This window comes from Roseixanthobacter psychrophilus (genome assembly GCF_043195195.1).
In the GTDB taxonomy this organism is placed as follows: domain Bacteria; phylum Pseudomonadota; class Alphaproteobacteria; order Rhizobiales; family Xanthobacteraceae; genus NCEH01.
In genome coordinates this window covers 1-56766 of sequence record NZ_JBAFWT010000008.1, presented here as the reverse complement: position 1 = coordinate 56766, position 56766 = coordinate 1, and the positions used below count along the sequence as shown (strand labels likewise).

Annotated in this window: 51 protein-coding genes and 1 tRNA gene (1 of these 52 only partly in view); 28 read left to right on the top strand and 24 right to left on the bottom strand. The window is 65.4% G+C overall.

From position 1 onward, the window contains the following. Positions 1-118, bottom strand: partial view of a formate dehydrogenase-N subunit alpha gene (gene fdnG, locus V5F77_RS10065; RefSeq protein ID WP_429005214.1) — the 5' end (the start) only. Its footprint begins 2969 nt before the window's first position; only the first 118 of its 3087 coding nucleotides appear in the window; its start codon is at positions 116-118; the stop codon falls past the left edge of the window. Positions 119-836: 718 nt separating this feature from the next. On the opposite strand from fdnG, the gene V5F77_RS10060 reads away from it, so the two are divergent. The 3 genes from V5F77_RS10060 to selD all read left to right on the top strand — a co-directional run bounded on the left by V5F77_RS10060 (position 837) and on the right by selD (position 3613). Further along, entirely contained in the window at positions 837-1376 is a 540-nt protein-coding gene (locus V5F77_RS10060; protein WP_429005213.1) for a TlpA family protein disulfide reductase, read from the top strand. After that, positions 1373-2485: a transglutaminase-like domain-containing protein gene (locus V5F77_RS10055; protein ID WP_429005212.1), complete on the top strand. Its 1113-nt coding sequence runs from the start codon at positions 1373-1375 to the stop codon at positions 2483-2485. Before V5F77_RS10060 ends, V5F77_RS10055 begins: the two co-directional genes overlap by 4 nt. 78 nt (positions 2486-2563) lie before the next feature. Next, entirely contained in the window at positions 2564-3613 is a 1050-nt protein-coding gene (selD, locus tag V5F77_RS10050) for a selenide, water dikinase SelD (RefSeq protein WP_429005211.1), read from the top strand. Positions 3614-4120: 507 nt separating this feature from the next. Here selD and V5F77_RS10045 read toward each other — a convergent pair. Beyond that, a complete protein-coding gene (locus V5F77_RS10045) occupies positions 4121-4615 on the bottom strand; it encodes a CinA family protein (protein WP_429005210.1) in 495 nt (164 codons plus the stop codon). Then, complete coding sequence (locus V5F77_RS10040; RefSeq protein ID WP_429005209.1) at positions 4612-5793, bottom strand: bifunctional 2-C-methyl-D-erythritol 4-phosphate cytidylyltransferase/2-C-methyl-D-erythritol 2,4-cyclodiphosphate synthase; 1182 nt, start codon at positions 5791-5793, stop codon at positions 4612-4614. The genes V5F77_RS10045 and V5F77_RS10040 overlap by 4 nt, the downstream gene beginning before the upstream one ends. A gap of 196 nt (positions 5794-5989) precedes the next feature. Here V5F77_RS10040 and dusB point away from each other — a divergent pair, with 196 nt between their 5' ends. The 14 genes from dusB to V5F77_RS09970 all read left to right on the top strand — a co-directional run bounded on the left by dusB (position 5990) and on the right by V5F77_RS09970 (position 24959). After that, the gene (dusB, locus tag V5F77_RS10035) at positions 5990-7024 is read left to right on the top strand and encodes a tRNA dihydrouridine synthase DusB (protein WP_429005208.1); all 1035 of its coding nucleotides are present in this window, start codon (positions 5990-5992) and stop codon (positions 7022-7024) included. After that, complete coding sequence (locus tag V5F77_RS10030; protein ID WP_429005207.1) at positions 7021-8148, top strand: two-component system sensor histidine kinase NtrB; 1128 nt, start codon at positions 7021-7023, stop codon at positions 8146-8148. Before dusB ends, V5F77_RS10030 begins: the two co-directional genes overlap by 4 nt. Positions 8149-8155: 7 nt before the next feature. Next, the gene (gene ntrC, locus V5F77_RS10025) at positions 8156-9598 is read left to right on the top strand and encodes a nitrogen regulation protein NR(I) (protein WP_429005206.1); all 1443 of its coding nucleotides are present in this window, start codon (positions 8156-8158) and stop codon (positions 9596-9598) included. 133 nt (positions 9599-9731) lie between these two features. Next, complete coding sequence (locus V5F77_RS10020) at positions 9732-11930, top strand: putative bifunctional diguanylate cyclase/phosphodiesterase (protein ID WP_429005205.1); 2199 nt, start codon at positions 9732-9734, stop codon at positions 11928-11930. Between the two features lie 123 nt (positions 11931-12053). Beyond that, complete coding sequence (locus V5F77_RS10015) at positions 12054-14291, top strand: sensor histidine kinase NtrY-like (protein ID WP_429005204.1); 2238 nt, start codon at positions 12054-12056, stop codon at positions 14289-14291. Positions 14292-14294: 3 nt separating this feature from the next. Then, positions 14295-15659 (top strand): nitrogen assimilation response regulator NtrX, encoded by a 1365-nt coding sequence (gene ntrX, locus V5F77_RS10010; protein ID WP_429005203.1) that lies wholly within the window; start codon positions 14295-14297, stop codon positions 15657-15659. Positions 15660-15717: 58 nt separating this feature from the next. After that, positions 15718-17094, top strand: coding sequence for a Trk system potassium transporter TrkA (trkA, locus tag V5F77_RS10005; RefSeq protein ID WP_429005202.1), 1377 nt, complete (start codon positions 15718-15720; stop codon positions 17092-17094). An 11-nt stretch (positions 17095-17105) separates the two neighbouring features. Continuing rightward, positions 17106-18524: a hypothetical protein gene (locus tag V5F77_RS10000; protein WP_429005201.1), complete on the top strand. Its 1419-nt coding sequence runs from the start codon at positions 17106-17108 to the stop codon at positions 18522-18524. Positions 18525-18539: 15 nt separating this feature from the next. Next, positions 18540-19400 (top strand): D-amino-acid transaminase, encoded by an 861-nt coding sequence (locus tag V5F77_RS09995; protein WP_429005200.1) that lies wholly within the window; start codon positions 18540-18542, stop codon positions 19398-19400. Between the two features lie 146 nt (positions 19401-19546). Further along, positions 19547-19804 carry an RNA chaperone Hfq gene (hfq, locus tag V5F77_RS09990; RefSeq protein WP_429005199.1) on the top strand — a complete coding sequence of 86 codons (258 nt, stop codon included), beginning with the start codon at positions 19547-19549 and terminating at the stop codon, positions 19802-19804. 6 nt (positions 19805-19810) lie between these two features. Further along, a complete protein-coding gene (hflX, locus tag V5F77_RS09985) occupies positions 19811-21199 on the top strand; it encodes a GTPase HflX (RefSeq protein ID WP_429005198.1) in 1389 nt (462 codons plus the stop codon). 145 nt (positions 21200-21344) lie between these two features. Next, positions 21345-22334 (top strand): class 1 fructose-bisphosphatase, encoded by a 990-nt coding sequence (locus tag V5F77_RS09980; RefSeq protein WP_429005197.1) that lies wholly within the window; start codon positions 21345-21347, stop codon positions 22332-22334. Between the two features lie 72 nt (positions 22335-22406). Next, positions 22407-23087: a ribulose-phosphate 3-epimerase gene (gene rpe / locus V5F77_RS09975; RefSeq protein ID WP_429005196.1), complete on the top strand. Its 681-nt coding sequence runs from the start codon at positions 22407-22409 to the stop codon at positions 23085-23087. 255 nt (positions 23088-23342) lie between these two features. Continuing rightward, a complete protein-coding gene (locus V5F77_RS09970) occupies positions 23343-24959 on the top strand; it encodes an acyl-CoA synthetase (protein WP_429005195.1) in 1617 nt (538 codons plus the stop codon). Between the two features lie 75 nt (positions 24960-25034). Here V5F77_RS09970 and V5F77_RS09965 read toward each other — a convergent pair whose 3' ends face one another. The 3 genes from V5F77_RS09965 to V5F77_RS09955 form a co-directional block, all read right to left on the bottom strand. Then, on the bottom strand, positions 25035-26108 hold the full coding sequence (locus tag V5F77_RS09965; protein WP_429005307.1) for a polyamine ABC transporter substrate-binding protein: 1074 nt from the start codon (positions 26106-26108) through the stop codon (positions 25035-25037). A gap of 209 nt (positions 26109-26317) precedes the next feature. Then, positions 26318-26491, bottom strand: a complete 174-nt coding sequence (locus V5F77_RS09960) for a DUF1328 domain-containing protein (RefSeq protein WP_429005194.1) — start codon at positions 26489-26491, stop codon at positions 26318-26320. A 73-nt stretch (positions 26492-26564) separates the two neighbouring features. Next, complete coding sequence (locus tag V5F77_RS09955; RefSeq protein WP_429005193.1) at positions 26565-26966, bottom strand: hypothetical protein; 402 nt, start codon at positions 26964-26966, stop codon at positions 26565-26567. 73 nt (positions 26967-27039) lie between these two features. Between V5F77_RS09955 and V5F77_RS09950 the strand changes: the two genes are divergently transcribed. Beyond that, positions 27040-27969 (top strand): diacylglycerol/lipid kinase family protein, encoded by a 930-nt coding sequence (locus V5F77_RS09950; RefSeq protein ID WP_429005192.1) that lies wholly within the window; start codon positions 27040-27042, stop codon positions 27967-27969. 6 nt (positions 27970-27975) lie between these two features. Here V5F77_RS09950 and V5F77_RS09945 read toward each other — a convergent pair whose 3' ends face one another. Beyond that, positions 27976-28713: an SIMPL domain-containing protein gene (locus V5F77_RS09945; RefSeq protein WP_429005191.1), complete on the bottom strand. Its 738-nt coding sequence runs from the start codon at positions 28711-28713 to the stop codon at positions 27976-27978. A 116-nt stretch (positions 28714-28829) separates the two neighbouring features. Between V5F77_RS09945 and V5F77_RS09940 the strand changes: the two genes are divergently transcribed. Continuing rightward, a tRNA-Ile gene (locus V5F77_RS09940) sits at positions 28830-28905 on the top strand. Between the two features lie 64 nt (positions 28906-28969). Here the strand turns inward: V5F77_RS09940 and folB are convergent. From folB to V5F77_RS09925, 3 genes are read right to left on the bottom strand one after another with little or no spacing between them, the layout of a single operon-like run. Next, a complete protein-coding gene (gene folB, locus V5F77_RS09935) occupies positions 28970-29398 on the bottom strand; it encodes a dihydroneopterin aldolase (RefSeq protein WP_429005190.1) in 429 nt (142 codons plus the stop codon). A 5-nt stretch (positions 29399-29403) separates the two neighbouring features. Then, complete coding sequence (locus V5F77_RS09930) at positions 29404-30465, bottom strand: hydantoinase/oxoprolinase family protein (RefSeq protein ID WP_429005189.1); 1062 nt, start codon at positions 30463-30465, stop codon at positions 29404-29406. After that, positions 30462-31439 carry an ATP-grasp domain-containing protein gene (locus tag V5F77_RS09925; protein ID WP_429005188.1) on the bottom strand — a complete coding sequence of 326 codons (978 nt, stop codon included), beginning with the start codon at positions 31437-31439 and terminating at the stop codon, positions 30462-30464. Before V5F77_RS09925 ends, V5F77_RS09930 begins: the two co-directional genes overlap by 4 nt. Before the next feature lie 35 nt (positions 31440-31474). Between V5F77_RS09925 and V5F77_RS09920 the strand changes: the two genes are divergently transcribed. Beyond that, on the top strand, positions 31475-32167 hold the full coding sequence (locus V5F77_RS09920) for a HisA/HisF-related TIM barrel protein (protein WP_429005187.1): 693 nt from the start codon (positions 31475-31477) through the stop codon (positions 32165-32167). Between the two features lie 10 nt (positions 32168-32177). Here the strand turns inward: V5F77_RS09920 and V5F77_RS09915 are convergent, their stop codons facing one another. The 10 genes from V5F77_RS09915 to V5F77_RS09870 form a co-directional block, all read right to left on the bottom strand. Then, positions 32178-33011 carry a triphosphoribosyl-dephospho-CoA synthase gene (locus tag V5F77_RS09915; protein WP_429005186.1) on the bottom strand — a complete coding sequence of 278 codons (834 nt, stop codon included), beginning with the start codon at positions 33009-33011 and terminating at the stop codon, positions 32178-32180. Then, positions 33008-33904, bottom strand: a complete 897-nt coding sequence (locus V5F77_RS09910) for a RimK family alpha-L-glutamate ligase (RefSeq protein WP_429005185.1) — start codon at positions 33902-33904, stop codon at positions 33008-33010. The genes V5F77_RS09915 and V5F77_RS09910 overlap by 4 nt, the downstream gene beginning before the upstream one ends. Before the next feature lie 6 nt (positions 33905-33910). Next, positions 33911-34864: a methenyltetrahydromethanopterin cyclohydrolase gene (gene mch, locus V5F77_RS09905; protein ID WP_429005184.1), complete on the bottom strand. Its 954-nt coding sequence runs from the start codon at positions 34862-34864 to the stop codon at positions 33911-33913. Beyond that, positions 34861-36003 (bottom strand): ATP-grasp domain-containing protein, encoded by a 1143-nt coding sequence (locus tag V5F77_RS09900; RefSeq protein ID WP_429005183.1) that lies wholly within the window; start codon positions 36001-36003, stop codon positions 34861-34863. Before V5F77_RS09900 ends, mch begins: the two co-directional genes overlap by 4 nt. 4 nt (positions 36004-36007) lie before the next feature. Continuing rightward, positions 36008-36919 (bottom strand): NAD(P)-dependent methylenetetrahydromethanopterin dehydrogenase, encoded by a 912-nt coding sequence (locus tag V5F77_RS09895; RefSeq protein ID WP_429005182.1) that lies wholly within the window; start codon positions 36917-36919, stop codon positions 36008-36010. Positions 36920-36996: 77 nt separating this feature from the next. After that, entirely contained in the window at positions 36997-38010 is a 1014-nt protein-coding gene (locus V5F77_RS09890) for a beta-ribofuranosylaminobenzene 5'-phosphate synthase family protein (protein ID WP_429005181.1), read from the bottom strand. Further along, on the bottom strand, positions 38007-38441 hold the full coding sequence (locus V5F77_RS09885) for an HIT family protein (protein WP_429005180.1): 435 nt from the start codon (positions 38439-38441) through the stop codon (positions 38007-38009). The genes V5F77_RS09890 and V5F77_RS09885 overlap by 4 nt, the downstream gene beginning before the upstream one ends. 123 nt (positions 38442-38564) lie before the next feature. Then, positions 38565-39398 (bottom strand): transglutaminase family protein, encoded by an 834-nt coding sequence (locus V5F77_RS09880; protein WP_429005179.1) that lies wholly within the window; start codon positions 39396-39398, stop codon positions 38565-38567. A 45-nt stretch (positions 39399-39443) separates the two neighbouring features. Then, complete coding sequence (locus V5F77_RS09875; RefSeq protein ID WP_429005178.1) at positions 39444-40394, bottom strand: alpha-E domain-containing protein; 951 nt, start codon at positions 40392-40394, stop codon at positions 39444-39446. A 73-nt stretch (positions 40395-40467) separates the two neighbouring features. Next, on the bottom strand, positions 40468-41883 hold the full coding sequence (locus V5F77_RS09870) for a circularly permuted type 2 ATP-grasp protein (RefSeq protein ID WP_429005177.1): 1416 nt from the start codon (positions 41881-41883) through the stop codon (positions 40468-40470). Between the two features lie 161 nt (positions 41884-42044). Between V5F77_RS09870 and V5F77_RS09865 the strand changes: the two genes are divergently transcribed. The 3 genes from V5F77_RS09865 to V5F77_RS09855 all read left to right on the top strand — a co-directional run bounded on the left by V5F77_RS09865 (position 42045) and on the right by V5F77_RS09855 (position 45908). Continuing rightward, positions 42045-42797, top strand: a complete 753-nt coding sequence (locus tag V5F77_RS09865) for a competence/damage-inducible protein A (RefSeq protein WP_429005176.1) — start codon at positions 42045-42047, stop codon at positions 42795-42797. Between the two features lie 214 nt (positions 42798-43011). After that, positions 43012-45321, top strand: coding sequence for a xanthine dehydrogenase family protein molybdopterin-binding subunit (locus V5F77_RS09860; RefSeq protein ID WP_429005175.1), 2310 nt, complete (start codon positions 43012-43014; stop codon positions 45319-45321). A 158-nt stretch (positions 45322-45479) separates the two neighbouring features. Continuing rightward, the gene (locus tag V5F77_RS09855) at positions 45480-45908 is read left to right on the top strand and encodes a c-type cytochrome (RefSeq protein WP_429005174.1); all 429 of its coding nucleotides are present in this window, start codon (positions 45480-45482) and stop codon (positions 45906-45908) included. Positions 45909-45926: 18 nt separating this feature from the next. On the opposite strand, the gene V5F77_RS09850 is transcribed toward V5F77_RS09855, so the two are convergent. Further along, positions 45927-46628 (bottom strand): cytochrome b/b6 domain-containing protein, encoded by a 702-nt coding sequence (locus V5F77_RS09850; protein WP_429005173.1) that lies wholly within the window; start codon positions 46626-46628, stop codon positions 45927-45929. A 265-nt stretch (positions 46629-46893) separates the two neighbouring features. Between V5F77_RS09850 and V5F77_RS09845 the strand changes: the two genes are divergently transcribed. The 3 genes from V5F77_RS09845 to V5F77_RS09835 all read left to right on the top strand — a co-directional run bounded on the left by V5F77_RS09845 (position 46894) and on the right by V5F77_RS09835 (position 48960). Continuing rightward, positions 46894-47784: a DMT family transporter gene (locus V5F77_RS09845; protein ID WP_429005172.1), complete on the top strand. Its 891-nt coding sequence runs from the start codon at positions 46894-46896 to the stop codon at positions 47782-47784. Positions 47785-47857: 73 nt separating this feature from the next. Then, on the top strand, positions 47858-48433 hold the full coding sequence (locus V5F77_RS09840) for a chromate transporter (protein WP_429005171.1): 576 nt from the start codon (positions 47858-47860) through the stop codon (positions 48431-48433). Next, complete coding sequence (locus tag V5F77_RS09835; protein ID WP_429005170.1) at positions 48430-48960, top strand: chromate transporter; 531 nt, start codon at positions 48430-48432, stop codon at positions 48958-48960. The genes V5F77_RS09840 and V5F77_RS09835 overlap by 4 nt, the downstream gene beginning before the upstream one ends. A gap of 3 nt (positions 48961-48963) precedes the next feature. Here the strand turns inward: V5F77_RS09835 and V5F77_RS09830 are convergent, their stop codons facing one another. Next, positions 48964-49200, bottom strand: a complete 237-nt coding sequence (locus V5F77_RS09830; protein WP_429005169.1) for an Lrp/AsnC ligand binding domain-containing protein — start codon at positions 49198-49200, stop codon at positions 48964-48966. 337 nt (positions 49201-49537) lie between these two features. Between V5F77_RS09830 and thiD the strand changes: the two genes are divergently transcribed. Further along, positions 49538-50344 carry a bifunctional hydroxymethylpyrimidine kinase/phosphomethylpyrimidine kinase gene (thiD, locus tag V5F77_RS09825; protein ID WP_429005306.1) on the top strand — a complete coding sequence of 269 codons (807 nt, stop codon included), beginning with the start codon at positions 49538-49540 and terminating at the stop codon, positions 50342-50344. 90 nt (positions 50345-50434) lie between these two features. Continuing rightward, positions 50435-51055 (top strand): helix-turn-helix domain-containing protein, encoded by a 621-nt coding sequence (locus tag V5F77_RS09820; protein WP_429005168.1) that lies wholly within the window; start codon positions 50435-50437, stop codon positions 51053-51055. A 79-nt stretch (positions 51056-51134) separates the two neighbouring features. Here V5F77_RS09820 and V5F77_RS09815 read toward each other — a convergent pair whose 3' ends face one another. Together V5F77_RS09815 and V5F77_RS09810 are read right to left on the bottom strand one after the other, a co-directional pair. Further along, complete coding sequence (locus tag V5F77_RS09815; protein ID WP_429005167.1) at positions 51135-53807, bottom strand: PepSY domain-containing protein; 2673 nt, start codon at positions 53805-53807, stop codon at positions 51135-51137. Positions 53808-54036: 229 nt separating this feature from the next. After that, the coding region (locus V5F77_RS09810) for an autotransporter domain-containing protein (RefSeq protein WP_429005166.1) at positions 54037-56766 on the bottom strand (2730 nt) is incomplete at its 5' end.

Here is a 56766-nt window from a genome sequence, read left to right as displayed (position 1 = left end):
GAATGGAATCTGCGTAGGCTTGTTCGATGCCGCCGAAGCCAAAGGCCCCAAGCGACGTGCCCGCGATTCCCGCACCCGCCGTTTTCAAGAACTGGCGCCGCGAGAGCTCCATGTTCATCGAAGGTTACCTCCGATACGTGCCCCCAACGGGGGACCAACCAAAAGGGTCAAAAACCGCCCTTTGTCCGGGATTCCGGCTCGCTTCGACGGTATTTTGGAATTGGAAACATGTCAAACTTCGCATGAACAAATGCCTGTGTTACAGGAAAAAAATATCTCAATTCGGTCATGCTGAATCCAGATTTTCTCCATCTTACGCTGCGTTAGCGAAATGAATGGCTGAAGCTATGCTGCAGTAGCGAAGATAACCGAGCCGGATGCGATGGTGTTCATCGCATCCGCGCACGGAATCTTGATTCCCAAAACCATTGACGTTCTGGGTAACGCTGGCTCACTATTCGGTGGTGAACCTGAAGTTGGCTCCCGAGTTTCGGGGCGATATTTGGCACGGCGCGAGCGGCTGCATTTGCATTGCGGTACGAGGATACGCGCTTTTTATCAGGTTCGAACCTCCACCTTTGCCGATTTGCACGATAGGTCGCCGCACCATAGGTCACCGCACGCTGGCGCGCGGCGTGGTGGCGAGCGGGGCGTTATCCGGCGACAGGACGGGCCGGGGCGCGGGCGCCATGCCCGCCCCGCGCTCGACGGCGCTCTGTATCCGGGGCCTTGATCGCTTTGCGACGTGGGTAAGGGCGCGTCAGCACGCTGGCAAGCTGTCATCCGCGGGTTTTGGGTGCGCCCTTCTTGCCGCTGCGTTCCTGACAGTCTCACCGGTGCGTGCAAGCGAACTGGTGGTGGGGGCGGGCCCACCGGAGCAGGCGCCCGCCCTCGCGTTGGAGGCACTCCCCCCGGTCGGCGTCGCGGCGCCGGTGATCGACCGCTCCGGTTTCGCCGGACGGGTGGTGCTGGTGCATTTCTTTGCCACCTGGTGCGAACCCTGCCGGGAGGAACTTCCCGCGCTCAACCGGCTGTCGACCCGCCATGCCGACACGACGACCGCTATCCTCGGCGTCGACGTAGGGGAGGGCGACCCCAAGGTGCGGCGCTTCATGGAAACGACGCCTGTCAAATTCCCCATCCTGATGGACCGTGATCGTTCGGCGGCGCGCGCCTGGGACGTGACGGTCCTGCCGTCCACATTCCTGATTGGGCCCGATGGACACCTGCGCGCCCGCTCCGAGGGGCCGGTGGAATGGGACCGGCCTGAAGCTGAAGCCGTGATAACCGGGCTCCTGGCGACGCAGGCCATCGGGAGCGACCAAATCCCACAAAGTCCACGCACATCACGAGACATCGGGAGATCAGCCCAATGATCACACGTCGCGCCTTCATGGCCTCAAGCGCCGCCCTTTCGGCGGCGGCGCTGCTTCCCCGGGGGGCGTTCGCGCAGCCCGCATTCGCGCCTGAGCCGGGCGCATGGCGCAATTTCCAGGTGGTCACGCGCCTCGAGGTGGCCAAGCCGGATGGCAAGACCGACGGGAAGGTCCGAGCCTGGGTGCCACTGCCGGCCTTTTCCGAGGACCAATGGTTCCGCCCCGGCGGCAGTAGTTGGAGCACCAATGCCTCCACCGCCGAGGTGGTCGGCGATCCGCGCTTCGGCGCCCAGATGCTGGCGCTGGAATGGTCGGCCAGCGAGGGGGCTCCCTCGGTCGAGATCACCAGCAAAGTCGCCACCCGCGACCGCGCCGTCGACCTCTCCAAGCCCGGCACCGCCGCGCCGTTGCCGAACCGTGAGCGGGCGATCTTTCTTGCGGCGACCGATCTCATCCCTACCGACGGCATCGTCAAGCAGACGTCGGACAAGATCACCGCCGGGGCGAACCGGGAAGAGGAGAAGGTCCGCGCCATCTATGAATGGATCGTGGACAACACCTATCGCAATCCCGCGACCCGCGGCTGTGGAATCGGCGACATCGCCGCGTTGCTCAAGAGCGGGGACCTCGGCGGCAAATGCGCGGACCTGAACGCCTTGTTCGTTGGGCTGGTGCGCGCCGCCGGCATTCCCGCCCGGGATGTCTACGGCTTGCGCATCGCCCCGTCCAAGTTCGGCTACAAAAGCCTGGGTGCCAATTCCGAACTGGTGACCAAGGCCCAGCACTGCCGTTCGGAAGTGTTCTTGACCGGCTACGGCTGGGTGCCGATGGATCCGGCGGATGTGCGCAAGGTCGTGCTGGAAGAACCCCCGGGCAAGCTCGGCATCGACGATCCCAAGGTGGTGGCGGCCCGCCGCACCCTGTTCGGCGCCTGGGAAGGCAATTGGATGGCCTATAATGTCGCCCACGACGTGGCTCTGCCGGGCTCGAGCGGGCCAAAGCTGGGGTTTCTGATGTATCCTCAAGCGGAAACTGTGGCGGGGCGTCTCGATTGCCTCGACCCCGACACGTTCCGCTATTCGATCCGGGCGACCGAGATTTCTGTTTGAGGTCCGCCCGCAGGCCCACGTGCTCGCCTTCCCCCGAGGGGGAGGGCGCCGTCATCGTAAACCCCTGAAAGAGTGCCCATGACCGAACCCGCCTTCCGTCTCACCAGCCTTGCCCATGGCGGCGGCTGCGGCTGCAAGCTTGCTCCCTCGGTGCTGCAGGAGCTTCTCGGCGGCCAGCCCATGGCTCAGCCGTTCGCGAAACTGCTGGTGGGCACCGAAACCGGTGATGATGCCGCGGTATGGGATCTGGATGGCGAGACCTGCATCGTCGCCACCACCGACTTCTTCATGCCGGTCGTGGACAATCCCGACCACTTCGGGCGCATCGCCGCCACCAATGCGATTTCGGACGTCTATGCCATGGGCGGCACGCCTATCATGGCCTTGGCAATTCTCGGTATGCCGCTCGGCAAAGTGGAACCGCAGATGGTGCGGGAGATCCTCCAGGGGGGATCGGCGGTCTGCGCGGCGGCGGGCATTCCCGTCGCCGGCGGCCACTCCATCGATACCGGCGAACCGATTTACGGCCTCGCGGTTATCGGCACGGTGCGCAAGAACCAAATTCGCCGCAACAGCGATGCCAAGCCGGGCGATGCGCTTATTCTAACCAAGGCGCTGGGCATCGGCATCTATTCCGCCGCCTTCAAGAAGGAGGCGCTCTCGCCCGACGGCTATGAGGAGATGATCGCCTCCACGACCTTGCTCAACCGGGTCGGTGCCACCCTGGCCCAGGATGATGCCGTGCATGGCATTACCGACGTCACCGGCTTCGGCCTGCTGGGCCATGCCCTGGAAATGGCGCGCGGTTCGCAGGTGCGTGTGCGCCTGGACATGGCGAGCCTGCCGGTCCTGGCCCATGCCGAAGCTTTGGTCCGTCAGGGGTTTGTCACCGGTGCCTCGCACCGCAATTGGGCGAGCTATCAGGACGGCATCGACCTGCCTGCCGGTCTCGAGGAGTGGCAGCGCCACCTGCTCACCGACCCCCAGACGTCCGGCGGCCTGCTGGTTTCGGTGGCGCAGGAGGAGGCCGACCGGCTTCTGGCGCAGATCGTTGAGGCCGGATATCCCGCCGCGCGCCGCATCGGCCGGATTGAGGCGGGGGAGGGCAAGGTGGCGGTGGAGGCGTGACGGAAGCGAGATCGAAGGTGCGCGCGGGACGTTAGGGAACGCGAGCCCGGCTTCCAGCGTTGGCTTCGGGATAATAACAGCCCCGGAGGGCACATCGTGTCCCGTTTCATCCCGTGTACGGCCAGCGCCGTCACACTTGCTTCTGCCGTGACGCTTGGCTTGGCGCTTAGTCTTCCCCTTCCGCTCGTTTCTGGGTGGGCCGGCACGGCCTTTGCGCAAGGCGCCGTTACTCCACAGGCGGATCAGGCATCGCCGATCAAGACGGATTCCGGTTGCGAGGCGAAGGCTTCTGCAACGCCTCCCGCACAGGGGGCGGGATCGGGAACCGCGCCTGGCGGCGCCGGCTCCTCCGGTTGGTCGGGTGGGACGGGGGGGTCCTATATCGGCACCCATCCCAGTTCGGGAACCTCTGGCTCCCCTGACCAGCAACCCGCGACCGTCCAGGGGGTCAACCCCTCGGTTGCCGGGCCTACCGGCGAGAAGTGCTGACGCTTCGCCCGCCAGCGCTCAGAAGCGCGCGAGGGTTTCCAGCATTTCCAGGGCGACCAGTACGGACTGGGCCCGGATCTCGCCACGCGTGAGGGGTCCGAACCGCTCCTCACGGTGCACCAACAGGCCGGTGCGCCGCGCGGCGGCGAAATGCACCAGGCCCACCGGCTTGTCCTCTGAGCCGCCGCCGGGACCGGCGACGCCCGTGATGGCAACAGCGATCCCCGTGCCCGAGGCCGCGAGCGCGCCCTTGACCATGGCGCGGGCGGTCTCCTCGCTCACCGCGCCATGGGTGGCGAGGATGGCGTCCGGCACGCCCAGCATGGCCATTTTGGCCGCGTTGGAATAGGTGATGAAGCCGCGATCGACGACGTCCGAGGATCCTGCGATATCGGTGAGCGCGCCGATCACGAGGCCGCCAGTGCAGGATTCCGCCGTGGCGAGCGTCAGGGCGGCGGCGCGGCAGGCGTCCAGAACGCGCTTGGCGCGGCTTTCTGTCTCCAGATCGCTCACAGGGCATCCTCCAGGGGCAGGCGAATGGTGGCGGAGGCCATCGCGGCAATGCCCTCGCGCCGGCCGGTAAAGCCGAGCCGCTCCGTGGTGGTGGCTTTCACGCTGATGCGCCCGAGCGCGACGCCCGTGATCTCGGCAATCCGGGCGCGGATGGCGTCGCGATGCGGGCCGATTTTCGGCGCCTCGCAGATCAAGGTGAGGTCGAGATGAGCGACCGCTCCACCGCGCGCGCGCATCTTGTCGAGCGCGAACACCAGGAAGCGGTCGGAGGTAGCGCCCTTCCATTGCGGGTCGGAGGGAGGAAAATGGGCGCCGATATCGCCGTCGCACAAGGCGCCCAGCACCGCATCGGTGAGCGCATGCAGGCCGACATCGGCGTCCGAATGGCCGTCGAGGCCCTTGTCGAAGGGAATGGCGAGGCCACCCAGCATCACATGGTCACCGGGTCCGAAGGCGTGCACGTCGAAGCCGGTGCCGGTGCGCACGTCGGGCAGGAGTGCGCCCGTATCGCGGGCGGCACGGGCGAGATCCTCGGCGCTGGTGAGTTTCATGTTGCCGGCTTCTCCTTCAAAGGTCGCCACCTTGTGGCCGGCCCATTCCACGACAGCGGCATCGTCGGTGAGCCCTTCAACTCCGCTTTCCTGCACCGCGCGGTGGGCGGTGCGCAGCATGTCATAGCTGAAAGCTTGGGGTGTCTGCACGGCGCGCAGGCCGGCCCGGTCCGGTGTTGCGGTCACGATGCCGTCCTGGTCCACGCTCTTCACGGTGTCGGTCACCGCCGTCACGGGAACCGCAGCGCCATGGATCTGCGCTGCCACTATGGCGCGAGCGATCAGGGCGGGGCTGGCGAAGGGGCGGGCGGCGTCGTGCACCAGAACGAGATCGGGAGCGTCCTCGGCAAGGGCATCGAGCCCCGCGCGCACCGACTCCTGCCGCTCGCGCCCGCCGTGGACCGCCGCCCGCAGCTTGGGCAGGCCGGCGGCGGCGTTGGCAAAGCGCATCGCATCGTCGGGGTGAATGACCACCTGAACGGCGCAGATGCCGGGATGCTCAGCGAATAGGCGCAGGGTCCTGCGCAGCACGGATTCGCCGCCCAACGCGTGATATTGTTTGGGCAGGTTGCCGCCGGCGCGGGTGCCCCGTCCCGCCGCAACCACGATCACCGCGCACGTCGACATTGAGGCCGGTTCCTAGTTTCGCGTCAATCGCCCCTTGAACCGCGCTCCAGAACGACATGCAAGGGGATAAAAAAGCGGCGGCCGCCTCTGCCTTCGGCACCTTTTGCAATGCAGCATGGGTCCTAAGACAAAGCTGCCCTTGCGCGTGCATCGCAAATGTCTAGAATGTAGGCACTCTCTAGGTGGCCTAAAATCTGTGCAAGACATTCTCCCATCTTCCCTTTCGGCTATTCGAATCGGCCCGCACGTTCTGCCGAATCCGGTGGTGCTCGCACCGATGGCCGGCATTACCGACGCGCCGCTGCGCCGCATGGCGGTGCGCTACGGGGCAGGCCTCGTCGTGTCCGAAATGGTGGCGAGCGAGGCGCTGCTGGATGGACACGCGGAAACCACCTTGCGCGCCGGCCGCGCCGGAATTCCGCTCCATGCGGTGCAACTCGCCGGCAATGATCCCCATTGGATGGCCGAGGCGGCGCGTCTCGCGGAGGCTGAGGGCGCCGATATCATCGACATTAACATGGGCTGCCCCGCGAAGCGCGTGACGACCGGCGCCGCCGGCGCGGCGCTCCTGCGCGATCTGCCGCTTGCGACCCGGATCATCGAGGCGGTGCGTGAAGCCGTCGGCGTTCCGGTCACGCTGAAGACCCGCCTCGGCTGGGACGAGGGGGCACCCACTGCGCCGACCCTTGCTGTCATTGCGGAGAAGGCCGGCGTCGCCCTGGTTACCATCCACGGCCGCACCCGCTGCCAATTCTACACCGGGCGGGCGGACTGGGAGGCGATCGCCGAGGTGAAGGCCGAGGTCTCGGTCCCCGTGCTGGCCAATGGCGATCTCGTCGCCTGCGCCGATGCCGCGCCTATGCTGGCGGCCTCCGGCGCGGACGGGGTGATGATCGGCCGTGGGGCCCAGGGCCGGCCCTGGTTTCCCGGGCAAGTGGCGGGATTCCTGGAAGCGGGGCGCGTGCCGGCGGAGCCGGACATCACCGAGCAGCGCGACGTGCTGTTGGAGATGTACGAAGGTTGGCTCTCGCTTTACGGCGTCGGGCTCGGCGTGCGGCAGGCCCGCAAGCATCTGGGCTGGGCGCTCGAGGCGGCTGCGGCCAGCGCCGGGCGTGAGCAAGACTGGATCAAGCTCTGGCGCGCTAAGCTGCTGCGCGCGGAGGCGCCGCGGGAGGTGGCAGACGGCATACGTGCCGCATTCGACGACGTGAACTGGAGGGCTGCGGCATGAAGGCGGACGCAAAGCGACGGCCCGAGCCGGAACCGAACTTTACCCGCGCCATTCTCGATGCCGTGCCGCATCCGGTGATCACGGTTTCGGACACCGGTCAGATCGTCGATGCCAATGTCGCGGCGGAGGCCTTTTTCGAGGTGAGCCTGCCGGTCCTGCGGCGGCGACCGTTCGCCGAGTTCGTGCCGTTCGGCACCCCGCTGCTCGGCCTGATCGACCAGGTGCGGGCGCGCGGCGCTCCGGTGAACGAATATCGCGTCGACCTCGGAACGCCCAAGAACGGCGGCGAGCGCGTGGTGGATATCCATGTCGCCCCGGTCTCGGAGCGGCCCGGCCACGTGGTGGTGATGATCCAGGAGCGCACCATCGCCGACAAGATGGACCGCCAGCTCACCCATCGCGGTGCCGCCCGCTCCGTGAGTGCGCTCGCCTCCATGCTGGCGCACGAGATCAAGAACCCGCTCTCCGGCATCCGCGGCGCCGCCCAATTGCTGGAGCAGTCGGCGGGCGATGAGGACCGCGCTCTGACCCGGCTGATCTGCGACGAGGCGGACCGGATCGTGAAGCTGGTGGACCGCATGGAGGTGTTCTCGGACGAGCGGCCGATCGCCCGCGAGCCGGTGAATATCCATGCGGTGTTGGAACATGTTCGCACGCTCGCCTCTTCAGGGTTCGCACGGCACATCCGCTTCATTGAAGAATACGACCCCTCCCTGCCGCCGGTCTATGCCAACCGCGACCAATTGGTGCAGGTGTTCCTCAATCTGGTGAAAAACGCGGCGGAGGCGATCGATTCGGAGACCGACGGGGAAATCCACCTGACGACTGCGTTCCGCCCCGGCGTGCGGCTCACCGTGCCCGGCGCCTCCTCCCGCGTCAGCCTGCCCCTCGAGTTCTGCGTCAAGGACAATGGCAAGGGCGTCCCCGACGACCTGCTGCCCCATCTGTTCGACCCGTTCGTGACCACCAAGCCGACCGGTAGTGGCCTCGGCCTTGCATTGGTGGCGAAGATCATCGGCGACCACGGCGGGATCGTCGAATGCGATAGCCAGCCCCGGCGAACCAGCTTCCGGGTTCTCCTTCCCATGTATCGCGGCACACGTGTCGCCTCCGAGGACAACTGAGGTATCCATGCCCACGGGAAGCATTCTGGTCGCCGACGACGATGCTGCGATCCGTACCGTGCTCAATCAGGCCCTTTCGCGGGCCGGATATGAGGTGCGTTCGTGCGGGAATGCGGCCACCCTCTGGCGCTGGGTGAGCCAGGGCGATGGCGACCTCGTCATCACCGACGTGGTGATGCCGGACGAGAACGCCTTCGACCTCCTGCCGCGCATCAAGAAGGCGCGGCCGGACCTGCCGGTCATTGTCATGAGCGCGCAGAACACGTTCATGACCGCCATTCGCGCCTCCGAGCGCGGCGCCTATGAATATCTGCCCAAGCCCTTCGACCTGAAGGAGCTGATCTCCATCGTCGGCCGCGCTCTGGCGGAGCCGAAAAAGTCGGATCACCATCCGCTCGGTTCGGAAGAGCAGGACAATATACCGCTCGTCGGCCGCTCCCCGGCGATGCAGGAAATCTACCGCCTGCTCGCGCGCCTGATGCAGACCGACCTCACCGTGATGATTGCGGGCGAGAGTGGGACTGGCAAGGAACTGGTCGCCCGCGCCCTGCACGATTACGGCAAGCGCCGCACCGGTCCATTCGTCGCCATCAACATGGCTGCGATCCCCCGCGACCTCATCGAAAGCGAATTGTTCGGCCACGAAAAGGGCTCGTTCACCGGCGCGACCACGCGCAATCCCGGCCGGTTCGAGCAGGCGGAGAGCGGCACGCTGTTCCTCGACGAAATCGGTGACATGCCCATGGAGGCGCAGACCCGTCTGCTGCGCGTGCTCCAGCAAGGGGAATACACCACCGTCGGCGGGCGCACGCCCATCAAGACCGACGTGCGCATCATCGCCGCCACCAACAAGGATCTGCGCACGCTGATCCAGCAGGGCCTGTTCCGCGAGGATCTGTTCTTCCGCCTGAACGTGGTGCCGCTGCGCCTGCCACCGCTGCGCGAGCGCTCAGAAGACGTGCCGGACCTGGTGCGGCACTTCTTCCTGCAAGCCGAGCGCGAGGGCCTGCCGGCAAAGCAGATCGACACCGCCGCGCTCGACCGGCTGAAACGCTATCGCTGGCCGGGCAACGTGCGCGAGCTGGAAAATCTGGTGCGCCGCCTTTCGGCCCTCTACCCCCAGGAAATCATCACGCCGAGCATCATCGAGGCGGAACTCTCCGAACCCGTGCCGAGTGCCGGGACGGAGGACGGGCCCGTGGATGCGACGCTCGCGGCCTCGGTGGAGCGGCACCTCAACACATATTTCGCCGGTTTCGGCGAAGACCTGCCGCCGCCCGGCCTCTATCATCGCATCCTGCGGGATGTGGAATATCCCCTGCTGTCGGCCGCACTCGCCGCAGCGCGGGGCAATCAGATCAAGGCGGCCGAACTGCTCGGCCTCAACCGCAACACGCTGCGCAAGAAAATCCGCGATCTCGATATACAGGTGATCCGCACCAGCCGCTGATTACAGCGGCTGGTGCCATCTTGTGCGTGCAAGGAATTAACCGAAGGAATAGTATCAGCTTGCGTACAGTCGCGTCACAAGGTGACGTGCGATAGGTGTCCTGCTTAACGGCGCCCGTAGTCAGGAATTTCAGATGAGTGGAGTAGCGTCGAGCCAGCTGCTCTGGGTGATGAATGCCTTCATCGCTCAGAGCGACGATGGCGACGCTTGGGGCGACACACTCGCTACGATCTGCACGCTCGTGGGATCGGAATGCAGCCTCAGCCGCGTGGCCTTGTTCGAGGTGCAGGAAGACCAAGCCTCGGGGCTCGGCGTTCTTTGCCGGGCGGATTGGGCGCGCCCAGGCCTTGAGCCCATCGGGCGCATGTGGCACCGTCCGGTCGCCCACGACAGCGCCGACGACAGCCAACGCGAATGGGCTGGGCGCCGTACCCGCGGCGAGGTCATCGAAGGACTTACCCGCGATCTCACGGGCTATTTGCGGAGCGTGTTCGACCAACTGCAGATCGTGCGCTTTTATACCGTTCCGGTGATGACCGCCGGACACTGGTGGGGCCATTTCTGCATTGCCCACGACGACCCCGACCAGCCTTGGGACGAGACCTCCAAGGCGCTGTGTCACCTCGTTGCCTCCCTGGTGGGACGTTCCGCCGAACGCGCACAGGCCGAGCGGGACATCAATGAGATCACGCTGCGCAGCATGGTGGGCTCGGCGCTCGATGCCGTGGTGACCATCGACGAGGCCGGGCTGATCCTGGAATTCAACCCCGCCGCCGAGCGGACCTTCGGCTATCAACGCGCCGATGTCATCGGCCGCGTGCTCAGCGAAACCATTATCCCGTCGCGCTATGCGATCGCTCACCAGGAGGGTCTGAAGCGCTACCTGGCAGGCGGTGAGCCCTCTGTGCTCGGACGGCGCGTGGAGCTGGAGGGCAAGCGCGCCGACGGGTCCGTGTTTCCGGTCGAGCTAACCATCACGGAAATCAGGGCCGGCAAGCGCCGCTTCTTCACGGCCTATTTGCGCGACATTTCCAGTTTCGTGAATACTCAGGAGGCGCTGGAGCGCCTCGCTTATCTGGACGCAATGACCGGCCTGCCCAACCGCGCCGGTCTGCTGCGCGAAGTCAGCACCGCCCCGACCGCCCCGACCGGCGTAGTGGTGGTGCATTTTCGCGATCTGGACGTGCTGGCGGCGAGCCTCGGGCGGGAATTCACCGAGCCGTTGGTTTCGCAACTCGCTTTGCGCCTGCGCCTTGCGCTGCGAGGCGATGCAACGCTCGCTCGCATCGGCGAGCGGGAATTCGCCATTGTGCTTTTTCGCGGTAACGATGCGCTGGCGGCCGGGCGCAGTGTCGATGTCCTGTTCCAGGCGCCGCTTGAAAGTGACGGCCGGCGATTCTACCTGCGCGCCAGGGTCGGCATTGCCCGCGGGCTGGCGCCGTTGGAACATATGCTCCGCGATGCCGAGATGGCGCTCCATGCCCAGGGGCGCGGGCATACCGTTGTGTTCGACCAGTCGCTGCGGGCCGACCATCAGGAGCGGCTGGCGCTGGAGACTGACCTGCGCGACGCGATCCTGCGCCGCTCGCAGGACCTCTACCTGATGTTCCAGCCGATCGTGTGCTGCCGGACCCGTCAAGTGATGGGGTTCGAGGCCCTGGCCCGTTGGAACCATCCCCGGCTCGGCAATGTGGTGCCGGCCGAATTCGTTCCCGTCGCCGAGGCCTCTGGCCTTTCCGAGCATCTGGGCGAGTTGGTGCTGGAACGGGCGGTCGCCGCCTGCGCCCGCTGGAATCACGAACGTGCCGTCAAGGGCCTCGGGCCACGTTATATCTCGATCAATCTCTCTGCTCCGCAAGTCATGGCCCCTGACCTCGCGAGCCGGATCGACACGGTCCTGCGGCAGGTGAAACTCAGTGGCGAGCAGGTGCTGTTCGAGCTGACCGAGAGCACATTGCTCTCGGAGCCGGAAAAAGCCGTGGAAGTGATGGTCCAATTGCAGTCGCTCGGATGCAAGGTGGCGATCGATGATTTCGGGACCGGCTACTCCTCCTTCAGCTATCTTCAGCGTCTGCCTGTGAACGTGCTGAAGATCGACCGCTCCTTCATCCGCGAGATTGTGGAGAACTCCCGCTCGCGCCGAATCGTCGGGGTGATGGTGGACCTCGCCCACGCCTTCGGCATCGAGGTGGTGGCTGAGGGCGTGGAGACGGCCGACTCGCTCGCCGAGGTGGTGGCCCTTGGCAGCGACTGCGTGCAAGGCTACCTCGTGGGCCGCCCCATGTCGGAGGACGAGGCCCGCACGTGGCCTGACGGCGACTGGGTGGCCTGAAGCTTTTCGGCCGAAGCCGAAAACTAGCCACGCCGCGGGTCGCAATTGTCACATTTTTGCACCAGTGTTGTCCCATTGCATCAGGCGCGCCGATTCCCGGCGTTCCGCAGGGTTCACCCATCCATGACCAATGCCAGCCTGGACTCCGCTTCCAACCGTACCGCGGGCGGCGGCATTCCAGGGGCGCCGCCGATGTTCGCCGTGGGCATCTTTGCGCCGGCCATGGTCGTTCTGGCGTTATGTTCAGCGCTCGCGACCTTCTTGATCCTGATGGGCCTGACGCCAATCGTGCCGAGCCACGAGGTGGTGATCGGGCTGCTGGCGGGCAATGCGCTGGCGGTGGCCATCCTCTCCACAATGGTGGGGCGCGAGGTATGGCGCATCGTGCGGGCCCGGGCGCGCGGCCGAGCCGCCTCACGCCTGCACGTGCGGGTCGTGGGCCTGTTTGCCGTGGTGGCAGTGGTGCCGGCGATCCTAGTCGCGGTGGTCGCAAGCCTGACCCTGGACCGCGGGCTCGACCGCTGGTTCTCCGTGCGGACGCAGGAAATCGTCGCAAGCGCGGTCCAGGTGGCGCAGACTTATGTGCGCGAGCATGCGCTGAACATTCGCGGCGACGTGCTGGCCATGAGCGCCGATCTGAACCGCCTGAAGCCGCTCTACGACACCAATATGGAGCGTTTCCGCCAGATCCTGACCGCCCAGGCGGCGTTGCGCAATTTGCCCGGTACGCTGCTGATCGACCACGATCTTAAGGTGATAGAGCGCGCCCAGGTGATGACCGGGCGCGAATTCCTGGTGCCCGCGAACATCGCCATCGGCGAGGCCACCGCCGATCAGCCCATTATCTATCTGCCGTCCGACGCGGATTTCGTCGGCGCCCTGATCAAGCTGAAGGACTATAACGACCTTTATCTCTATGTCGCCCGGCCCATCGATCCGCGCGTCATCGGCTATCTCAAGACCACCCGCGAGACCCTCGCGGATTATCAGAGCCTCGAGGAGCGCCGCTTCGGCGTGCAGGTCGCGTTCGCGCTGATGTATGCGGTCATCACGCTGATCGTGCTGCTGTCGGCAGTCTGGCTCGGCATAAACGTGTCGAAATGGCTGGTGGCGCCGATCCGCCGGCTGATGTCGGCCGCGGATCATGTGGCGGCGGGCAACCTTGATGTTCAGGTGCCGATATATCGCTCCGAAGGTGATTTCGCGACTTTGGGCGAGACTTTCAACAAGATGACCGCCGAGCTGCGCAATCAACACGATGCCCTGTTGCGCGCCCGTGACCAGATCGACGTGCGCCGCCGCTTTACGGAAGCGGTACTCTCGGGTGTGGGCGCGGGGGTGATCGGCCTCGATTCCGATGAGCGGGTCACCATCCTCAACCGGTCCGCCGAGCGCCTGCTCGGGGTGAAGGAGGCCGATGCCCTGGGCCATCGGCTCGCCGAGGTGGTGCCGGAGACCGCAGACTTGATCGGCGAGGCGGAGGCGGGGCGCGAGCGCATCGTCCAGGGCAACATCACGGTCCAGCGCGAGGGGCGCGAACGTGTGTTCGCAGTGCGCGTGACCACAGAGCAATCCTCCGAGGCCGACCACGGCTGGGTGGTGACGCTCGACGACATCACCGCGTTGATTTCGGCTCAGCGCACCTCCGCATGGGCGGATGTGGCGCGGCGTATCGCCCATGAGATCAAGAATCCGCTGACCCCGATCCAATTGTCGGCCGAGCGGCTCAAGCGCAAATACGGCAAGCACATCACCCAGGACCGCGACGTTTTCGACCAATGCACCGACACGATCATCCGCCAGGTGGGCGACATCGGCCGGATGGTGGATGAATTCTCCTCCTTCGCCCGCATGCCGAAGCCGGTGGTGGACAGCCAGGATCTCGCGGAAACCCTGCGGCAAACCCTGTTTTTAATGAAGGTCGGCCATCCCGAAGTCACGTTCGAGGCCGACATCCCGCCCTCGCTCCCGGCGCGGTTCGACCGCCGCCTCATTTCCCAAGCGCTGACCAACATCCTCAAGAATGCCGCGGAGGCCATCGAGGCCGTTCCGGCGGAAACCCTCGGCAAGGGGCTGATCCGCGTGAAGGCGGAACAGTCCGGCGAAGATCTGGTGGTTGATGTGATCGACAACGGAACCGGCCTGCCCCAGGAGAAGCGAAACCGCCTCCTGGAGCCGTATGTGACGACGCGTGAGAAGGGCACGGGCCTCGGCCTCGCCATCGTAGGGAAGATCATGGAAGAGCATGGCGGCGGTATCGAGCTTTACGATTCTCCGGACGGGCGCGGCGCCTGGATCCGGCTGCGCATGCGCGCCGACGGGCCGATCCTTGCCCCCATTGAGCAGAAGAAGGGGGCTTGATCCATGGCCCACGGCATTCTGATCGTCGACGACGAAGCTGATATCTGCGGGCTGGTGGCGGGCATCCTGGAGGATGAGGGCTATTCCGCCCGCACCGCCCGTGACGCCGACAGCGCGCTCTCCGCCATCGCGACCCGTCGCCCGAACCTGATCTTCCTCGACATCTGGCTCCAAGGCAGCCGCATGGATGGGCTAGAACTGCTCGACACGATCAAGCTGGCGCACCCCGACGTACCGGTGGTCATGATTTCGGGCCACGGCAATATCGAAACCGCGGTCGCCGCGATCAAGCGCGGTGCCTATGATTTCATCGAGAAGCCGTTCAATGCCGACCGCCTGATCGTCATCACGGAGCGCGCGCTGGAAACCCTGCGCCTGCGCCGGGAAGTGCGCGAACTCAAGCAGATGACGCAGCCGCAGACACTGGTGGGCCGTTCCAGCGCCATCCAGCAGCTCAAGGCGACCATCGACAGGGTGGGCCCAACCAACAGTCGAATCCTGATCATCGGCCCCTCGGGGTCGGGCAAGGAATTGACCGCCCGCATGGTGCATACCGCCTCGACCCGCAACCAGGGGCCGTTCATCGTCATCAATGCCGCCGCCATCACGCCGGAGCGGCTGGAATACGAGTTGTTCGGGGTCGAGGAAGGGGAAGGCCGGGAGGCCCGGCGCGGTGCGCTGGAGGAAGCCCACGGCGGCACGCTATTCCTGGACGAGATCGCCGACATGCCGCGCGAGACCCAGAATCGGGTGTTGCGGGTGCTCGTGGAGCAGACCTTCAGTCGCATCGGCGGCACCGACAAGGTGAGCGTGGACGTGCGCATCATCTCCTCCACCGGCCGCAACCTGGAGGAGGAGATCGCCCAGGGGCGGTTCCGCGAGGACCTTTACCATCGCTTGAGCGTCGTCCCGATCCGCGTGCCGCCGCTTGCCGAGCGGCGCGAGGACATCCCCGACCTTGTGGATTTCTTCATCGACCTGATCTCCCAGACCACCGGCCTGCCAAGCCGGAAGATCGCGGACGACGCCATGGCGGTGCTGCAGTCGCACGATTGGCCGGGGAATGTGCGCCAGTTGCGCAACAATGTGGAACGGGTGCTGATCCTGGCTGGCGGCGATCCCGATGCCATCGTCACCGCCTCCATGCTACCGCCGGACGTGGGCGCGCTGGTGCCCAACCTGCCAAACGGCAATGGCGGAGAGCACCTGATGGGCCTCCCGCTGCGCGAGGCGCGCGAAGTGTTCGAGCGCGAATATCTCGCAGCCCAGATCAACCGCTTCGGCGGCAACATCTCGCGCACCGCCGAGTTTGTCGGCATGGAGCGCTCGGCCCTACATCGAAAGCTCAAGGCGCTGGGCGTAGGGTAATCATAGGCGCTTAGGCGTCGAGGGGATAAGCTGAAGGCAGGGTCAGGGGGAATCGCGCATGAAGGTCGTGATCTGCGGAGCGGGGCAGGTGGGGCTCGGCATTGCCGAGCGCCTCGCGAGCGAGCAGAACGACGTCTCCATCATCGACGCGAGCGCACGCCGCATCCAGATCGCCACCGAACAATTGGACGTGCGCGGCGTGGTCGGCCATGGCTCGCACCCCGACGTGCTCGCCAAGGCCGGCATCGAGCAGGCGGACATGCTGATCGCCGTGACCCTGCACGACGAGGTGAACATGATTGCGTGCCAGGTCGCGCATTCCCTGTTCAACGTGCCGACCAAGGTCGCCCGCATCCGCGCCCAGACCTATCTGATGCCGGAATGGCGCGACATGCTTTCGCGCGACCATCTGCCCATCGACGTGGTCATCTCGCCCGAGATCGAGGTGGGCGAAATGGTGCTGCGGCGCCTGTCGCTGCCCGGCTCCATCGATACGGTCACGTTTGCCGACGGGGCGGTGGTGGTCGCGGGTGTCTATTGCTCCGAAGACTGCCCTATCCTCGACACGCCGCTGCGCGAACTGACCCAATTGTTCCCGGACCTGCGCGCGACCATCGTCGCGGTGAACCGGGGCGGCAAGCCGATCGTGCTGACGTCGGGCGACGCCGTGCAGGCGGGCGATATCGCCTATTTTGTCGCCAAGTCCGACCAGGTGCGCCGCACGCTCTCCATCTTCGGCCATGACGAGGTGCCGGGGCAGCGCATCGTCATCGCCGGCGGCGGCAATATCGGGCTTTATGTCGCCGACCAACTCGAGCGCCGCAATCCGATCGCCAAGATCAAGATCATCGAGAGTTCCCCCGATCGTGCCCAGGCGATCGCCGAGACCCTTTCGCGCTCCGTGGTCCTGAACGGGGATGCCCTTTCCCGCGAGATCCTGGACGAGGCAGGCGTCGGCGACGCCGACACCATGATCGCCCTCACCAATGACGACCGCATCAATATCGTGAGCTGCCTGCTGGCGAAGCAGATTGGGGCGCGGCGCATTCTCGCTTTGCTGAACGAGCCGGGCTACACCACATTCGCCCAGGGCCTCGGCATCGACGCTCACGTCAATCCCCGCCAGATCACGGTGTCCAAGGTGCTGCAGCATGTGCGGCGCGGGCGCATCCGGGGCGTGCATTCGCTGCTCGACGGGGCCGGCGAGATGATCGAGGCCGAGGCGCTGGAGACCTCGCCTCTGGTCGGCATGCCGTTGCGTGACATCGACCTGCTGAAGGGCCTGCGGGTGGGCGCCCTGGTGCGCAACGGCGAGGTGCTGCTGCCGACAGGCGACATGGTGGTGCGCGCTCAGGACCGCGTAATCCTCTTTGCCTTGGCGGAGCGTATTAAGCGCGTGGAACAATTGTTCCGCGTAAGCCTCGAATTCTTCTGAAGCCTGCCTCGATGCCCTCCATCCTCCGGCTTATCGCGTTGGCGCTCCTGTGGGTGGGCGGAGCTGCCTTGCTGCCGGCCCTCGTCTCGGCGCGAAATGCCGAGGGGACGGCGCCCATTTTCCTCGCCACTACGCTCGCTTGCGTGTTCTTCGCAGGCGCGCTCCGGCTCTCCTGCGCCGGAGTGAAGGCGCGAATGCGCCGGCTTCACGCCTTTGCCGCACTTGCCGCGTTGTGGCTCCTGGTGCCGGTGGTGGCTGCGCCCGCGGTGTCGGTGGCCGGAGGCCTAGATCTGTGGCGCGCCTGGTTCGAGGCGCTTTCCGCGTTCACGACCACCGGTTTCACGGCGGTGCACGAGGCGCCGCGCAGCCTGTATGTCTGGTTCGCCTTGCTGCAATGGAGCGGCGGCTTGTTGACCATCGTCTCCGGCGTCGCCGTGCTCGCGCCGGCCGGCATCGCCGGGTTGCCGCACCGGGCCCAGGCCGGTGTGGACGGGCTTGAGATCGTCGATACCGCCGGCGTGGTGCGGGACGTGGCGCCGATCTATGGGGCGGCGACGCTGCTGGCATTGGTGGTCTTGCTGGCGAGCGGAAATTCCCTCTATGTCGCCCTCTGCCTCGCCTCGGCCGCCACATCTTCGGGTTCCCACGTGCCGCCCCAGGCGATGGAGGCGCTGCGCGCTGGGGTTGCGACGCCGATGATGATGATCCCGTTCATCCTGTGGTCGGCCACCAGCGTGCGCTGGCATCGCGCATTGGTGACACGCCGCATCCATGCCGCGCCCGAGCAATCGGAAAGCCTGCTTCTCTTGGGCTATTGGGTGGTGGCTGGCATCATCCTCGGTGGCATCATCTTCCGTGACCCCTCCGATATCTCGGTTCGCGCCGCTGTGGAAATGGGCCTGTTCAGCGCCGCTTCGCTGATCGCCACCAGCGGCTTCGCCGCCGGTGCCGACGTCTATCACATCCTGCCGCCGGCCCTGGTGATCGGCATGGCGCTGATCGGCGGCGGCGCCCTCTCGGTCACCGGCGGGCTCAAGTTGATGCGCCTGCGCGCCATGCTGCTGCGCGCCCAAGGTGACCTCATGCGGCTGATCTCGCCCCATCTCGTCCAGCCGGCGCGCACCGGGGAGGGGGGCGTCGGCTCGGCCATGCGCGGGGTGTGGGTGGGCGCGGTCGCACTGATGGCCACGCTTGCCGCGACCACCATCCTCATGAGCATTTCCATGCCCAGCCTGCAAGCGGCGGTGACCGGGGCGGTTGCGGCGCTGACCAATACCGGCCCGATCTATGACGCCACGGATTCCGACTGGCCGGCCATCTCCTCCCTGCCGCCGCTCTCCATGCTCGGCGCCGCCTTCGCCATGATCGCCGGCCGGCTGGAAACAGTCGGCGCCTTTGTGCTGATCCACCTTGCCTTCTGGCGCAATTGAGGCTCGACGACTGCCATGTCCCGCATCGCCTATGTGAACGGCCGCTATCTCCCCCACCGCGACGCGAGCGTGCATGTGGAGGATCGGGGTTATCAGTTTGCCGACGGTGTCTATGAGGTCTGCGAGGTGCGCGGCGGCAAGCTGATCGACGAGCGGCGCCATCTCGACCGGCTCGACCGTTCCCTGAAAGAACTGCGCATCGCAGCTCCCATGTCTCGCGCCGCGCTGTCGCTGGTGCTGCGCGAGACGGTGCGGCGCAACCTCGTGCGTGACGGCCTGGTCTATCTCCAGGTGACACGCGGCGTTGCCCGGCGTGACCATGGGTTCCCCGCCGCGAGCGTTCCGCCGAGCCTGGTTGTGACCTCCCGCTCCGCCAATTTCGCCAAGAGCGATGCGGTCGCCGCGGCCGGCATCAAGGTGATCTCCTTGCCGGAGAACCGCTGGGACCGGGTGGACATCAAGACCGTGGGCCTTCTTCCCAACGTGCTCGCCAAGCAGGCGGCGCGCGAAGCCGGCGCCACCGAGGCCTGGTTCGTGGACGCGAACGGCTTCGTGACCGAGGGCGCCTCCACCAATGCCTGGATCGTGACGCAGGATGGCGCTTTGGTCACGCGCCCGGCGGAGCACGGCATTCTGCGCGGCATCACCCGCACGGTGGTGATGGAGGTTGCGGCAGCGATGCAGCTTCGGGTTGAGGAGCGCCCGTTCACGCTCGCAGAGGCCGGATCGGCCAAGGAGGCCTTCATCTCCTCCGCCAGCGCCCTGGTGACCCCCGTGATCCTCATCGACGAAACGGCCGTGGGCGACGGCAAGGTCGGCCCCGTGGCGCGGTCGCTGCGCGCGCAGTTTCACAAATTCGCCGAAGCCTCGGCTTGACGCAGCACAGCACGGCAATGCTGCGGGGCAAAAATTGCAGTTGCACCGATTTTTCGCTGTGCCATCCTAGGCTGCTAACTCCCGCCCTTCGATCGCTGCTTTGCGTCGGGTAGGGCGGGGCAACGCCGAAAGAAACGGATACGAAAATGGCGGCGGAACGGACACAAAATCTGCAGGACACATTCCTCAATCACGTCCGCAAGAACAAGACTCCCCTCACGATCTTCTTGGTGAACGGGGTGAAGTTGCAAGGTGTGGTAACGTGGTTTGATAATTTCTGCGTCCTGCTGCGGCGCGATGGCCATTCTCAGCTTGTCTACAAGCACGCGATTTCGACCATCATGCCCGGTCATCCCGTGCAATTGTTTGACCCGACCGACGAGGTCGTGGCGGAGAAGGCGTAACGATACGTGGAGCATAACGAGGAACGGGGCGCACCGAAGGTCGGAGCCAAAAGCGTTGAACGCCAGGCGCCGCCCACACGGTGTGCCGTCATCACGCCGTTTTCATCCAATCGGGCCCGGTGGACGCAGAAGGGCGCGGCGCACGAACGCCGCTCTCCCGAAGCGCGGCTTGATGAGGCGGTCGGTCTCGCCATGGCCATCGATCTTGATGTGGCCTATCGCGGGCTCGTGCCTCTCGCGGAGGTGAAGCCTGCCACCTATCTCGGCTCCGGCAAGGTGGAAGAGATCGCCGGCATCGTGCAGGCGGAAGAGATCGGCCTCGTGTTTTTCGACGCCGCGCTCTCCCCTGTGCAGCAGCGCAATCTCGAAAAGGCGTGGTCGACCAAGGTGGTCGACCGGACCGCTCTGATTCTTGAAATCTTCGGTAGCCGTGCCCGCACCAAGGAAGGCACGCTTCAGGTGGAGCTCGCCCATCTGAACTACCAGCGCTCGCGCCTGGTGCGGTCCTGGACCCATCTTGAGCGCCAGCGTGGCGGCTTCGGCTTCTTGGGGGGCCCCGGCGAAACCCAGATCGAGGCCGACCGCCGGCAGATCGGCGAACGCATCATTCGCATCGAGCGCGATCTCGAACAGGTGAAGCGCACCCGCGCGCTGCACCGCACAAGCCGCAAGCGTGTGCCCTATCCCGTGGTGGCGCTGGTGGGATATACCAATGCGGGTAAATCAACGCTCTTCAACCGGTTGACCCGTTCTGATGTGATGGCCCAGGATCTCCTGTTCGCCACCCTCGATCCGACCTTACGGGCGGTGGACCTGCCGCACGGCACGCGGATCATCCTGTCGGATACGGTGGGCTTCATCTCCGATCTGCCCACCCAGCTCGTCGCCGCCTTCCGCGCCACGCTGGAAGAGGTGATAGAGGCGGACGTGATCCTCCACGTGCGCGACGTCTCCCATCCCGACAGCCAGGCGCAGGCGGATGATGTGAAGGACGTGCTCACCGAACTTGGAATCGATTTCGAGGCCAGCGGCCGGGTGCTGGAGGTCTGGAACAAGATCGACCTGCTCTCGCAGGAGGCGCGCGAGGCGATGGAGAATACCGCCGCGCGCACAGACCTTGCTGATCGGCCGATCCTGGTCTCGGCGCTCACGGGCGCCGGTACGCAGGATCTACTGGATGTGGTGGAGCGCCAGATCACGGCCGGCCGTGTGACACTTGACGTCACCGTGGCGGCCGACGATGGCGAAGGGCAGGGTTGGCTCTATCGCCACGGCGAGGTGCTGGAGCGTCGCACCGATGACGACGGCGTGATGCATTTCGCCCTCCGCATTCTCCCCGAACGGGCGCCGCTGGTGACACGGCGCTTCGGTGCGGCACGGGTGCATCAGATTTAAAGCGCGCGCGCCCGTGCTGCGTCTCGCAGCGCGGGCATTTGCCCAGCCCGTGCGCACACCCAAAGCTCGACGATCCGCGCCCCATGGGCCATAAGAGCGCCGAACGCGCCCTGGCGCTGTGGCTGCGGATCTATGGAGGCACAAGGTGAGCGACGTCGTGACCCTGCAAGGCTATCTCGGCACCTGGGCGGGCGAGGATGACACCCGTAAGGCCGTTGCTGTCGCTGTGGAGCGGCTCGCGCAGGCGGGTGTGGCGATCGCCGACATGGTGGCGCGCGGCCCGCTCGCCGAGCATTTCGCCAGGATCCGGGGCGAGGACGCCAATGCCGCCGGCGATGCCCAGAAGGAACTTGACGTGATCGCCGAGGAGGCCATCGTTTCCGCTCTCAAGACCGCTCCGGTTGCCTTCCTGGGCTCGGAAGAGAGCGAGACGCCGATTGCGCTGAACGATGCGGGCACCCTGGTGGTGGCGGTCGATCCCTTGGACGGCTCCTCCAATATCGACACCAACGTCTCCATCGGCACCATCTATTCTGTGCTGCCCTACAGCGCCGCCGCCTTCCCCGATCCGGTGGACGCGCTCAAGCAGAAGGGCACGGCCCAGCTCGCCTCCGGATTCCTGGTCTATGGCCCCTCGACCCTGCTGGTCTCCACCGTGGGCGCGGGCACGCAGGTGTTCGTCCTGGACCGGGCGAGCGGCGATTTCATCCTCGCCCGCGCCACCGTCGAAGTGCCCGCCGCGACGAAGGAATACGGCATCAACCAGTCCAACGTCCGCCATTGGGCCGCGCCCACGCGCGCTTATGTGGACGATTGCCTCGCCGGCAAGGACGGGCCGCGCGGCAAGGATTTCAACATGCGCTGGGTCGGCTCCATGGTGGCCGATGCGTTCCGCATCTTCACTCGCGGGGGCGTCTATCTCTATCCCGGCGACAGCCGCAAGGGCTATGGCGAAGGCCGCCTGCGCCTGATCTACGAGGCCAATCCGGTCGCTTTCCTGGTGGAACAGGCGCAGGGCGCCGCCACCGACGGCACCACCCGCATCCTCGACATCGTCCCGCAGAAGCTGCACCAGCGCATTCCCCTGGTGTTCGGCTCGCGCGATGAAGTGGCCAAGATCGCCAGCTATTATTGAGGCCTATGGCGGCACGCGGCCGCCTTTCCCATATGACGGGCGCAGGCGCCGCGCCGCTGAGGAGTTGAAGCCATGATCTACCCGCTGATCGCACCCTCGATCCTCGCGAGCGATTTTTCCCGCCTCGGCGAGGAAGTGCGTGACGTGGCCGCCGCCGGGGCGGACTACATCCATCTCGACGTGATGGACGGGCATTTCGTGCCTAACATCACCTTCGGGCCGGACATCATCCGATCGCTGCGGCCCTACACCGAAAAGGTGTTCGACGTGCATCTCATGATTTCGCCGGTGGAGCCTTATCTGGAGGCCTTCGCCAAGGCGGGGGCGGACATCATCACCGTGCAGGTGGAAGCCACCGACCATCTCGACCGGTGCCTCCAGATCATTCGCGGGCTCGGCAAGAAGGCGGGGGTTGCCCTGAACCCGGCCACCTCCGAGCGGGTGCTGGACTATGTGCTGGATAAGACCGACCTCATTTGCGTGATGAGCGTCAATCCAGGTTTCGGCGGGCAGGCGTTCATCCCGGAAGTGTTGCCCAAGATCGAGCGCATCCGCGACATGATCCGCGGCCGCGACATCCGCCTGGAGATCGACGGCGGCGTGAACCCGCAGACCGGTGCCCAGTGCGTGCAGGCCGGGGCCGATGTTCTGGTGGCGGGTTCCGCCGTGTTCAAGGGCGGGATCGAGGGCTATCGCGCCAATATCGCGGCGATCCGCGAGCGTGCGGCAAGTGCGCTCGGACTGGTGGCTTGAAGACATAAGCCCGCAAATCCCCCTCTCCCCGTGGGGGAGAGGGTTGGGGTGAGGGGGCCGCGCCGCCCGGCTAAGCTCTCCGCCCTCACCCGGCCGCTAAGCGGCCGACCTCTCCCCGGCGGGGAGAGGGGAGGAAACGGCGAAGGGCTTCCATCCATCTTGACGCCGGCATTAAAAAAACGTTCGATCGTTTCCTATTAAGCCGGTCCGTATGCCCAGGGCACACGGGAACAAGAAACCGGCGGGAGGAAACCCATGCTGCGCCCGGCCCCGACCTATGACGCCCTCGTGCGCGCGTTCCGCTGGAATATTCCCGCGCGCTTCAACATGGGCGTTGCCTGCGCCGATGCCCATGCCACCGGTGAGAACAAACCAGCGCTGATCTTCGTGGAGGAGAGCGGTGCGGTCACGCGCTATTCCTTCGAAGATCTGGCGGCCCTCACGAACCGCTTCGCCAATGTCCTTCTCGCTTGCGGACTTCACCGCACCGACCGGGTCGCGGTGTTTCTGCCCCAAGCGCCGGAAACCTCCATTGCCCATATCGGCGCGTTCAAGGCTGGCATGGTTTCGGTGCCACTGTTCACTTTGTTCGGCGACGAGGCGCTGGAATTCCGCCTGAACGCCTCCGGCGCCAAGGTGCTGGTGACGGATCTGCCAGGCTTCGCCAAGCTCCAGCGCATCCGTGACCAACTGATCGACCTCACCCATGTGTTTGTCATCGGCCCGGACAAGGGCGATGACGGCACGCTCTCCTTCGACGATGCGCTGGCGCGTGCGAGCGACCGCTTCACCCCAGTGGATACCGGGCCGGACGATCCCGGCATCATCATCTTCACCTCGGGCACGACGGGAAACCCCAAGGGCGCGCTGCACGGCCACCGGGTGCTGCTGGGGCATTTGCCCTGCATCGAATTCGTCCACCAATACATGCCCCAGCCGGGCGACCTGCATTGGACGCCGGCCGACTGGGCCTGGATCGGCGGCCTATTCGACGTGCTGTTCCCGAGCCTTTATCTCGGCGTGCCGGTGCTCGCCTATCGGGCGAAGAAGTTCGATCCGGACGCGGCCATGGCGCTGATGGCGGACCACAAGGTGCGCAACGTCTTCCTGCCGCCGACCGCGCTGAAACTGCTGCGGCAGGCCGATGTGCGCCGCCCGGCAAGCCTGAACCTGCGCTCGCTGCTCACCGGCGGCGAGACGCTGGGCGCGGAACTCGGGGATTTCGTGCAGGAGCGCCTGGGCGTGGAGGCGCGGGAAATCTACGGCCAGACCGAATGCAATCTGGTGGTGGGCTCCAATTCCAATTTCTTCCCCATCCGCCCCGGCGCCATGGGCAAGCCGATCCCCGGCCATGACGTGCGGATCGTCGACGATGCCGGCGATGAGCTGCCCGTGGGAACGGAGGGGCATGTGGCGGTGCGCCGGGGTGATCCGGTCATGATGCTGGAATATTTTAACAATCCAAAAGCGACGGCAGAGAAATACGCCGGTGACTTCCTGCTGACCGGCGATAGGGGCCAACAGGATGAGGACGGCTATCTCTGGTATGTCGGCCGCTCAGACGATGTCATCACCTCGGCCGGCTATCGCATCGGGCCGGGCGAGATCGAGGATTGCATCCTGCGCCATCCTGCCGTGGCCTTCGTGGCTGTGATCGGCGTCCCCGACCCGGTACGCACCGAGGCGGTGAAGGCCTGGGTGGTGCTGAAGGAGGGGTATGCCGGCGATGATGCGCTGGTCGCGGACATCCAGCGCCATGTGCGCGAGCGCCTCTCAGCCCATGAATATCCTCGCCACGTGGCCTTTACCGACGCCCTGCCCATGACCGCCACCGGCAAGATCCTGCGCCGCGAACTGCGGGCGCGGGGCTGAGGTCGCGCAAATAAAAAACGCCCCGCGACCGAGCCGCGAGGCGCAGATAGCTTCAGGCGGTGTGCCGGCTGGGGATCACTTGCCGCGCTTGAACTTGGTCCAAGTCCGCGTCACCACGCGCTGAATATCCATCGGGTAGGTGGTGACGGTGAACAGAAGATCGAACGTCGCCTTGTCGGGGTAAATGGCCGGATTGTCCAGGATCGCCTTGTCGATGAACTTCTGCGATGCAAGGTTGCCGTTGGCGTAGGAGATATAGTTGGAGTTCTTAGCGGCCACTTCCGGGCGCATCATGTAATTGATGAAGGTGTGGGCTGCTTCGACATTCTTTGCATCCTTGGGAATGGCAAAATTATCGAACCACATCAACGCACCCTGCTTGGGGATGACATAGGCGATGTTGACCGGCTTTTTCTTGGTCTTCTTGGCGGCTTCCTCGGCGCGGGTCTTGGCCTGGAACACGTCGCCCGACCAACCCACGGCGATACAGATGTCGCCACGGGCCAGCGCATTGATATAGCCCGAGGAATCAAACTTGCGGATGAACGGCCGCACGGTCATGAGCAATTCGCCGGCCTTGGCGATGTCTTCGGGATTCTTGGAATTGGGATCGATGCCGAGATAGCGCAGCGCGGAGGGGATGACCTCTTCCGGCCCATCGAGGAAATAGACGCCACAATCCTTCAGCTTGGAGAGGTTTTCCGGTTTGAACACGATATCCCAGGTGTTGAGGGGGATATCACCCAGCCGCTGCTTCACCATATCGACATTATAACCGATGCCGGTCGTGCCCCACATGTAGTTCACGGCATAATCGTTGCCAGGATCGTAGACCGCGAGGCGCTTGGTGATTTCCGGCCAAGCGTATTGCAGGTTCGGCAGTTTCGATTTGTCCAGTTTCTGAAATACACCCGCGGTGATTTGGCGCTGCAGGAACGAGCCGGTCGGAACCACGACGTCATAGCCGGTCTTGCCGGCAAGAAGCTTGGTTTCCAGCACCTCGTTGCTATCGAACACATCGTAGCGAACCTTGATGCCGGTTTCCTTGGTGAAATCCTCCAGCACCGATTCGTCGATATAATCCGACCAATTGAAGACGTTCACGACCTTTTCTTGGGCCAGCGCGGGCAAGGCGCCGAAGGCGACCATCCCAAACGCTGCGGCGAGGGCAAGGCGGCGCATCATATTCTCCTCTGGAAACCCCCGAAGCCGTTGTCCGGCTTCATCCCCATGAGGCTATTGCGCCGAGGCCGCGGGCTCAACTCCCAAAACGTCGCTTCGGGGGCGCCGCATGCAGCCGGCCACGGGCCGGCGCAGGATTTCGTCCTATTGGCGATGAAGGCAGGCAGGCGCGCGAGCTAGCCGGTCGCCTGGCCCAGCAGTACGAAAAACAGCAGGACGAGTGCTGCAAGGCCGAGAAAAATGGCGAACAGGACAAAGGAGATGCGGCGAGCCACCGCCGAAACATTAAAGAATCCCATTGCCCCCGCGATCATCGAAATAACGAGAAAGATCACCGCATATTTCAGCATTGCCGCACTCCACAGAAAGCATTCCGCCGTGGAACCACAAAGGCAATGCTTTCGTTCCCTACCCGCGCGCCACTCAGCGCGCATCCGCCCAAGTGCGGATCTCCGCTTTCAGCCGGCGGAAGTCCCAGAAGGCGGCTCCCATCAGCACGAACGGCACAGCCGCCAGCAGCAGCGACGTGGTCTGCGACCAGCCGACGGCGTTCCGCAGGAAGTCATAGGCGAGATATGTTGTCAGCAAGGTCACGATTGCGGCTCCGCCGATATACATGGCCCGTGTCAGGCGCGAAACGCCGTAGCCGATCAGCAGTCCAAACACGAACGCCAGCCCCGCCGCCCAGATCCAGGTGAGACCGAATTGGCGGGCGACGAAATTGCCGCTGGAAATGCTGAAGAAGACCAGGGCCGCCAGCAGAAGCAGGCCGGCGCGCAGGCGAAAAATCCATGGCCGGCTCTGCGTCCCCTCAATGTGTGTCATTCCCACACTCCCTATCGTCGATAGCCAACCCTACGTCCGCGGCTTTGATGCCGGCGGCAACCGGAGACAGAAGATGGGGCGAACCCTGGTCGTACTCAATGCAAAAGCCGGCACGGTCCAGGACCTTGGCGGGGAGCGGCTGCGCCGTGAGGTCGATGAGGCGCTGACCGGGCCGGGAAAAGACGTCGACGTGGTTGTGCTGGAGGGGCACGAGATGATCGAAGCGATCCGCTCCGTCCGGCGCAAAGGTTATGACGCGCTGGTGGTCGGCGCCGGCGATGGCACCTTGAGCTACGCCACTTCGGTGCTTGCGGGCACGGAAACCGCGCTCGGCGTCCTGCCGCTCGGCACCATGAACCTGCTGGCCCACGACATCGGCCTGCCGCGCGACCTGCCGGGCGCGCTGCAGGGTCTGCGCGATGCCGAGCCCAGGCGGGTAGACGTCGCGACCTTGAACGGGCGCGCCTTTCACGGCGTGTCCGGGGTCGGCTTCTTCTCCCAGATGGCGCTCGCGCGCGAGGCGGTGCGTGATTCGCGCGGCCGCATCGTCGGTTGGCTCATGGCGCTGGGCAAGGCGCTCATTCGCTCCGGTCGTATGTCGCTGGAGATCGAGATCGAGGACCGACGCGAACCCATCGATGCCTATGCGGCCCTGGTGACCAACAATCCGTTCGATGCGCCGGGCTGGCACCGTTCCCGGCTCGATGCCGGGGAACTGGAAATCCACATTGCCGAGGAGCGCGGCGCCTTGGCGAAGGTGCGGGTCGGTGCCGATCTTCTCGTCGATTCCTGGCGCAACAACCCCGGCATCCACTCGTTTCGCGCCAAGGCGCTCACCATCCATGCCCCGCGCCGCCGCCGCGCGTGGGTCGCCACCGACGGCGAGATCACCCGCGAGACCATGCCGTTGCACTATCGCATCATGCCGAAGGCCCTGACCCTCCTGCTGCCGCCCGCCTCGGTGCAGCGCGCCGCGAAGGCGCGGCTTGACGATGTGACCTGAAGCCGTTCAGCGGGGCTCGACGTCGTAGACGATCGCCACCTGGGCCCGGGCGGTGGTTTCGCCGATCTGCACCGGCACAGCGCGGGCATCCGCCTTCATCATCATGGGGGCGCCGGCGAGCGAGCCCATCTCCTGTTGCGGGCTGATGCGGCGGATGCGCACGATCCGCATCCCCACCGCTTCTGCGAGGGTCTGCGCCTGGGTCTTGGCATCCTCCATCGCCGACAGCCGCGCCTGTTGCTCGATCGCCCAGGGGTCGGCGAGCGAAAAGCTGATCCCGCTGGCCTGGTTGGCGCCCGCCTGAACCACCTTGTCCAGCAGCGAACCGAGCTTATCGAGGTCGCGCACCTTTACCGTCAGCATGTTGCGCACTTCATAGCCGGTGAGGCGCGGGGCCTCGCGCCCACCTTGCTGGGGATAGACATATTGCGGCTGGATGGCGAAGCCCGAGGTGACAAGGTCCTTCGGCTCGATGCCTGCGGCCTTTATCGTTTCAATCACCGCTTCAAGCGCCTTGGAATTGGCGGCAAGGGCTTCTTCGGCGGTCTTGCCCATGGTGACGACGCCTGTGGAAAGGCTGGCCATGTCGGGCGCGGCGCTCGCCTCCCCGTGCCCGACCACGGAAAGGGTTGCGCGCGATAGATCCTCTGCAAATGCCGGTGCAACCCCGAGCGGTGCGGAGAGGGCAAGCGCGCAGAGAACGGCGCCCAGCAGGGTGCGGCGCGGCGGAAGGGGGAAAGGCATGAAACGCTCCGCTAAAGATGTGAACTCACACAGCACTGTGGGAAGGCGGCGCCAATGGGGCGAAGCCGCGTTCGTTCCGGTTGTTCACACGCCTTGGGATTGATAGGACGTGGTCAGGGCCTGTAGCTCAATGGTTAGAGCTGACCGCTCATAACGGTCTGGTTGGGGGTTCGAGTCCCTCCGGGCCCACCATTTTTCCACAGGCCCGGCGGCGCTCCCGCTGCACGCTGGCCTGCGGTAGGTTGGCCTTGCGGGCTTACCGAGCGCGGAAAATCTCGACGCCCACGTCACCGAACACGCCGCTGATCGGTGCGCCCGGCTTGTGCACCACCACCCGCACCTGCTCCACCTCGGGGAAATGGTCCAGCAGGCGCGCGGCGATGCGCTCCGCGAGGGTCTCGACGAGATGGACGATATCGTCCTCCACCACCGCTTTCACATGCTCGTAGACTGTCTGGTAGGAGACGGTGAGCGCCGGGTCGTCGGCCCAGGCGGCAGGCCGGGTGTCGAGCCACCAGTCCACATCCACCACGAAGCGCTGGCCGAGCTGCTGTTCGGCATCGAACACACCATGGCGCGCGAAGAAGGGCAGGGCGCGCAGGAACAGGCGGTCGCGGCGCGGCGCAGGCGCGGGTGCTTCGGCATCCGCCGCTTCAAGGGCTTCCGGGTCGCTGGGATCGATCATGGGACTCACGCGAGGTTGGAGAGGGAAAGTCGCACCCGCCCGCGCGCGAAGGCAAGCGCGCCGACCGCGACGGCCGGCGCGCAATCGGCGGCACGCGGCGCAAGGGCGGGATCACCGGTGAAGACGCCGCCGACATCCACGTAGGGACGGCCTACCCGCGCAGCGAGGTGCTGCGCGAGAAAACGCCCGATCCCCGCGCCGACGAGCGGCGCATTCGCCGGAAGGGCCGCACACGACATCACGCAGGCGAGCGCCCCGTGCAAGGTATGGAGCTGCACTGCCGCCGCGTATGCCGCGAGCAGGCGCGCTTCGTCCAGCGTCGCCGGGCCGAGATCACGCCCCACCATGCGCAGGAGGCGGCGGGCGCTGGCCTCTAGCGTCTTCGGTCCACCATCTGCTGAGGGATGCAAATCGCCATGGTCCGGCAGCGCACCGGTGAGGCGATAGATATCTGCCGTCGTGGCAAAAACCTCCGCCATCAGTGGCACGAAGTGGCCGGCGAAGGGCAAGGCCGGCGCGAGTGCCATCACTGGCGTTCGCACTGCGCCGCTATACACCAGTTCGCTCGTGGCGAGGCGCTCGGCATCGGTGAAACCGCGCGCTGCGACCGCGCCTTTCGAGAAGGGAATAAGATCTGTGGTGGTTGAGCCGACATCCACCAAAATCCCGCACGGCATGACGTGGGCGAGGGCGGCGGCGGTTGCGTGCCAGTTTGCCGAGGAGATGCCGGCGACATGATCGCCGGCCGTATCGGCGGGAACGAGGCCGTCCGGCCCGGCATAGATCAGGCAATCAGGCCCGAGGCGCTCGCCCAGCGCCGCCGCAAGCGCCTTTACGCCGGTCTCCCGATCGGGCCACAGATCCACCAGTTCGCCGGTCATGGTCACGGCGGAGGGCCGGCCCGGCGCGGTGCCGAGCCTGTCCAGCGCGGCCTCCAACTGGTCCAGGCCGCGCCATAGCGCGCAGGGCACCATATCAACGGCGCGCAGAGTCCCGGTCCGATCGAACGTCGCGCGCTTGAGATGGGCGCCCCCCACGTCCCAGCCGAGAGAGGCGAAGTCGCTCATCGCACCTTCACCTCGACCGGAACCGCCAGGGGCAGATGGGGCAAGGCGGGCGGGCGACCGTCGCGGATGAGTTCGGGCAGGAAGGCGGCTGGATTGATGCCGAGACTGGCATGCAGGCCCGCGTAGGAGGTCGTGATGCGCGGATTGACCTCGACAACCACCGGCCCGCCCTCGGTGAGGATCAGGTCGATGCCGATGATGCCGGAAAGGCCGGGGATCGCCGCGACAACGTCGCGCGCAAGGGCCGCCAGCGCGCCGTCCGGGTCGCGAAGGCCGCCAACGGTGAGTGCGGACAGATGCAGGGTCCCTGCTTCTTGCGTGATCGTCTGCAGATTGGCGACAAGCAGGGCCGTGCAATCTGGCCGGCACAGCACGCTGAGGCTTGCGGGCACGCCTGCCACATAGGGCTGAACGATGAATCCGGCGTCCGGCGGAATTGCCGTACGCACGGCTTCGGCATCCGGCCAGATCCGGGTCTCGGTCGCGCCTGCGCCGTCATCGGGCTTGGTCACCAGAGGGCCGGCGAGCCCCTGCGGCACCGCGTCAGCGAGGAACGTCGGGATGTGGGATATTCCCGCCGTGGCGAGCCGTTCCGCCGTCAGGCTTTTGCGCCCGGCGATATGTAGCGCCTGGAGGTCACTGGCGATCACCCGCGCGCCCCCGGCGCCGGCCAGGACCACAAGCCGTTCCAGCAGGCCGTCGGTTTCCGGCGCCACCGGCCAGACCACATGGGCCTCGCCCGCCAGCCGTGCCCAGATCGCCCAGGCATCATCGCCCGCGCCCACGGCCAAGCTATCCGCGCGCGGGGCTGTAAGTCGGTCATCGTGGCATAGGACCACCTGGACACCGGGAATTTCTTCAAGATCCCGTACCATGGCGTCGCGCATCAGAGTGCCCTCGGGCAGCAGGGCATCGGGAAGCGCCTTGTCGCGCAGGCCTCCGGATGTCACGAACTCGCAGACAAAGACGCGCATGCGCTTTCCTTTATGTAATAGCTCCGGATCCGAAGATGCAGGTTATCCCGGTGATCGATCTTAAGGGAGGTCTTGTGGTGCATGCCCGGCACGGTGCGCGCCATCTCTATGCCCCCATTGTGTCGCCGCTGGCGGCGGGCAGCGCGCCGCTGGACATCGTGAGCGCCCTGACTGCCCTGGCGCAGTTCAAAACCCTCTATGTGGCCGATCTCGACGCCATTTCCGGCACCGGCGACAATTCCCGCACCATCCGCGCCCTGCGCGTGGCGTTTGCGGACCTCGCCCTGTGGGTCGATGCGGGTGAGAATAGCGCAGAGGCACTTGCCGCGCGCCATGCGGGGGATGGGGGAACCCCTGTCGTAGGTAGCGAAACTCTTCAAAGCGCGGGGGTGCTGGCTGAAATGAGGGGGGCGGATTTCGTGCTCTCGCTCGATCATGATGCACAAGGCCCGCGCGGGCCGCTTGAGGTGCACACCGAGCCCGCGCTCTGGCCGTCCCGGGTCATCGCGATGACGCTTGCAAAGGTCGGGTCGGGGTCGGGTCCAGATCTTGCCCGGCTGGCGGAGATCCGGGGCATGCGGTCCGGCATTTCCGTGTTTGCCGCCGGCGGCGTGCGCGATATGGACGATCTCAAAGCCCTCGAAGCCACGGGAATCAGCGGCGCGCTGGTGGCCACGGCACTCCACGACGGACGCTTGTCTTCGGACCAGCTTGCAGGCTTTGTGTGACATTCGCCGCTCAGCCATGGGCGCGCACCTCCAGCAGATGCGCCAGCAGGCTTGCAACAGTGAGATCCGCACTGGTTCCGGGGTTGAGGCCGCGTGCCTTCAGGTCGGCATCGAAGGCCAGGAGCCGGACATGGCGCGCCTCGTGTGTTGCACCGGCAAGGTTTGACACAAGCCGGCGTGCCTCTGCTCTCACGCCTTCGGCCGTGGTCAGGCCGAACTTGCGGGAGATATGGCTGTCGGGAAAAGCTGAGAGAAAATCCAGATAGAGCGCCTGTACGACTTCGGCCCCGGTCGGGTCCGAACTGCCGCGCAGGCGCGCGGTGCCGATATGGAAGATGTCGGCAAAGCCGTGGGTGTATTGAAATGCGATGCGGTCGCGGTCTTCAGCCTGTGCCATGGCGGCTTTGAGGTTGAGAGTGGTGGGTGCCCGCACATCGGCCGGAGCGGTGCCGAGGCCGCCGGGATTGGCGGCCGTGATGGCCCGAAAGGCGCAGGCCGCATCTTCGACCGTGAGGGCGTCCAGCACCTGTTCAACCCGCTCCCGCAATGGACCTGTCTGCCGATCCTGCGCGGCCTGGATCAGCGGCGCGCAGAGCAGGATGATGCCGAGATTGGTGTTGCATCCCGCAGCCGCCAGAGAAGCCGAGACGGCGGCCTCGATGCGCGCTCCGATTCCGAGTCCCGGCGTCGCAATGGCCGGCGCCGCCGCTGCCGCCGCGCGCTCGAACTGGGCGACCTCCATGCCGTGACCGCCGGCATGGACATGGACATTTCCAGGCTTAAGGGCGTGCAACTCGGCGAGACAGACCGCTTCGAACAGCCGGGCCGTGGTATCGGGCGTCACGCCAATGCTCTTTCACCCGCCAGCAAAGCTGCAAGGGGCTGTGCCATGTCCAAGCCGGTGGCGGCATGCAGTCCGATCCAGGCCGGCATGGAATTGACTTCCAGCACCATGAGTTGCCCTGCGCCGTCTTCAATCAAGTCCACGCCGGCGAAATGCGCGCCGACCGCTTGCGCCGCCGCGACCGCGAGCGCGGCGCGTTCGCCGATCGCCTCCACCGCTTCGCCTTTGGCGCCCTGGTGGATATTGGTGATCCAGTGGCTGCCCACCCGCCGCATGGCCCCTTCCGCGCGATCGCCCACCACGAACACGCGATAGTCCGCGTGTCCTTCTTTGGTGGGGGGAACGAAGTCCTGGAGATAATAGACCCCATCCATGTCCTCGGCCGGTGGCAGCGCGTCCTTGGGCGCGAGCCGGCGCAGGCCGCGCCCTTGGGCGCCGAAGAGGGGCTTCAGCACCGTATCGCCTGGGGCGGAATCAACCAGCATCTGTGCGGCCTGCGCATCCTCCAGCACCAGGGTGCGCGGGGTCGGGAGGCCGGCGCGGGCAAGGAGAAAGGTGGTCATGCTCTTGTCGATGCAGCGCTCGATGGCGCGGGCATCGTTCATCACCTTCACGCCTGAGTCCCTAAGGGCATGCAGCACGCCGAGCCGCATGGTGATCTGCTCGGTGGTGCCGCCGGGCATGATGCGCACAAAGGCGCTTTGCGGCAGCCTCTCCTCGAAGCCGGGCAGAAGCAGGCCGTGGGGCGTGGCGCCGACGGCGAAGCCGCAGGATTTCAGCGAGACCAGCCGGGCGGAACACCCGAGGCCGCGCAGCGCGCGGACCAGCCGGCGAGTGTGCCAGTCCGCCCGCTCGGCGAAAATTGCGATGCGGGGGTCAAATGCCACATTCATTGATATTCAGCCGGCAAATGAACGAGCGATCAGAGCGCTATCGACAGCCCCTGCGGTGAAGCTCGTGCCATGGTCGACGGCGGTGACAACCACCTTGGCCGGGGAGAACAGCAGAGGATCTATGCGATAAAAATCGCATTCATAAGCGGCGAACACCTCAGAAAAGGGGCGCCCATGGTCGCGCGACGTGCCACTCGGCAAGCGTTCCGCGAGGTCGCGCGCCGCATCGGCCGGGCCACTCACGTACAACTGCACCTCGCCGCCATAGAGAGTCGCATCATTGGTACGGCCCATGGCGGCAATGAAATCCGGGGTCGGGGGCGGCACGGGGGCACTGCCGCGCCCATCCAGGATATGATCGAGCGGGAAGTGCAGGGCATGCGCCTTGTGCAGGGCAACCTCCAGCACCCGCGCGGCGATCTGCACGCCTCCGGCAAGGCTGCTGGTGGGGGTGAGGATGAGGGTGATGTTTTCACCGCAAACCCCTGTCGCGGCTTGGATATCCTCGATCACTTGTGCGGGCGGCGTTTGAGCGGTCTCCAGCACAAGGACGATATGCGCGCCCTGTTCGCGAAAGCCGAGTTCGGCGAACAAGGGTTCCTTCGCCGCCGTCGCCCGGCCGGGGCCGGAGCCGAGGGCGAAGAAATCGCCGGATGAAAGTTGCCAGCCGGCATATTGGCTGCCGAGGCAGGCGAGGACCGGGTCGTGCGTGCCTACGGTGATGAGTGTCGTCCAGGGTGCGAAGCGGTCGCTGGTCTGGAAGCTGACTTGCCCGAGGCCGCCGAGGCAGATCTCCGCGATCCGCCGTCCCGCCTCCAGCCCGCCGCGCGCCGCGATACCGGCATCGACAATCCGCGCTCCGTGGGGGCCGGTGGCAACGTTCAGGCGCAGGGCATCGGCGTCGCGCACCAGCGCATCCACCAGAATTGCGGCGCGTGTGGAAAGATTGGGCCGGGTCATGCGCCGTTAGCCACCAGCGGCTGCGCGTTCGGAAGGCCGAGGCGGCCGCGCATTTCGCGCAGGCCTTCGCGCACCTGCTCCACGGCGGCAGATGTGTCGCTTGCGGTGCGCTTCACGGTACAGATGGGCGCGCCGGCGGGGATGATGGTACCCGCCGCGGTGCGGTCGCACACATGGTCGGGCCAAGCCCCTGTCGGGATCATCACGTCGCTCTCGGCATAAAGGATACCGGCGGCGGTCGCGCCCTTAGGCGTGGGCAGGGCCTTGGGGAGCTTGCCGCCGCAGGCCGCGAGATGCAGCGCGAGGAGGGGGGGCATTGGATCCACGTCAAAGATGTCGAGGCTTGCGCCAATGCGGGGATTGATTTCCACCAGCCACCAGCGGTCCTGTTCGACCAGCACATCCACCGAGACCAGTCCGACCAAGCCGCAGACAGTGGCGATGCGCAAAGCGCCGGCAATGATTGCCGCCGAGTGTTTCGCCGGCAAAGGAACTGGTCCCACAGCGCCGCCGTAGCGGAAGGGGTGCATGGTGTCTGCGTGGGACCATTGCCAGCTCGCGCCAACGTTTATCGCTTCCTTCCCATTGGAAAGCACCAGCAGGGAATAGGCCGTGCCGCTGACTTCGCGTTGGAGATAATGGCCCGGCGCGGGCGGCCCGGTCTCTTCCGGTGCACGGCGGCGGATGTGGCCTCCACCGGCTCCGCCGATTTTCTTTTCAAGCAACGGTCCCCGCGCCAAATCCCCTTCCGGCGCCTCCAGCGTGACAGGTGGAAAGGCGATGCCGAGATGGCCGCACAGGGCCGCGAGCGCGAGCGGATCCTTCAGTACCCGCACCGTCTCGGCCATGTTGCCGAGGATCGGGTTGCGCTCGGCGATCCGCGTCATGAGTTGTGTATCGTCCTCGAACCCGCCGCCCAGCACTACCGGCAGGCCGGGGGGAGAGAGATTCGTCAGCGCCTGGATGAGATCATCGCCGTCGAAGGAGAACCCGTTTTTCTTGTGCACGCGGACGCAGCGGGCTGCATTGGCGCAGGTATCGAGATCGGCGAACAGATCAAGGGAAAGGGCCGCGAACCCGGCGCGGGCAGCGCTCGCCGCAAGGGGACGCGCGGACAGGGCGATGACGGCAAGATCCATAGGCTCAACCCGCTGTTTGCGACGGTGCGGCCATGTCTCTGGCCAACGCGAGGGCCTCGTCGAGGCCGATGAAAAGCGCCGTGTCGGTATCGTGCAGGCGCCGGAGCAACGCGTGCTGGACCCGGTATTTCAAATTTCCGATGGCGAGGGCTCCGATACCCACACCATGGGGCAAGGCGGCGCCCTTGTCATGGGGGCCGATGCCGGCAATTCCGGCGGGAGGCACCGCATTCACGTCGGCAGCCACCTTCAGCGCCTGCGCCGAGGCGAGGTGCGCCGGGCCGAGGATCTCCACGCCGGCCCGCCCGGCGGCGAGGATCACCTCCGCTTCGCCGATCAGGGCATGTTTCTCCACATCGGTCCGCGCGACGACGGCGGTGACTTCAACGCCGAAACGCTCGCGGAAATCATCGGCTTTGGTAGCGACGCGCGCGATGTCGCGATGGCCGACAAGAAACACCTGGGCTCCGGCTTTCGCTGCCATAACGCCGGCGATGCCGCCCACCACGCCGGTTGCGCCGTAGACCTGTACGCGCGCGCCAGACAGTCCCGCACGGCCTTGGGCTCGCAACGCCCGTTCCACCATGGCCACCATTGCAGCCGCCGTCGTGAAGGAGCCCGCCGGGTCGGCGAAGATGGAAATCTCGAATGGCGGGAACAGGGACGCACGCGCCGCATCGGCCATGTCGAGCGCCAGCGTTGCGTCCTTGCCGCCGATGAACAGGCCGGTCCGCGCCGCCGCTTCAGGCGCACGCGAGAACATCATGTCCTGCGTCAGGTCGCGGACCTGATCCAGCGCGACGCCGGGATAAGGCAGGACATGCGCATAGCCCGCGTCCACCGCCATGTTCACGTCGAACGGGCTGACATGGGGCAGGGGCGAGATCATGTGCAGAATGGGGGCGGCGGTGGCCATGGCCGTGTTGCTCCGTCCGGGGAAACAGGAAAGCGGGTGGCTGCGCTTTGATCGCGGACCACCCGGGTCAGGTCCCGTTAAGTGAGGGCCTGCAGCGGCAGATCGACGATGTCGGCGCCGCGGTTGTTTCCCCGCACGCATGCGAACAAAAGGTTCACGCGATCAGCATAGCGGGTGCGCAGCGCCTGCAAAAGCGTCTCGCCCTCACTCTCGCTCCCGAGGATCGCGAAGCCAGTCGGCCCCCACGATGTCTGCCCAACGCCTCGAATTCCATTTTGCTCAATAAAAGCAATTGCTTCAGCCACGTCTGGGCTGGCGAAGCGACCGCCGCCCTGTGCCGCGGCATAATGGTCGCCAAGGTTCCTTTGCAGCGATCCGACGGCCGTTCCGAAGCCGACAATATCTTCTTCCGCAAGGGCAGGAAGGGCCTGCATCAGCACCAGGTGGCACAGGTGGGCGGCGAGCGATTCTGGGAAGGGTGGCAGGGTCTCTATGGCGCGGGTCTCGGCTTCGCCACTGAGGCCGCTTCTTGCCACGTCCGACACGAGAAGCACCCGCCACGCGTCGGGCACCGGAAGGCGGGCAAGGATGGGAGGTGCCGCGCCGACATCCGGTGCGCGGGATATCGCCGGCTTTCCCCCATCCAGAATCACGCCACCGCTCTCGAAGGCGCCGATGCCGATGGCGGAGCGCCGGCCGCGGGCAAGCAGCCGTGCCGCATCGCGCGTGGAGAGGGGCTGCCCGGCGAGGCGGGCGATCCCGGTGGCGACCGCCAGCGCCAATTGGGTTCCCGAGCCGAGGCCGCTGTGCGGGGGAAGGGCGTCCTCGATCCGGATCGACATTGCCAGCGTATTGCCGAGGGACGCCCGCACCAGATCGCGCGTCCGCGCCGCGCGCTCCGCATCCTGCCCTTCGACGCTGTCCGATGGGGCGCGCATGATGTGCACCCGGGTCCGGGGGGCATCCAGGGTCAGGCCCAGGCTGCCGAAGCGCCGGCCCAACGCCCCCCCGAGATCAAGAAAACCGAGATGAAGCCGCGCCGGGGCATCGATGCGTACCCCTGCGAGGAGAGCGGTGGGCGCTTCGCTCACCGGGCGAGTTCTGCCTTGAGCTTTTCTGCGTGCTCCGCCAGCACTGCGTTTTCCTCCTTGAAGGTGGCTGCGGGCTTCATCGCGACGCCCTCGTGGCGGGGGATCACGTGCACATGCAGGTGGAACACCACCTGGCCGCCCGAGGTCTCGTTGAACTGCTGCACGGTGATGCCGTCGGCTGCGAACACCTTCTTTGCGGCCTTCGCCACCTTCTGGGCGATCTGGGCGACATAGGCGAGGTCATCGGGTTTGATGTCGAGAATATTGCGGGCCGCGGCCTTGGGAATCACCAGGGTGTGGCCTGGCGCGCGCGGCATGATGTCGAGAAAGGCGAGGGCGCGCTCGTCCTCGTAAACCTTATGCGCCGGAAGCTCGCCGCGCAGGATCTTGGCGAAGATGTTGGCGGGATCGTAGGCCGGCGTGTCGCTCATGAGTGCCTCCGGGAGCCTGATGTGCCCCGCCCGCATCGCAAGCGAGACGTCCGGGGTCAAGCCCAAAGGAAGATGCGGGGAGGGGCCGAAGATCACGCGCCTGCGATCCGGGCCCCGCGCGCCTCATTCCTGGGTCTGACTTTGGCTCTGGCTCTGGCCGCGGCGCGTGGCAAAGGAGACGGCATTGGCGGTGGCCTCCTCGCGCGCATTGATGCCGGTGCCGCGTACCGGCGCGACGCCAAGCGAATCCAACGCCACTGCGACCCGCACATGCTCTTCTGTGACGCACACCTTGCGGCCGCAGTCGAACGCGACCCAGCCGAGCTTGGGCACGTGCACTTCAGCCCATTCGCGAATTGTACCCGGCTCGTCATCCTCCGTGGCATAGCCCGAAATGTGCCGCGCGGGGATGCGCAGATGCCGGGCGGCGGCGGTGAAGACATGGGCGATCTCGCCCGAGGTGCCCTCGCCGTCCTTGAGGACCGCCGCGGCCGTGCGTGCCAGCGCCGCACCTTCCATGGGCACTTCTGCGACCGCCTCGTTAATCAGGCTCATCAGTTCATGGGCCTGGGCCAGCGGGCCGTCGGCGTCCACCGCCTTCGCCGCGAGGGTCTCGATGCCCGCGTCAGGGATCGTGAAGTCGGTCTGGCGCAGGAACAGGGACGGCGGGAAGCGCTCAACGGTGCCGCGCACGACGCCGGTCATGTCGCGGGTTTCCACATCCCCCTCGGCGACGAGGGTGATGTGGTCCAGCGGTCCCTCGACTGAAAAGGTGTGGCACAGATTGCCGAACGCATCCTCATGGGAATAGAGGCGGCAGTCCGGCTGCACGTCGAGCGGCCAGCGCAAAATGTGCTGGCCCTCGTGATTGCGCGGCGTGAGCTTGATGGTTGCCGTGGCTATACGCAGGCCCGGCTCCAGCTTGTGGATGATCTGATGGTAAATGCGAACCCGCATCGTTCTGCCCTCGCCTCATCCGATTCCTGCGGCTGCCGCCGTCCGTCAGACGAGATATTGTTCGGTAATCTCGCTGGCGAGCTTGTTGTTGTCGGTAATGAATTCGGTGATGAATTCATGCAGCCCGCTCTGGAAGATATCCTCAATGGTGCGGTTTGACATCCGTGCCTGCGTCGTGCGGGCGAGCCGCTGGGCCGGCCCCTGGCGCCCATAGGCCCCGGCTATGTCGTCGAGGCAGCGCGAGAGATTGTCATAGCAGCTTGCGAGCGAGCGCGGCATGGCGCGATTGAGGATCAGCAGATCCGCCACCAGCCAGGGCTTTATACTGTCGCGATAGACCCAGTGGAACGCGGTCAGCGCCGAGACCGAGCGCAGGATGGACGCCCATTGGAAATAATCCAGCGGGCCGCCCACATGCTCCTGCTCCGGCAGCAGCACATGATATTTCACGTCCAGAATGCGGGCGGTGTTGTCGGCGCGTTCGACATGGGCACCGGCGCGGGTGAACCAATAGGCATCGTTGCGCAGCATGGTGCGGAACGTCGCGCCATCGAAGCGCAGCGAGGTCTCCTTCACGAATGCCAGGAAACGCGCCAGTTCCTCGCGGCTCAAAGCCTTGTCCGGGAAGGAGCGCAGCTCGATCCAGGAGGAGTTGATGACGTCCCACATTTCCGAGGTCAGAGCGGTGCGCACGGAGCGGGCGTTGGTGCGGGCGACCTCGAAGCAATTGCGGATCGAACTGGGATTGTCCTGATCGAACGCGAGGAACGAGACGACATTGTCCTCCGTGGCCTCGGCGAGGGGGCCGTAGCGTTCCACGAATTCCTCGGCACACCCGGCGGTGAGCACGGCGGAGCCCCACTCATTGGTCGGACCTTCCGTGGGCACGGGGGTATAGGAAAGGCGCTGGGCGACATCGAGGATACGCGCGAGACAATCTGCGCGCTCCACATAGCGCGACAGCCAATAGAGATTTTCGGCGGTGCGGGAGAGCATGGTCAGCCCATCTTGCAGAAGGATGAGGGGGGTGCCGCGCTTGCGGCACCGCGAGACATGTCGAAGCCGCGGCTCAGGCGTCGAGCACCCAGGTATCCTTGGTGCCGCCGCCCTGGCTCGAATTGACCACCAGGGAACCCTCCTTCATGGCGACGCGGGTCAGCCCACCGGGAACGATGCGGACCTTGTCGCTGCCGGTGAGAATGAACGGGCGCAGGTCCACATGGCGGGGCGCGATGCCTTTTTCCACCAGCGTCGGGCAGGTGGAAAGGGCAAGTGTCGGCTGGGCGATGAAATTGGCCGGGTCATGCTTGAGCTTGGCGCGGAAGATCTCGATCTGCGCCTTGTCCGCCATGGGGCCCACCAGCATGCCGTAGCCGCCGGAGCCGTGCACTTCCTTCACCACCAACTCGCTCAGATGGTCGAGCACATAGGCAAGATGCTCCGGCTCGCGGCAGCGCCAAGTGGGCACGTTCGGCAGCAGCGGCTCCTCGCCGAGATAGAAGCGAATGATGTCCGGCATATAGCTGTAGACCGCCTTATCGTCCGCAACGCCGGTTCCCACCGCATTGGTGAGGGTGACATTGCCGGACAGATAGGCGCTCATCAGGCCCGGTACGCCGAGCACGCTGTCGGGCCGAAAGGCAAGGGGGTCGATGAAATCGTCGTCGAGGCGGCGATAGATGACGTCCACCCGCTTCGGGCCCTCGGTGGTGCGCATGAACACCACATTGTCCTTCACGAACAGGTCGCGACCTTCCACCAAGTCCACGCCCAGCTTGTCCGCCAGGAACGAGTGTTCGTAATAAGCGGAGTTATAGATGCCGGGCGTGAGGATCGCCACGTTCGGCTCGCTGCCGCCGCGCGGCGCGAGCGAGCGCAGGGTCGCGAGCAGATCGTCGGCATATTTTTCCACGGGCGCCACGCGATGCTGCGCGAACAGCTCCGGGAACAGGCGCAGCATGATCTCGCGGTTTTCCAGCATGTAGGACACGCCCGAGGGGGTCCGGGCATTGTCTTCGAGCACATAGAAGGTGTCGGGATCGGTGCGCACGATATCGATGCCGGCGATGTGCACATAGACATTGTGCGGCACGCGCTGGCCGTTCATCTCGGGGCGGAAGGCGGGGTTCTGATAGACCAGATCCTCCGGCACGATGCCGGCTTTGAGGACCTCGCGCTTGCCGTAAACGTCGCTGATATACATGTTCAGCGCCTTGACGCGCTGCTCCAGCCCCTTGGAAAGCCGCCCCCATTCCTCATGCGTGATGATGCGCGGAACGATATCGAACGGGATCAGGCGCTCTTGCGCATTCTGTTCGCCATAGACGGCGAACGTGATGCCGATACGCCGGAAAATGAACTCCGCCTCCTTCCGGCGCTGGTCGAGAACCTCATGGGGAACCTTGCTCAGCCATTGATTGAGCGAATCATAAGCCTGACGGACCGTGCCGTCTTCACAGGACATCTCGTCGAACGCGCGCCGCATTGGGACTGACACTCCGCTTGATCGAATCCTATGTACAAACATCGTGCCAAGGAAGAGATAATGGCGGCAACTCCACCCTTCGCCTCTGCGGCTGAATGGCAGTGGTTAAGTTTTAGGCATAAATACACCGCCTGTCATTGAGCGGTGCAGGGGAAGGCGACATGAGCGAAGCACTCGGCGCGCAAATCGTCAGCGCGGCTCTCCTGGTGATCGGCGACGAGATCCTGTCGGGACGCACCAAGGACAAGAATATTGGCCACATCGCCGAGCGACTCACTGAAGTGGGGGTCGACCTGCGCGAGGTGCGGGTGGTGTCCGACGTGGAAGAGGACATCGTCGCCGCCCTCAACGCGCTGCGGGCGCGCTATACCTACGTCTTCACCACCGGCGGCATCGGCCCGACCCATGACGACATCACGGCAGATGCCGTCGCCAAGGCATTCGGCGTCGCCATCGACGTGGACCCGCGGGCCCGCGCCATGCTGCTGGAATATATCGCGGAGAAGGACCTCAACGAGGCCCGCCTGCGCATGGCCCGCATTCCCGCCGGTGCCGAATTGGTGGTCAATCCGGTGTCCAAGGCGCCCGGCTTCAACATCGGCAACGTCTATGTGATGGCGGGCGTGCCGCGCATCATGCAGGCGATGTTGGAAGTCATCATTCCCACCCTGCGCAGCAACGCGCCCATGCTGTCCGAGACGGTGCGGGCTGATGCACGTGAAGGCGACATCGCCGCGCCGCTAAAGGCCATTGCCGGCCAGTTTCCCGAAGCCACCATCGGCTCCTATCCGTTCTTCGATGAGAATGGCCCCAACACAAACATCGTCGTGCGCTCGCGGGAGCGGGCGGTGGTGGATGCCGCTCGGGACGCGGTCGCGCGCATGGTGAGCGAACTTGCACAGGCGCGCGCCTGAGGAGCATCCTTGCTCATTGTGCGGCGCACGCTCGGCTTGGGCGGCGCTTGCGCAAATGCGAAGAAGACGGCATTTCCTAGTGGGATGATCCGTCGGTTTGATCGTTCGCACGCCTGTCCCGCATGAATGCCGCGTCCCGCTCTGGATGCCGTTCAAGCCGCAGGCGGACCCGTACGGCTTTTTTTCCCGACCGGCGAACAGGGAGCGATGCTGAATGTCTGCCCTCAAGTTCGGCCACGGCCAGCCCTTCACCCGCCTCGAAGACCCTGCGCTGCTGACCGGGGCGGGCCGTTTTGTCGGCGATTTGGCCGCGCGAGCGCAGGCGCTGCAGGGGTATGTCCTGCGCTCCCCCCATGCCCATGCGCGCTTCACCTTTGGCGATCTCGACGCGGTGAAGGCCATGCCGGGCGTACGCCTGGTGCTGACTGCCGCCGATCTTAAGGGCTGCGGTGGTTTGCCGGTGGCGGCGAGCGTGGCGGTGGTGGGCGAAGCCCATATGTGGAAGCCACATCATCCCGTGCTCGCAGCGGGCATTTCGCGGCACGTCGGGGAACCGGTTGCCTTCATCGTCGCCGATACCCTGGACGAGGCCCGCGATGCCGCTGAGGCCATGGTGATCGACTGGGAGCCGCTCGACGCGGTCGCCGACATGGAGTCGGCTATTGCCGCCCACGCGCCGAAGGTGTGGGCGGAGCGGGCGCGAAACATCGCCTTCACCAGCGAACTCGGCGACGGACCGGCGGTCGATGCCGCCTTCGCCAAGGCGGATCGCGTGGTGCGAATCCGGCTCGTCAACAATCGCCTCGTCACCAATTACTTGGAAACCCGTGGCGTACTGGCCGAGGTGGAGGAGGGCGGTCGCGTGCGCCTGACCCTCGGCAGCCAGGGTAGCCATATCTTGCGCGATGCTATTGCCGACAAGATCTTGAAATGGCCGCGCGAGGACCTGCGGGTCGTCACGCCCGATGTCGGCGGCGGCTTCGGCACCAAGATGTTCCCGTTCGGCGAATATCCGCTTGCCGCCCTTGCCGCTCGCACCTTGAACCGGGCAGTGGCCTGGATCGGCGATCGCAGCGAGCATTTCCAGGGCGATAGCCATGGGCGCGACAACATTACCTTTGCCGAGTTGGCATTGGACCAGGCGGGCAGGTTTCTCGGCCTGCGGGTGGATACGCTCGCCAATCTCGGTGCCTATATCGCCTATTACGGCGCCTATATCCCGGTGGGCGGGGCAAGCATGCTGCCCGGGCTCTACACCATCCCCGTGTTTCACGTGCGGGTGCGCGGTGTGTATACCCACACGGTTCCCGTGGACGCCTATCGCGGCGCCGGTCGGCCGGAGGCGGCCTATGTGATCGAGCGGCTTGTTGATGCCGCCGCCCGCGAGACCGACGTGGCGCCGGAGGATCTGCGGCGTCTGAACTTCATTCCGCCCTCCGCCATGCCCTATGAAACGTGCTCCGGCCGGCTGTACGACAGCGGCGAGTTCGATGGCCACATGACGCGGGCGCTCGAAATTGCCGACAAACCTGGTTTCGCCGCGCGTGAAGCGCAGGCGCAAGCGCGCGGCCGCCTGCGCGGCTTCGGCTTTGCCTCCTACATCGAGGCGTGCGGCGGGGGCTCGCCGGAGCCGGCTTATCTGCGGCTCGAAAGCGACGGCACGATTTCCTTGCGCATCGGCACCCAGTCGAGCGGGCAGGGGCACATGACCGCTTACGCCCATCTTGCCGCCGCTCATCTGAAGGTGCCGATGAACCGGATCATCGTGCATCAGGGCGATACGGACGCCACCAAGACCGGAGGCGGTACGGGTGGCTCGCGCTCCATTCCGGTCGGCGGGGCAGCGGTTGCGGGGGCGGCGCGGCGGCTTGCGCGCAATCTGCGTCAGTTGGGAGCCGAGGCGCTGGAAGCGGATGTGGCTGATATTGAGCTGGAGGCCGGCGGGGTGGAGGTGGCCGGTACCGACCGGCGCCTGTCCCTTGCCGAACTGGCCGTGCATCCCGCCGCAACGCCGGAATTGCTCAACGCGCAGGATGCTTTCACGCCACCGGAAGCGACCTATCCCAATGGCACCCACGCCTGCGAGGTGGAGATCGATCCCGAGACCGGAGCCGTGCAGATCGTGTCCTATGTGATCGTCGACGATTTCGGCGCCGTGGTCACGCCTGCCTTGCTGGAAGGGCAGGTTCAAGGCGGTGTCGCGCAGGGGATCGGCCAGGCGTTGCTCGAGCGCACCGTCTATGATGCCGAAGGCCAGCTTTTGACTGCGAGTTTCATGGATTACGCCTTGCCGCGCGCAGAGGACCTGCCGCTGATCCATTTTGAGACCCGCAATGTGCCCTGTGCCACCAATCCGCTCGGAGTGAAGGGGGCAGGCGAGGCGGGTGCCATCGGCTCATGCCCTGCGGTCATGAACGCGGTGGTGGATGCCTTGTGGCGCCGCTACGGCATCACCCAAATGGACATGCCAGCCACGCCGGCCGCAGTTTTTGCCGCGATTGAAGCGGAGCAGGTTGTCGCCTGACGTTGATGCACGTTGCATGGGATGCGGCAGGATGCCGCGTGCCGAGGACAAGAGGAAGGTGGGCTTAAACGCGAGCGTGACCACCTGACCCCTGGCGGCTTTCTTGGAATTCTTCTTAAGCTCCGCCCACAAGTGCCCTGTCACATGTGGAGCTGTCCATGCGTCTTGCCATCCTGGCCGCCGTCCTTCTTCCCCTCGCGGCGACTGTTGTTGTCGCCCAGACCGATCCGATCAAGCTGCGCAAGGATCTGATGAAGCAGATCGGCGATCAAACCGACATCGGCGCGAAGATGCTGAAGGGCGAGATGCCCTACGATCCCACCAAGGCAGCAGCGATCTTCAAGACGTTCAGCGAGAATGGCGCCAAGTTCGGCGCGCTCTTCCCAGCCGGCTCCGACACCGGCGAAACCAAGGCGACCGCCGCCATCTGGAGCGACCGGGCAGGTTTTGACACCACATTGGCTCACTTCAACAAGGCGGTGGCCGACAACGCCGCCAATGTCGGCACCGAGAGCGGATTCAAGACCGCGTTCGCCACGGTGGCCGAGGATTGCCGCTCCTGCCACCGTTCCTATAAGGCGCGTTGAGCTAGGCTTCGTTACGCCTCAGGAAAAGGTCGCCAGCGCCCATGCGGCGCCGGCGGCCAGGATGAAGAGGCAAGCGGCAAGCATGAGGGATGCGATGCGCGGTGCGGGAATCGTCGCCGGCAGGCGCTTCCAACCGAGCACCATGGGCCGCACCAGATCGTGCCGCTTCACCAATGCATAGGCCAGGATCGCCACGACGTGCAGCACGATGGTCGCCAGGATCAGGTTGAAATTGAATTCATGCAGGCTGCTCAGCCGGTCGCTGACGGCGGGTGAAACGTATTTCGCCAGAGGCCCTTCCGAGAAAAGGCCGTCGTTGGAAAACAGGCCCGTTGCCACCTGCACGCCGATGAGCGTCAGCATCACCAGCACCATCAGCCCGCCGGCCGCATTATGGCCGACCTCGGTATCAGGCTCGGGCCGGGTGAAGTGGGCAAGATGCTGCCACGCGGCGAGCGGGCTTCGCACGAAGGTGGCGAAACGCGCGGTATCGCTGCCGATCAAACCCCAGGCCAGACGGAACAGCAGCAGGGCGATGATCGCGTAGCCGCACAGAAAGTGCAGGTCGATCTTGCCCAGATTGGCGGTGGCATACGCTCCCGCGATCAGTCCCACCAGCGACCAGTGGAACAGCCGCGTCGGAAAATCCCAAACGACAACCTTGCGCAGCGGCGCCATATCGGTGCGGTTTGTTCGCCCTTCGGGTGATCGCGCGCTCATGGCCCTGTCCCTTTTTGCCGGGCATTGCACGCCCATCCTTCGCTGATGACCGTGGCTACCGTGCAAAGTCCACCTCGCACGTTACCCTTGGTGACCGGCGGCGCCAAGGTCACGCTGTCGCCAACGCTTTGCCCGGCGCTGGAGGAAATGCTCACGTCGATGACATGTGGATCAGGCATGACTCTTTTACCGAAGTCCACGCTATATGGCGGTGCTCGCCATGGCAGTGCTCCCGAAGGGAGCCGTGCGCCAGACAAGAATCACAATGAACGCCATTGCCGGTATCCTTCTCCAGTTGAGCGCCACGCTCGTCTTCGCCGCGATGTCCGCACTTGTGCGTGCCGTGGCCGACGATGTGCCGAGCGGGCAGATCGTATTTGCGCGCAGCTTCATCGGCCTCCTGCCTGTGGTGGTGTGGTTGGCATGGCGCGGGGAATTGCGCTCAGCCCTCATCACTCGCGCGCCGTTCGGCCATGTGCTGCGTGGCACGGTGGGTGTCGCCTCCATGTGGGCGGGCTTCGCCGCCCTCGCATTCATCCCCCTCGCGGAGGCGGTGGCCATCACTTATGTGACGCCGCTGGTGGCCGTGATTCTCGCCGCGCTGCTGCTGCGCGAGCAGGTTCCGACCTATCGTAGGGTCGCGGTGGCGTTAGGATTTCTCGGCATCCTGGTCATGCTCTGGCCGGCCTTTTCACCCACCGACCTCCAGACCGAGGGGGTTGTGATCGGTGTCGGCTTGGCGCTGGCGGGGGCCGTCGGCGCAGGCTTCGCCGTGACGCAGGTGCGCCGGTTGACGCAGACCGAGACCACCGGCGCCATCGTGTTCTATTTCTCGCTGGTTGCGAGCATCGCCGGCCTCGCGACGGCCCCCTTCGGGTGGACGCTGCCGAGCTGGCGTGAGGGCTTGGCCCTGGCGGGGGTCGGCATCACCGGCGGAATGGGACAGATCTTCCTGACCGCCGCCAATCGCTATGCGCCGGCCTCGGTCGTGGCACCGTTTAATTACGCCACCTTGCTATGGGCGGTGCTGTTCGGCGCCATGTTCTTCCAGGAATGGCCGCATCCGCTCATGTTCTGCGGGGCCGCCTTGGTGGTGGCCGCGGGCGCCGGGCTGGCATGGCGGGAGCATCGCCGCACGCCGCGCACCGTGCCATGACGGTTCCACCCGAGGCTGAACCTGCAGCGTGGCAACCGAGAGTACATGAGGACTGGCCGATGAAGGCAAGGTCGTGAGTCGCGACGTCGAGAGCGCCGCCCCCGACATGGGGGAAGTGCCGCCGCCACGTGTCCCCGAGTTGTTCTTCGGCTTCCTGCGCATCGCCCTGTCCGGCTTCGGCGGCGCCCTGCCGTTTGCACGCCGGGAACTGGTGGAGCAGCGCCGCTGGCTTGGCGCCCGCGAGTTCAACGAACTGCTATCCATCTGCCAGCTGATGCCGGGCCCGAATATCGTCAATATGTCGTTTTGCGTCGGTGCCCGTTTCGGCGGCTTTCTCGGCGCGTGTGCGGCGTTTGCCGGGCTGATCGTGGCGCCCTGCATTATCGGGCTGACGTTGGCGACGCTTTATGTCCATTACGGTCAATTGCCCGCCATCTCCGGGATGTTGCGCGGGATTTCGGCGGCCGCCGTCGGCCTGTTCGTCGCCCTCGGCCTGAAGATGGGGTACGTGGAACGCCGCAATCCCGTTGCCCTGGTCTTTGCCGCGCTTGCCTTCCTCGGGGCCGGGCTGTTCGGGTTTCCGTTGCTTCTGGTGATCGTGGTGCTGGCGCCATTCTCCGTCGCTGCGGCATGGCGGTGGTCGCGATGAGCGCGCGCGATCCGCTCGGCGATCTTGTCGCCCATATGTTCGTGATCTCGTTCCTCGCCATCGGCGGCGCGAACGCGGTCATTCCGGAATTGCACCGCATGGCGGTGGAATCCAACGGCTGGATGAGCGGCGACACGTTCGCCGACCTGTTCGCCATCGCCCAGGTCACGCCGGGCCCGAACGTGCTGTTGGTAACATTGATCGGCTGGTACGTGGCGGGCATCCCTGGCGCCATCGCCACGACGCTGGTCATGTGCGTACCTGCGGGCGCTGCCGCCTATGGCATGTCGCGGCTGTCCAATCGCTTCCGCGACGCGCCGCTGCGCATCGCCATCCAGCGCGGGCTGGCCGCGCTCACCATCGGGATCGTGCTTGCCAGCGCCTATATCCTGATGCAACTCGCTGACACCCATTGGCTGGCCTATGGCGTCACAGCGTTTGCGGCCGTGGGAGCCCTGACGACCCGCTTCAACCCCATCTGGCTGATCGCGGTGGGCGGGGCGCTGGGGTTCGCTGGGCTGTTGTGAGGATCAGAACGCCTTGAAGGTGATGATGGTGCGGGTGTCCTGAATGCCCTTCAGGTTCTGCACCTTCTCATTCACGAAATGGCCGATGTCGGTTTCCGCCGGCACATAGAATTTCACCAGGAGGTCGAAATCGCCCGCCGTGGAATAGATTTCCGAGGCGATCTCCGCATCCGCCAAAGCGTTGGCCACCTCGTAGGATTTGCCGAGCTGGCATTTCATCTGGACGAAGAAGGCGATCACGGAACTCTCCCTGCACGGCCCATCGAGGGCGGCGCCAAAGTGGCGAAAAGGCAGCGCCGTTGCAAGGGGACGCGGCGAGGGTTGCGGGCCACGCGCGGCAAGCACTTGGGGCTCGCCCTTGATGCCCGCGTGCGGCTTCTCTACATCTAGGACATCTCGTCGGGGTGTCCCGCATCATGCGGGGCTGAGAGGCTCGTCCAACCCGCGAACCTGATCCGGATCATGCCGGCGAAGGAAACCGAGATCGCGCACGGCGGGAGAGTCTCGCCGCAGGTTCGCGCGTTGCTCCTGGTTTCCGCGCCGGTCCTGTCTTCGTCGGAGCCGCCGCGTGCCACAGATCCACATTCCCATCGCTGTCACCATCGCCGGCTCCGATTCCAGCGGGGGAGCGGGCATTCAGGCGGACCTCAAGACATTTTCCGCCCTCGGGGTCTATGGCGCGTCGATCCTGACGGCGTTGACCGCCCAAAATACCCAGGGCGTGACCGCCATCCACGATGTGCCGCCCGCGTTCATCGGCGCCCAGATCGATGCCGTGTTCAGCGATCTCAACGTCGCCGCCGTGAAGATCGGGATGTTGTCGCGCCCCGCGGCGATCCATGCCGTAGCGGAAGGGCTGTTGCGCCACCAGGCACGCACCGTGGTCCTGGACCCCGTCATGGTCGCGGCCTCCGGCGCACGGCTATTGGAGGATGCGGCGATCGCGACTCTGAAGGAGGTGCTGCTGCCTCGCGCGACTCTGATCACCCCCAATTTGCCGGAAGCCGGCGCCCTGCTGGATCTTCCGCCGGCGCAGGACGAAGCGCAGATGCTGGAGCAGGGGCAGGCGCTCCTGGCGCTCGGGTGCGGGGCGGTGCTGATGAAGGGCGGTCACGGATCGGGGCCGGAAAGCATTGATTTGCTCGTGGCGCGAGACGGCGTGTTGCGCCTGTCCGCGCCACGCCATGCGACGCGCAACACCCATGGCACGGGCTGCACCCTTTCTTCGGCAATCGCGGCTGGCCTTGCCAAAGGCGCTGATCTGGAAGCGGCGGTGCGGGCGGCCAAGGACTACATCACCGGCGCCATCGCCGCCGCGGACCAATTGGCCGTCGGGCATGGACATGGCCCGGTGCACCATTTCCACGCGCTCTGGCGCGACTGATCTTCAGGGCGCCTGAAACCGCCTTGCGTGCCCGCGATTTCGCAGTATCGTCCGGCACAGCGAACGATCGTTCGGCAAAAGGGATGGGACATGGCGCAGCAGCGGGAGAAGGGCACCGAGCGGCCTCCGGAAGACGGTGCCCAGGCCATGACCGGCCAGTTGGGCAAGACCATCCAGCGGCTGCGCAAAGCCTATAATCTCTCGCTTTCGGAACTGTCCGAACAGTCCGGCGTCGCAAAATCGATCATCAGCCAGATCGAACGCAACGAGACCAACCCGACCCTTGCCACCGTGTGGCGTCTCTCCCATGCCCTCGACATGACGGTGGAGCGCGTGCTGGCCTCCTCTGACGAGGCGCCCTTCATCGAAAAGCTGACGCGCGCGGAAACCCCTATCTTGGTGTCCGAGGATGGGCGCTGCCGGCTGTCCATCATCGGCTGGATCAAGACGGTGGAGTGGCTGCAATATTACGAATTCTTCGCCGAGCCGGGCGGCGAGCTGGATTCCGATGGCCACCAATTGGGCTCCATCGAATGCCTCACGGTGGTGACCGGCGTGCTCACGGTTGAGGTCGGCGGCGTGACCGAAATCGCAAAGGCGGGCGAGACGCTGCGGTATCGCTGCGACCGGCGCCACGTCATCCGCAATCTCGGCGCCGAGCCGGCCTCCGCCTTCATGGTGTGTCTGCTCAAGGCGGCGGTGCTCGATTGATGAGCCCTCGGCATGTGACCGAGCGGGGAAACGGAATTTGGCACGCGATGCGCAGTGTTCAGCGCAGAAGTCCCGATATTCAATAGATGTCGCGGCAATATCTGTGCTGTTCTGCGAGGCGTTCCAACGCCGCCGCGCCGATCAATTCGGTGAGGACATGATCCACCGCCGGCGCCATCCCCTGGAGGCTGCCGCAGACATAGATGGCGGCACCGGTGTCGATCCAATGCCCGATCTCCTCGGCGGCTTGTCGCAACCGATCCTGCACGTAGATGCGCTCCGCCTGGTCGCGGGAGAAAGCCAGATCCACGCGCGTCAATGCCCCAGAGCTTTGCCAGGCGGTAATCTCGTCGCGGAAATAGAAATCATGAGCCTGGCTGCGCTCGCCGAAGATCAGCCAGTTGGCATCATGTCCCGCGCGGATCCGCCGCTTCAGGTGAGCGCGCAGGCCAGCAAGCCCGGTGCCGTTTCCGATCAGGATCAGCGGACGGTCATCTTCCGGCCCATGGAACGCGGGATTGGGCCTGATGCGCAGGTCGATCATCGCCCCTTCATCCGCGTGGCGGGTCAGCCAGCCTGAACCGAGGCCGTAGCCGCCATCCGGCGTGCGGGTCTGGCGCACGAGAAGTTCCAGGCGGCCGTCCTCGGGAATGGAGGCGATGGAATATTCCCGGTGAGGCAAGGGCTGCAATGAATCAGCAAGTTCCTGAGGCTGGCGCTGGAGCAATTGGGCCGCGGCCGGCGGGAGGCTGCGCGATAACAGCTCGCGCAAAGTGAGCGGGTGTCCGCCGTGGCTTATCGGAGCATCGCCGTCGAGATCGAGCGCGGCAAGGGTGCGCCGTACCGTTTCATGATCGAGGCGCGGGCCGATTTCCACAATGTCACCTGCACTCCAGGCCAGCGCGGCTCCGGCGACCGGCTCTAGCGCCAGATGATAGGTCGGCAGTCCCGCGCTGGCGATATTGAGCTGACGGCGATGGACGAGGCGCCAGTTTGCATATTGCGGCGAGGTCCAATCGGGCAGGGTTGTCACGCCGGACAGAGCGCCGAGATGCTGCTGCCAATGACGCAGCGCGCCGGCATCCTCCATGTCCACATCGATGCGATCGAACAAGGGTGTTGCCCCTTGGGTGCGCAGCCACGCATCCAGCTCGGCGCCAAATCCGCAGAACCGCTGAAAAGAGCGATCGCCGAGCGCAAGCACACCATAATCAAGGTGGGCAAGCGCATCCTGCGCGTGACGCCCGCCCATCCGCCGGGCGAAGGCGCGGGCGGCATCCGGGGGCTCTCCTTCGCCGAAGGTGGACACCACGAACAGCGCCCGCTTGGCTTGAGCCAGAGCGTCGGGAGCGAGCCCCGCCAAGGAGGCAACCTTGACTGGCAGGCCGGCGGCCTGGAGCGCACTGGCGCTCTGAAAGGCGAGCCGCTCGGCGGTGCCGGTCTGGCTGGCATAGGCTACGAGCACCGGCGCGGCGCCGCTGGAAACCGCCGAGGCAACGGGCGCCGCGGCGGAGCGCGCCTCGCGCTTTTTCTTGCGACGGTCGAGATAGAGCATCCAGCCGGTGATTGCGAACAGCGGCATCAGGAGGCTGGCAATCATCATCAGAATTGTGCCGCCGACGCCGAAAAAGCTCCCCGAATGGAGCGGGAAAATGCTGCCCATGAGCTTCTGGCCGGTGGGCAGATCGGTGTAGCGCTTATGTTCGCGCACCTGCCCCTGGGCATCGAGCACCAGAGTGTTGTTGGCCCGCTCATGGGCGGGATTTTCCGGCTGATAAATGATGGTCAGGGCCTGCGCATTGCCCTGGGGAAGGCGCAGCGTCGCGGTGCTGTAGCCACCGCTCTCGCGCAGGAAGGCGGGCCAGAGAACTGCGACATTCAGCGGAGCCGCGGAACGCGTCTCTCGCCCGTCACGTGGAGCCCGTTCGCCCTGCGCCGCCGGAGTTGAAGATGGACTTGCCACCCCTTGCGGCCCGGCATTGCCTTGCGCCGCTCCCTGGGCTCCAGGTGGCGGGCCGGCCGGACGTGGCCCTTGCTGCTGGGGACGCGGCGTTCCCGTGACATCGAACAGCGCACCACGATACCAATCGTAGGACCAATAAAGCCCAGTGAGCGAGGCGAGCAGATAGAAGGGCAGGACCCAGGTTCCGATCACGGAATGCAGCTCCCACAGAAAGCTGCGGCCGCGCCGCCCCCAATCCAGCCGCAACCAGCTCCGCCAGTCCAGAGCGCGTCGGGGCCAGCGCAGATAGAGGCCGGACAGCGACAGTATGATAAGGCCGATTGTTGAGGCTCCGACGATCTGCTTGCCGATGTCGCCAGCGGCAAGCCAGCGATGCACCTGCATCACGAAGCGGAAAAAGCCCTGGCCCCGAACATCGCCCAGCAAAGCCCCGTCATAGGGATTCACGTATCTATTCTCCCCACGCGGACCGCCGGGGCCGCCTGCGGGCGCGCCAGGGGGCGGGGGCGGCGGAGCGAAGGTGACGCGGGCGGGATCCGCCGGATCCGCCGAAACGGTGAGCGCGGTCGGGGTCTTACCCGGGGCATTGGCCCTTATGCGTTCAAGCAACACGTCGGGCGGCAGGGCGCCGGATTGGGCGGGCTGCACCGTTAAGACACCGGGATTGAGCGCCGTCAGAATCTCATGTTCGAACGACAGCATGGCGCCGGTGACGCCCACCACGGCCAATACGATGCCGGCGGTGATGCCGAGCAACCAATGGATCTGAAACCAGACGGCCTTGAACATGTTTGACATCCCGAAGACCGCACACGCAAAGCTGCAGTCAGATCCTCGGATATGCCTTATCAATCGGGACTGTATTGCTCAATACGATGGAAAATAAATAGAATGATTATAAGTCCAGAGTAGATCTTGGCGGGGGATCGTCGGTTCTTTTGACGAAGGTTCTGTACCTTGGATTCAGTCAAGCTGCTGCAGAGCGGGCGGCTTGACTGCTGTTTGCACCGGACTTGTGTCAGAAACTGACGGCCAGACGGGCGTTCAGGGCATTGTCCGAGCCGTTTTCGGCGAATTGGCCGCCGTAGGATAGGCCGAGCACCAAATTGGCGGTTGCACGGAAATCAAGGCCGACATTCACCAGCGCCGCATTGCGGCCGATGGGGGCGCCGCTCACCGTGAACGGCGCGCTACCGGTGGCGAGCGCCAGCCCAATGTCAGGGGTGATATCACCGAAGGCATATTGCCAGGCGAGGCTGCCGCGGGCGGTCAGGGTGCCGGTGCCGACCGCGATGCTTTGGCTCACGCGCAGGCCGAGGGTGGAGAAGGTATTGTCCTGCGTCAGGCCGCCACTCGTGAGTGCCGCTGCCCCGCCACCTTCGGTGAAGCTCTCCATGTTGAGATGGACATAAGCAAGGCCTGCGAAAGGTTCCAGGCTAGCGCCGCCGATGCCAAAGCTCTTGGCAATTTCGCCAAACACCTGCGTGGTGCCGGCTTTGCTATCCGAAGACAGGCCGTTCAGGAAACCGGAGAAGAGCACGGTGCGGCTGGTGGAGATGTCGTGCCAGGAATAGGCCGCGCCGAGGCGCAGGTCCATGTCGGCAAGCTTGGTGCTGGCATAGCCGGCAATGTCATAATTGTCGCTGGTTCCGGATGAGTTGAGGGCGTCCAGATCATAGGTCGACTGGCTGTAGCCGCCGGCGATGCCAAGACGCCAAGTGTCTCCCACGGGCGCGTCTATGCCGGCGAAGAGACCGCCCACATTGCGCGACAGGCTGGCGCTATTGGCGGTCGCATCGGTGTCGCCCCAGCTTCCATAGCCCTGCAGCCAGGCCGTGGCGGCAAAGCCGGGCGCGAGCTGCACGGCCTGAGGGCCAGCCGACTGAGGGGTGCCGGACGATGCCTGTCGCAGTCGCGCGCCCAACGCATCGCGCAGATAAATGGATTGTTCCTGGAGGACGGTGGCGGTCGAAGCATAGATCTGCCCGGAAAGTGCGTCGAACGCGGCTGGGGCGGTGGCGCCGTTCAGGCCAACCACTGCTTGCAGCACCGGGCTGGAGGTTTGGAGCGAGCCAAGGGCAGCGCCGACCGCCCGCTCATTGGGGGAACGGCCGGCGCCGACGAGCGCTGCGCGATCCGCGACCACGTTCAGGCCGACCGCATTGGCCGATGAGGTCGTTACAAGGTCGAGGAACGGATAGGCCGAGCCGAAGGGGTCGTTCACGCTTGCGAATGTGCCGGTGACGCCGGTGCCGGAGGTGAGGATTGTGTAGGAGCCGAGCTGCGGTGTCGCGCCAACACCCGCCACAACATTGAGCGCAGCACCGGAAATGCTGACCGGCCCAGTGGCGGCGATAAGATCGCTTTGGCCGGGCGCGCCAATCTCGACCTGATAGGACGAGCCGGCGGAGAAGCTGACGGCACCGTTGACATTCATCGTGCCAATGGAATTTCCGGGCGCGACAATGCCGGCATTGGCGAGGGTGCCGTTGATCACGCCATTGCCGCCGAGCAGTCCACCATTGGTGAACGTGCCCGTAAGGATGCCGTTGTTCGTCACCGTGCCGGAATTGAGCACGTCTCCGACGATCGTGCCGTAATTCACGATCGCGCCGGCATTGGTCACATTCCCCAAGCCGGAGGTGGAGATCTGGCCCGAGGGGCCGGTCATCAAAGTCGCGCCGCTGGACACGCTGACCGCGCCGACGATAGAGCCTGTGACACCGAGCATTCCGCCCTGGATCAACGTGCCACCCTGGTAATTGTTGGTGCCTGCCAGCACGAGGGTGCCGGTTCCCTGCTTCACGAGGCCGCCGGCGCCGCCGATATCGTTCTGCCACGTGTCATATGCATTGAAGCCACCGAGGGCGGCATCCATGCTCACCGTCACCGTGCTTCGGAACGCGCCATAGCCGCTGGCTGCATCGAAAAGATTGAGCCGCGCCCAACCGCTGCCGTCGTCCAGTGCAGCTCCAGAGGCAATTTCGGTGGTGTAGAGAACTTCGGTGATCTGCGCGGACGACAAATATGGGAAGCGCGTGGTGAGCAGGAGATAAGCGTTGCTCGGCACGACGGGTGCAAGGTCGGTGGGCCCGGTCGCCGGCAGGTCATAGGTGAGGCGGTAGAGGTAATTCGCTTTGTTCGTGGCGTAATCGGCGAAGCGATCCGCCGCGCCCGAGGCGATGCAGGCGCTGATGGTGAGCCCACCGCACTGGGAGGTGAAAAGATTGCGCAGCGCGACCGTCGCCGTGGCAAATTCTGCCTGGAAGTCCGCATAGAGCGTGTTGGCAGGGTCCAGAGCCTGGGCGAGGCCGTAAGTTGCAAGAATGCGCCCGCCGATCACGTCGGTGGGATAGTGCGCCGCCATGACGATGCGGTCGTAGCCATATTCCGACGCGCGGGTGATCTGCTGCTGGTACGCCTCTGGCACCATGATCGCGAACATCAGCGATTGGGTGAACCCGAACGTGGTGTGGCCGCTCGGAAAAGCGGGGCTGGTGGTCAGTTGCGCATTGTCCTGGGCATTGGTGGTGAGGGTGCCCGGCTGCAACGGCTGGCCCGGGACCGGCGCGTTGAAAGACGTGCCTGAAAAGACCAGGATCGACTGTGCTGGATTGAGAAGCGGGGCGGTCTGGAAGGGGCGGGGATCGCCCTCCGGGAACAGCGTGGAGCTGTTCTGCCCTACATAATATTGCCCGTAGATATTGGCTTCGCCGCCCACCGAGCCGAGCGAGGGCATCGGAAAGAA

What these genes read in the sequence shown, in the direction of transcription:
- V5F77_RS10055 (WP_429005212.1), top strand. Translation starts at nt 1,373, where the DNA reads ATGATCACACGTCGCGCCTTCATGGCCTCAAGCGCCGCCCTTTCGGCG.
- V5F77_RS09970 (WP_429005195.1), top strand. Translation starts at nt 23,343, where the DNA reads ATGCTGCGCCCGGCCCCGACCTATGACGCCCTCGTGCGCGCGTTCCGC.
- hfq (WP_429005199.1), top strand. Translation starts at nt 19,547, where the DNA reads ATGGCGGCGGAACGGACACAAAATCTGCAGGACACATTCCTCAATCAC.
- ntrC (WP_429005206.1), top strand. Translation starts at nt 8,156, where the DNA reads ATGCCCACGGGAAGCATTCTGGTCGCCGACGACGATGCTGCGATCCGT.
- V5F77_RS09965 (WP_429005307.1), bottom strand. Translation starts at nt 26,108, where the DNA reads ATGGTCGCCTTCGGCGCCTTGCCCGCGCTGGCCCAAGAAAAGGTCGTG.
- V5F77_RS09875 (WP_429005178.1), bottom strand. Translation starts at nt 40,394, where the DNA reads ATGCTCTCCCGCACCGCCGAAAATCTCTATTGGCTGTCGCGCTATGTG.
- selD (WP_429005211.1), top strand. Translation starts at nt 2,564, where the DNA reads ATGACCGAACCCGCCTTCCGTCTCACCAGCCTTGCCCATGGCGGCGGC.
- V5F77_RS09925 (WP_429005188.1), bottom strand. Translation starts at nt 31,439, where the DNA reads ATGCGCGTCTTTGTCTGCGAGTTCGTGACATCCGGAGGCCTGCGCGAC.
- V5F77_RS09910 (WP_429005185.1), bottom strand. Translation starts at nt 33,904, where the DNA reads ATGAATGTGGCATTTGACCCCCGCATCGCAATTTTCGCCGAGCGGGCG.
- V5F77_RS10020 (WP_429005205.1), top strand. Translation starts at nt 9,732, where the DNA reads ATGAGTGGAGTAGCGTCGAGCCAGCTGCTCTGGGTGATGAATGCCTTC.
- trkA (WP_429005202.1), top strand. Translation starts at nt 15,718, where the DNA reads ATGAAGGTCGTGATCTGCGGAGCGGGGCAGGTGGGGCTCGGCATTGCC.
- V5F77_RS09895 (WP_429005182.1), bottom strand. Translation starts at nt 36,919, where the DNA reads ATGGCCACCGCCGCCCCCATTCTGCACATGATCTCGCCCCTGCCCCAT.
- V5F77_RS09950 (WP_429005192.1), top strand. Translation starts at nt 27,040, where the DNA reads ATGGGGCGAACCCTGGTCGTACTCAATGCAAAAGCCGGCACGGTCCAG.
- V5F77_RS09815 (WP_429005167.1), bottom strand. Translation starts at nt 53,807, where the DNA reads ATGTTCAAGGCCGTCTGGTTTCAGATCCATTGGTTGCTCGGCATCACC.
- V5F77_RS09870 (WP_429005177.1), bottom strand. Translation starts at nt 41,883, where the DNA reads ATGCGGCGCGCGTTCGACGAGATGTCCTGTGAAGACGGCACGGTCCGT.
- V5F77_RS10000 (WP_429005201.1), top strand. Translation starts at nt 17,106, where the DNA reads ATGCCCTCCATCCTCCGGCTTATCGCGTTGGCGCTCCTGTGGGTGGGC.
- V5F77_RS09885 (WP_429005180.1), bottom strand. Translation starts at nt 38,441, where the DNA reads ATGAGCGACACGCCGGCCTACGATCCCGCCAACATCTTCGCCAAGATC.
- V5F77_RS09880 (WP_429005179.1), bottom strand. Translation starts at nt 39,398, where the DNA reads ATGCGGGTTCGCATTTACCATCAGATCATCCACAAGCTGGAGCCGGGC.
- V5F77_RS09960 (WP_429005194.1), bottom strand. Translation starts at nt 26,491, where the DNA reads ATGCTGAAATATGCGGTGATCTTTCTCGTTATTTCGATGATCGCGGGG.
- V5F77_RS09945 (WP_429005191.1), bottom strand. Translation starts at nt 28,713, where the DNA reads ATGCCTTTCCCCCTTCCGCCGCGCCGCACCCTGCTGGGCGCCGTTCTC.
- V5F77_RS09865 (WP_429005176.1), top strand. Translation starts at nt 42,045, where the DNA reads ATGAGCGAAGCACTCGGCGCGCAAATCGTCAGCGCGGCTCTCCTGGTG.
- V5F77_RS09995 (WP_429005200.1), top strand. Translation starts at nt 18,540, where the DNA reads ATGTCCCGCATCGCCTATGTGAACGGCCGCTATCTCCCCCACCGCGAC.
- V5F77_RS09845 (WP_429005172.1), top strand. Translation starts at nt 46,894, where the DNA reads ATGAACGCCATTGCCGGTATCCTTCTCCAGTTGAGCGCCACGCTCGTC.
- ntrX (WP_429005203.1), top strand. Translation starts at nt 14,295, where the DNA reads ATGGCCCACGGCATTCTGATCGTCGACGACGAAGCTGATATCTGCGGG.
- V5F77_RS09900 (WP_429005183.1), bottom strand. Translation starts at nt 36,003, where the DNA reads ATGGATCTTGCCGTCATCGCCCTGTCCGCGCGTCCCCTTGCGGCGAGC.
- V5F77_RS09835 (WP_429005170.1), top strand. Translation starts at nt 48,430, where the DNA reads ATGAGCGCGCGCGATCCGCTCGGCGATCTTGTCGCCCATATGTTCGTG.
- V5F77_RS09920 (WP_429005187.1), top strand. Translation starts at nt 31,475, where the DNA reads ATGCAGGTTATCCCGGTGATCGATCTTAAGGGAGGTCTTGTGGTGCAT.
- V5F77_RS10015 (WP_429005204.1), top strand. Translation starts at nt 12,054, where the DNA reads ATGACCAATGCCAGCCTGGACTCCGCTTCCAACCGTACCGCGGGCGGC.
- rpe (WP_429005196.1), top strand. Translation starts at nt 22,407, where the DNA reads ATGATCTACCCGCTGATCGCACCCTCGATCCTCGCGAGCGATTTTTCC.
- V5F77_RS09860 (WP_429005175.1), top strand. Translation starts at nt 43,012, where the DNA reads ATGTCTGCCCTCAAGTTCGGCCACGGCCAGCCCTTCACCCGCCTCGAA.
- V5F77_RS09955 (WP_429005193.1), bottom strand. Translation starts at nt 26,966, where the DNA reads ATGACACACATTGAGGGGACGCAGAGCCGGCCATGGATTTTTCGCCTG.
- V5F77_RS10030 (WP_429005207.1), top strand. Translation starts at nt 7,021, where the DNA reads ATGAAGGCGGACGCAAAGCGACGGCCCGAGCCGGAACCGAACTTTACC.
- folB (WP_429005190.1), bottom strand. Translation starts at nt 29,398, where the DNA reads ATGATCGATCCCAGCGACCCGGAAGCCCTTGAAGCGGCGGATGCCGAA.
- V5F77_RS09850 (WP_429005173.1), bottom strand. Translation starts at nt 46,628, where the DNA reads ATGAGCGCGCGATCACCCGAAGGGCGAACAAACCGCACCGATATGGCG.
- V5F77_RS09930 (WP_429005189.1), bottom strand. Translation starts at nt 30,465, where the DNA reads ATGAGCGACTTCGCCTCTCTCGGCTGGGACGTGGGGGGCGCCCATCTC.
- V5F77_RS09820 (WP_429005168.1), top strand. Translation starts at nt 50,435, where the DNA reads ATGGCGCAGCAGCGGGAGAAGGGCACCGAGCGGCCTCCGGAAGACGGT.
- V5F77_RS10040 (WP_429005209.1), bottom strand. Translation starts at nt 5,793, where the DNA reads ATGTCGACGTGCGCGGTGATCGTGGTTGCGGCGGGACGGGGCACCCGC.
- V5F77_RS09855 (WP_429005174.1), top strand. Translation starts at nt 45,480, where the DNA reads ATGCGTCTTGCCATCCTGGCCGCCGTCCTTCTTCCCCTCGCGGCGACT.
- mch (WP_429005184.1), bottom strand. Translation starts at nt 34,864, where the DNA reads ATGACCCGGCCCAATCTTTCCACACGCGCCGCAATTCTGGTGGATGCG.